Raw genomic sequence first — 57,671 nt, 5'->3', positions numbered from 1 at the left:
TCTCGAGAATTCGACCGAGTACGTCTGATCGCATCCCGAGATCGGCCTCGATCTGATCGGTCTTCTCGAGAAGGAGTTCGAGAATATCGCTTTCCCGCGTGTTATCGAAGAAGAGGTTACGTATCTCGACGGTCCGGTCCTGCCCATAGCGGTGGAGTCGACCCATTCGTTGATCGATCCGGATCGGATTCCACGGCAGGTCGTAGTTCACCATAATGTGGGCGAACTGGAGATTGAGACCCTCCTGTGCGGCGTCGGTCGCCAACATCAGATTTGCTTCCTCCTCGAACTTCTCCATCTCTCGACGCCGACGCTCTTGTTCGAGATCGCCGTACACCTGCGCAATATCGTGTTCTGGAAAGACGGTATCACGCAGATACTTGAGCGTGTCCGTGTACTCAGTGAAGATCAGGATCTTCTCGTCAGGGTCCTCGGCGAGAATGCGCTCGACGAATTCCCGGAGGAGTTCTGCCTTGGAATCGGTCTCGATCGCCTTTGCCTGCCGCCAGAGCTGCTTGACGCGTCCGAGTTCCGCATCTATCTGTGATCGATTGAGCGTGATCGTGACGTGTTCAAGGGCCTCCTCAACGCGAGCACGTTCGGCATCGGTGAGCGTCTCGGGCTCCGTGCTGTAGCGCGGGATGAGTTCCTGAACGTCGTCGGGTAGATCTTCGGCAACGGCATCATTTTGGATCGCACGCATTCGGTTTTCGAGCGATTTCCGGATGGCGTGAATGCTCGAGACGAGCCGTTTCTGGTAGATAACCATCGTGAAGCCGGCAGCCTGGTTCTCCTCGTTCTGTGCGAGGTTGTAGTACTCGCGGATGTATTCAGTCACGTCGTTGTAGAGCTCGCGCTCCTCGGGAGTCATCTCAACAGGAAGTGCCTCAATGTTCTTCTCGGGAAACATCCGAGTCCCGTCGGTCTCGTACATATCGTCCTTGAGCCGGCGGATCATCAGATCCTCCAAACCTTTGGGGGTGATCTGGGACTCGTGGCTGAACCGATACGGATCGAGGAGGCTAACAAGGTGATAGAACTGGTCAGATTTTCCTTTGTGTGGTGTCCCAGTGAGCAGGAGAAGCGCATTCGAGTTGTTCGCGACGGCCTCGCCAACCATGTAGCGTTGTGTGCGTTCAGTCGAGTCATCGCTCGAACGGCGGGCAGTCAGGTGGTGCGCCTCGTCGAACACGGCAATGTCCCATTCCTCTTCGAGATTGTGCAGGGCTTCGAGTACGTCATCCTGTTTGGCGAAGTCGATCGACGTGATGATACGGTCTTCCTGTTGCCAGACGTTCTGGTTCGGATGTGACTGACGATACGTCTGAACGGTGTTGCGATCATAGAGGATGAAGTTCCGGTCGAACTTCTCGCGGAGCTCCTCTTGCCACTGGACGGCCAGCGGTGCGGGGGCGACGATAAGTACCCGTTCGGCGCGTCCTCGGGCGATGAGTTCCTCAATGACGATCCCAGCCTCGATGGTCTTTCCGAGGCCGACCTCGTCGCCGACGAGATAGCGGTGGTCGTAGGAGTTCAGGATCTCGTAGGCGGCTTGGACCTGATAGGGTTCGATCTCGATGCGGTTGTTCGTCAGCGAGAGGAACCGGTCGTACCGATAGGCAAGGTCGAGACGAGTCGCACGCTCTCGGAGATCGTGGTGGAGCGGGTCGTCAACCTGCTTGGCTGCGAGCCGGTCAACGACGGAGTCGATCCGCTCGATATGGGGTAAGCCGCTTGGGAATTTTCGGAGCTGTCCCTCTGTGGTGTAGACATGAAGGAGTTGACCTCCATTAGGGCGGTTCTCTATTTTCGTGATTTCGCCCTGTCCGCCGGCGAACTTGACGTGGTCGCCGACCTCAAAGTCGGTCATTCGATAACCAGGATTCGATAGTTTCTTGTTCTTCTTTAGTTATATCATATAACTCATATACTAATTCGTCAAGTTCTACCTCAGCCTCCTTCACCTCTGTTTTCAGATCGGATGCTTCCTTCTTTACATCTATGTATCGTTGTAGGTCTGCCTGAGTTCTGTCCGTTTCGGGAAGGGTAAGCTGTTCAAGACGGTCAATCAGAGTTTTTGTCTGAGTCGCGTTTCTTCTAAAGTTAGCAAACCCACTTGCTTCTTCAATTGCATACGGCACAAATTCAGTAATTAGGGCTTCTTCCTCCGGAGATACGCTAATAAAGTCCATTGCTGCCAGTGGCTCACTCCCTGTGTAACCCCACCTATCAATATCATGGTTTTCGGGGTCGCCCGGTTTATACCGAACTGTAACTTGGAGTTGCAACTTTCCAGGCTTTTTTACAACGTTACCAGACTGAATGCGTAATCCTTCCCTCGTAGACTCATCCTCGACTAACGTTGACGTAGCAAGCCCTTCCGAAGGTGTATACAGTTCACTCAACTCCTGGCCATCGAAGCTAGAACTCGATGTGGCAATATAATCAAACAGGTTGAGATTAAGCTGTCTATAGGTAGTGCTCGCTTGGACCGCCGCCTCAACTTCGGTTACTATTTGTTCCTTTATATCTTCCTCCGGACTTTCGACAATTGATAATTTTTTCAGGAATTGAGTATTATATTCGTAGTAACCACCCCTCTTCGGAACCGATCTAGTTTTCAGATCGAATTCAAGCAGGCTCGAATTCAGTAGACCGAGGAGATATTTCATGTCGATCTCTTTTGGGTGGATACCAAATGCCTTCGTATTGAAGTAGTAACCCTCCGAATCAAAGCAGAACACGTTCTTGTCGGAGATTTCCTGAACTAGGATTTTATCATCACTAAACACACTCGTCTCACGAGGCCGCCAAAGTTCGTACCACTCTTTATTTACATCTTCATAGTAAGATCGGCCCTTCAGCTCGTCTCGTTTTTTGAGCAAATAATCGTACGTGTTTGGGAAGTCATTGTCCAACCTTTCTTCAGGGATTAGTTGGTCTTCTACAGTATAAGGGTAGAACACCCTAGTTTCAGGACTATCCATACTCCACCGAGAAACATCCTCACCGCGCGCCAGTGGACGCCAAAGCTCGGTTTCAAGATTGCGTTCACTTACCTCGTCTTCCGAAAGTAGGAACACGGAGTCCTTACTTGTCACTAATCCTTGTCGAATTCCAGCAGTAACGTCTTCAAGGGAGACAGACTGTTCCCTCAGCTTTCCAAGGGCTTGGACTTGGTTTTCGGTAAGGAATTGCCAAGGATCAGCAGTTAGAACGTCGGTGAGGATCTCGGAGTAATCCGGTTCTGAGTATTCAAGTAAGTCAGCAAGTTGCTTGTCTTTACTTAATTTCTTATAATATGCAGTATTAGAAGATTGCCTATCGAATATTACTGTACAGGTGAAATTAGTGGCATCACCAAAAATCTGTAGATGTTGGAAATCAAGAAGAGTCCTCAGTGAAGTATTGTTGACTAAGTATTGACGGAGATCCCGGCCGTAGTCCCTCTTCATAAACATTGAGGGAACAATGAATGAAACCATTCTTCTGGACAATCGGATAGCATCCTCCATAAAGGGTATATAGACGTCGAATTTCCCATTGCAGGTTGAATGGAGAGGCTCAATCAAGTCTTTTTGACTTTGTGGAAGTGTTTTGAAGTCAACATAGGGAGGATTACCGACAATGGCGTCGAATCCGGGTTCATTTTTTGGAGAACCATCCTGATTATAGAATACTTCTGGATATTCTAATTTCCAGTGAAAATACCGAGCTTTATCGCCCCATCTTTGTGAATCTTGAAACCATTGTGAAGCTGCCAAGTCGCTCCACTTCTGATCGTCTTCTAGAGCAGCAGCCATCCGCTTTTGAGCGTCTAAGGGAACATTACTCAGACCGACCCGTTTGGCCACCTGAACGTTCGCCATCGACTCCAGCCGCTGTCGAAGCTTGTTTCGCTCAAACTCGTCGTACTTGGACTCCATCTCCTTGACGTCCGCGAGTTCCTGGTTCTCAATAGCGATGAAATCCTCGTAGATCCGCATCAGCTGCTCAATAGTCCCTTTCCGAGCTACACCGAAGTCTGCGAGAGAAGCGTTCTGCTCGTCACCACCACCTTCTGACTCTAGTTCCTCGATCTCTTCAATGTCACTTCCAACGAGCGAGTTTCCGGTCTTCAGGTGATGATCAAGGAAGGCAAGCGGCTGTTCAGCGGCGAGCGTTCGCAGCCACAGAGATACCTTGGCCAACTCGACGGCGAGCGGGTTCAGGTCTACTCCGTAGATACAACGCTGGGCAACTTGGCGGCGAGCCCAGTTAATGTCGTGGTCTTCGTCGACAGTCTCGATTCCCTGCTGTGCAGCCTGCTTCTCCTGAGCGTCGATGATTTCGCGGGCCAGGTAGTCGACAGCGTTCGTAAGGAAATGCCCGCTCCCCATTGCTGGATCGAGAACCTTCAGATCGAATACACGGTTGGCGAACTGCTCGGCAAACCCTCGTTCGTCGCCACGCGCACTCTGTCCAACGAGGTCTTCGCGAATGTCGTCAACCAGTGGTTCGAGCGTATTATCGACGATATATTCGACGACGTATTCCGGTGTGTAGTAGGACCCAGTCGCTTTCCGCTCACCAGAGCCTGTTGTAAGATAGACCTCTCCTGCTTCCACGATGATCTCATCGTCTTCGTCGGGAATTACGTACTCTCCATCGTCGAGTGCCAACGGCTCGTCGGCTACGTTGAGCTGATACTCAAGGAGCCCTTCATAGATGCTTCCGAGGTGGCGCACGTCGAGTGACGAGTAGTCGACGAATATCTTTCCACCCTCGCTCTGACTACGAGTAAGCAGTTCGATTACGCGGGCGAGATACGCGTCACCGACCTCGTGATTGGCGAGAAACCGTGCTTCTTGGCTGTCGTTTGCATCTGGATTTGTACGGAAGAGCCCACCGTTGTAGGCTGGAATATAGAGGTCTTCCTCCGGAATACCGCGAGACTTACTCCCTTGGTCGATGAGTTTGAACAGCTCCTCTAAGCGGGACCAGAGGTTATCCTGCCAGTTTCGGTACTTAGGATCCGCGCTATCGAGCTCCTCGGCAATCTCCTGTTTGAGTGAGTTCAGGCTGTATGACTGCTCGTAGATCTCGTTGTCCGTATTGAGCAGGTCACGTCCTTCACTCTCGGCATACAGGACGAAAATCAGCCGATACAGGTAGATGAGTGAGCTATCGTGTATCCGATCGAGATCATCCTCGTTGAGATCATTCTCAGGATACTGGAGGAATCCTTCAGAGAGGACCTTAATCGCGTCGTAGATGTTGTCCTGGAGGTCCTCCCCTAACTCCTGTGCGAAGACGTTGCTCTCCCCGTAGACGTCGTCCAGGAAACTATCTCCGCTTGCGTCCTTGAGAAATGCTTCGTGGCGGAAAAACAAGTAGAAATATTTGAAGTCCTCGATATCGCCCTTTTCCAGGACAGTCGGAAGGTCGATCTCGTAGTACGAGTCCAGCCGATGGCTCGTGGGGCCATAGTACAGCCGCCATTTCTGTCCGTCAGTCAGAACCGCCCAGCGGGCGTCTGTCTCTTGAAGGTAGACATGAATCTGATAGCTGGGGTTCTCGAAGTCACGCTCATGTTCACCACTCCCACGCGTGTCGAGCGGGCGTCCCCAGCGTTTCGCGTCTGCAACGGCGACGGTATTCTCGTAGAAGTCGCCACCCTCTTCACGACGTTCGAACGCGCCACGAGCCGCTTGCTCTGATTCGAAGAAGCCGTAATCGGGCCGACGCTGGGTCCGGCTGGTACTCTCTTCGACCTCGAATGGAATACCCAGCTTCCGGAACATCGGCCGGATGAACTTCTCTTCGAGCTGGGATTCGTTACGCTTGGGTGCTGTATTCTTTTCGCGCTCCCAGAGCTCGTTGATTTCCTCGTATGCCTCGCTGAGCTCGTCCTCGCTAATCTCGTCCCATTCTTCGGTTTCAGGGAGGTGCTCGTCAAGATAGTAGTTAGAAAAGAGGTCTCGGTTCGTTCGGTAGCTAAGTGCTGTCTGCATGGTGGTTAAACTGGAGTGACGATGAGGAACTGATCGGAGTCTTTGCTGTTGATCAGCGCATGTGCGATCTCTTTGGTCTCAGCGACATCGATCTCGATTGTGTCGCCGATTTCAATTTCGAGTTCGCTGAGTTCGGATCCGGAGAGATTGACGCGACCGGAGTGCCCGGTATTCCGGCCGACTTGCTTGCGGGCCATTAGTACTGTTTGAGATGCTTTCAACCAGAGTATATAGTCTTTCGTTAGACTATACTGAATTGATGGTATTTTATCATGTCGCGTGTAGTAGACTCACTTCGAGATCGAGAAGGCGAGAAGGTAAGTTGAAATCCGCATTGGTTTGGTCACTATTCGCCTCTCATCTGTCGTGTTCATACTAATGTTGCCACATTAAATGACGATATATCGATTGGCTAGAAGGTTTCGGTCACCTGCCCTTCGAGAAGGTAGCATACCAGACTATCTAAGAATGGTCGTATACCTGGATAACTATAGAAGCCGAAATGGTTCAGAGACCGGGTATCAAAACACACTCATTAGCTATCCAAAAAAAATGTTAACTAGAATAGTATTACCGGAACCCTCGCGGCGCTCCAAGTAACGCCGTATTCTCGCCTCCCGTCGGTCGGCTCCGAGACGGGGGTTCTCGCACTGCTCGAGATAGTAGCCCGCCACAAAACACGAGTGGACCGTCTGCCGGGAGTGACGTATCCTCTGGCCAGCTCCTGCCAGCGCTTGTGCCTGCGCTCGCTGGCAAGAAATCATATGGAGAATCAGATTACAGCACGAGTCTCTAACAACTTGAACGATCAAATTGATGCGTTTTCGGATGAAATCGATACGACGAAAGCAGAGGCCGTGCGAACCCTTCTGAAACAGGGGTTTTATTTCAATGGAATTAAATGATAGGATCAGCGTTTGAAAGACAAATTAGCTGCTACGAATCAGCGAATCGACGATACCAAGGAGCTTGTCGAATATATGGAAGAGGAGCGGAAACTCCAAAAACAGCAGCAGAAAGCGAATGTGCCTGTTTGGAGGCGAGCGAAATACTGGATTTTTGGCTTTCTAGACTAATCTAGCCGTAGAGAGACCTATATCCCCATAGATATTCTATTCTTCAAATGACGATATCTCAGATTCTTCTAGTATCTTAACTAGTTTCAATCCATTTACTGTCTTTACATTTCTTTGTTTAGCAACCTCCCTCGCTTCATTTGTGAATTCGGAGGTTGTGACTACAACGACAGCATCAATCAATTCGTTGCGCATATAGAGTCCGGAGTATTTTTGTATTTCACTGCTTCCAACCTTATTTCCAGCAGAGTATCTTTTCGCCTGAATAAGCTGCCGCTGTTCAAACAGATCATCCCTAATAGCGATAATATCCACCCCCCGATCTGCGGTTCCTGCTGTCAGATTAACTTCCCATCCTTGATTTTTCCAGATATCCGCAACTAAATGCTCAAACTTGTATTCATCCATCTTTTGTAGTCTTTGTAGAGGAGATACATCTGAAATATTAGTCTGAGAACTCTGTAGTGGTTTCTGGTTTATAACCCTGTTTTCAATTTGGGTTTGCACGTTGTCGGAGGTAGATTTGTCTGAGACGATTGTAGGAGGACTTTGCGAAGATATCTGATTCGCAACCTGATTCTCGATTTGATTTTCTATGTAGCTCTTAGCCGAATCGTGGGGTCCTGACGCATTTGCCGGAAATTGATATTCACCTCGATGCGTCTGGTATATGAATCTATAGGTAGTCAATCCTTCTCGCACTTCGATGTCATCAACTATGTTGAATTTGAGATAGAAATGATAGTCTCCATTTTCTCGTCCTACAGTAAAATGAATACCCCGATCGGTGATCCACATCCCACTACGATAGGGATTCATCCAACCGGCTCGGACGATTTTCCCAGTAATATTCACACCCTTAACATCATTGAAAAAGAAATAGTGCGGCTGTTCATCTTCACTGAGGAGATCTATAAATGGCCGATCATTCAGGTAGCCAGCAAGAATTCCACTTCCTACTTTAGTCAATCTTCTTGACTTGATATTGCCTTCTGCATTTGCAGCCAGCTCCTTTGCACGTTTCTTGTTTGATTCTTCCTTCATATTAGATATCAATTAACACACAGTGCCTATTTCCATAGATGCCAAGTGCCTCTCGCACTGCTTTTGATAAACGAGACGTCCTCGCTTGACTATTTTGGCTGTTCCGATTTCGCCCATAGTTAAACAGATATACGGTCTCCACGATAAAGCCGCTCTATGGGATTCAATGGGATAACATGGGATCAGAACAGAAGATAACTCTGTAGAGCAATAGACAAACCTTCTGTATCTAATCACACCGTGGTGTGATATCTTCGCAAAGCCAAAACAGCCAAAATCGTTTCTACTACCGACACTACTACTGTACTATTCTCGGTTTGTTCGTAGTTGTTACTAGAACGGCCTTGCTTACGTGGTTCGCTCTCGCGGATTATTTCTGGAATCGCGCAGAAGCGAACGGAGAGGATCTCAAAACCATATAAATTTATCTGAAATGACCAAAGAGAGAATTTGTGCGACGACAGCTTTTGCCGTGGCTATGGAAGCGTAAATTACTCAAATCTATTCGATGGCTGATGAGAAAGGTCGCGCTTGCAATCCCAATAGGGTTAATTTGTGCGCTTATTTTAGTAATAATACTTGTATTCTTGGGAAGAATTGCAATACCAGAAGCAACGTCTGTTTCAGAAGTGATCTTAAGTGCTTTTCTTTTAATCGCCACAATCATCTATACTTACGCATCTATCCAAATGCAGCAGACTAACCAAGAATTAGTCACAGAAGCCCGTCGTGACCGAGAATATGAACACGTCAAATGGTTTATTGTCTTTGCGATTGATCCCTTAATAGAAGAAATAAGTTCACACCGACATCATGTTGATTCCTTAAGTGTCAACCTTCCAGCTGAGAAAAAGAGAGGTTTTTTACAAAGGTTAATTGACCGAGTTGAGAATGAAGAAAACAAGCTTCATCCCTTCAAATACCGAGAACTCCCACCATGGAATGGGCCAGACTCAGATGATATTTACACAGATTTTGAGGATTTTTGCTTTCGATGCAGCAAGAGAGAACACTTTGACAGACATCTTGGATATGAAATCTCCCGATATCGTAATAATTGGAAAGAATATAGAAAAGATAGGAAAGAGCTGGTCCCAAGATTATCGAGAAAGATTCCGTTTGAATTAGAAAGAAGTGTGGGAAATAAGCGGATGAGAACGGTTATACGCGATGATGTAGCAGATGACTTAGCACACTCACTAGTTACTGGAGAACCACTCAATATTGATGAAAGCGAGGCTTTTTTATCAAGATATGATGTGGAACTCCGTGAAGCAGCTTTTGACCATCCAACAATTCATGGAGCGAGAGAAATAACAAAGAATCAAAAATATATACTAAATTCATTAAAGGAGCTAAGATCATACTGTAAACAGAAATATGGAATCTTCGAATATGATATAGAGTCGATGAAAAAGAAATAGTAAATTTGACATTCTGCTACCAATAAGATACTTAGGGTTACTCTTAGTAAGAGCGTTGGTCAAGGACGTACGATGGTGGTGAGACAATCGAGCTGCTGAACCCGTATGACGGTGGAGCTGATTGAGTTGAGACGGGGGACGATTGTCCGCCTCCTGATGAACCGTCAGTAAAATATAAGTGTTAAGTCTGACAATTATCGAATACAGATATAAAATCTGTATTCCATATAATGGCCCCCGTGAGTGCAGTGAGATCCACTGTGTAGCCAGGAATACAGTGTTTGCTAGTCCCCCGGCCCCAGTCCCGGCGAGATGCTGACGCGATGACTGTCGGGATGATCATAGACAGGGCGTAGTAAGCGGGCTGCGTTCAGCTGTAGCCTGGCTTCTGTCTTAGGAATAGGCTTATACTTCCATGAACGCTCGTTGTTGGTACAGGACGTTTAGACCTAGGCGGGCTTCTGGTCCGTCTACACCAAGCAATAGCGAGTATATTTAGATCGTCTCGGCGTGCGAAATGTCTGATGACCACGCGAGGCCCATGACAGGCTGATTTCTCTCATTTGGCAGTTGATTGGATTCTAAGCAATTCCAATCCTTTACAGGATTTCAGGTGTGAGTGGTAGTCACACAGATACGGAACTCGCTAAACAGTCACCCACTACATCGGGTTGCTGGTCCGATAGAGGTGGCTCCAGTAGATCTGTCATAGATCTACGAGACGCTACAGCTCCTTTAACGGAGGAGTTTGTACTTCTGGGGGAGAGTCTGCGATTTTTCTGTAGGTCAATCTGTCATATTGTCGGCTATTACAATAGAAGTGAGCGGTAGGCGCAGAGCGGCGGCTTACGATAATAGCGCGGTACTTTTGGAGGACATAGTTTGTCACGAGATACATCAACCCGGTCTTCAGGGGATCGGGAAGATACATCTCTCTCGCCCAGTTCTTTTCTGTGGACGATCGACCTTTTCTCTCAGCTTTTTCTCGCTCTATTCTTCGTGGCACTGGGATTTGCGGCTTGGTGGTTCCTCTCAGAGTGGGTGGCGATCCCGATATTCTGCCAGGCGATGGTGCAGTTCCAGAATCTGATTGGACTTGTTCGGGAGCGAGTAGAGGGTGATAGTGTATGAATTGTCAGAGATTTAGAGGTGAGAAAATAGCCGAAAAGGATTGCCTACTGTTACGAGCAGCACAGGCAGTCTTAGACCTATCCGCGTGACGCGCGCTCGTGAATATTGATGAAACGAGGAGAAGATTCTTCAACTTGAGGAGAGGGCGATGTCGTCTAAATTACAGGCGCAGAAGCGGCGAGAAGCCGACTCGAAGCAGAGGCCACCACGAGAGGCGTCCAAGCACGCCAATCAGGCGGTTCATTCTGAACCATAGATTTATTCGGCTCTCTTCAGACCCGTTTGCTGTGCAATTCATCGATGAATCCGTGTGTCTCAGAGGGTGTTATCCGCACGAAGCTCCGACTCTCGATGGTCCTGAAGACGAGGTTCAAGTCCGCTGTCTCACGTGTGGATGGGATCAACGACTCACAATCGAGCGGCTCAAAGACTCTGACATCAAGTACTGGGTCTGTCGAGAGGATCGCTGTCTCAATATTCTCGCACTCTATCGCGATGCGGTCATCCATCAGCCGATAGAACTGCTTCAATTCCCGGGAAACTTCGTTCAACATCGAATTCACGAGCCCCGGGATATCGGCGGTATCACCGTCGACTCATCGAATCGGACCCGGATGACCGATGCCGTCTGGTTGGCGAACTGGGCAGCGAAGGCCACCGTCGATCACATCGGCCGCTTTCGAATCGGCATCCACAGCGCGATCCTTGCGTTGGATGGAGGAGATGTCGTTGGCTACCTCGCCTACTGTCCAACGAGCGATGAAACCGAGTTAGTGCTTCGCCATCTCTATCTCGCAGAATCCTATCGAAACCAGGGCATCGGCAGCGCACTTGTTAAGTTCTGGTGGGACGAGATCGGTGCGCCTTGGTACGGCGAAGAGGCGGCTAACCACTACTTCGTTGAGAGTCCGAATTCGGCGATGAAAGAGGTGCTGCGATCGGTCGGCCACGCGAAAGGGGATGACGGTCCGAACGCCCACATCCATCAGGTGATGTAGGACTAGCGAGCGTCACTGCCAGAAATCCTGACTAGTAATACCAATAGGTAGCACTCGATAGTCTCTCTCCTAATCTCATCTGTTTTTCTCGTTGCTCGAGTCAGCCGATATAGCGGGTAATGACACGCTTTGCGTTCCGCCGGTAGTTGCCTTTCAATTTTTCTTCAAGGAACTGAGTAAGTCCCTCCTGGAGTGAAGGAAGGCTAGATATGTTGGTCAAATTGAAGTATAGTAATACTTATTATAGTGGATATTTATTTTGATTGTGGAAGGAAGATCTTGACGAAGGGCCCTAGGGTCAAACCTTTGGCCTGGGGATAGGCACCCTCCGCAATGTGAACACGAGATATCTCGTGAAAAAGACCACAACGGGGCTCATGGTGCTTCCGTTGGGCGCGGTCGGGTGGCTGCTCGCGAAGCGGACTGTCAGCTGATCCCTGATGGTCGCAGCAGGCGGGAGGACCCTTCCCTGTACGCTCTAAAGTAGGGGAAGTGCTGCCTCGACATAGCCCCTTAGGCGAAATGACGGGGTTGTTCGCCTGGCCGAATTCCACTCATGCGATGAGAACTGCATATACCTTCTGTCGAAAACTCAGAGAGCCATATCGCCATTACACCGTCCCTGCCGTCGCGCCCGCCGGCGCTCTGGCAGAATACGGTACTGCGTTCAGATATCAGCGGATACCTAAAAGGAAGGGTTCTCTCACACAAGTCGGAGGTAGTCCTGGTCGGGCGAGTAGATCTCGCCCTTGTCGCGGAGCTTCTGAATCTCGTGCTTGGTCCGCTTCGGTGGCATGCCCTCCTGCTCAGCACGCTGGTAAACTTTCTCCGCGGGGGCACCGAGCCTGCCGTCGTCTATCTCCTGCAGGTCGTGGACGATCGTCTTGATCGCCGTCACGCGTTCGTGATCCACCTTCGCTTGTCCAGTCTCGTTTACCTCAACGTCGTATTCACCCTCCTCCTCCTCAGTGGCGACGCCGAGCTGCTCGAGACAGTCTTGGATTAGATCCAAGACGTCGGTGAGGTGGCGTTCCTCAACTGTCTCAGAGGTGGTGAGACGGGCGTTCGCCTCGACTAATCGCCGCACCGCGTTAGGATGGATCTGCAGCGAGACGCCTGCCTCCTCAATGGCCTCGTTCAGGTGGTGAGTGGAGGCGGCGATCTCCTCGGCCAGCGCGTCGGAGACTGTCGGCGTGATCATCCGCACAGCGTCGAGATACTCTGCGGCCTCATCGACAGTGAACGCCTCGTTGTCGTACGAGAGTGGCTCAGGCGAGGAACTCGCCGCGACGAGGTCGACCTTCGAAGAAATCTCACCGTACGGTGAGATCTGCTCAATCAGTGGCTCATACGAATCCCAATGGCCGTATTTCGGCGTATCAATCAGGAGATGACTCGCGTGGTTTTCGAGATGCTCGTGGATGCCGGATTTGGTCACAGTGTGAGTGCCCGAATCGAGCAGGCCACCGAGTGCCCGCACCGATTGGTGGCTGAGATCGCCCGCTTGATAGATGAAATACCAGTCGTACTGATCATCAAGGAGGACACCATTTTCAAGCGAGCGTCCGGAGGCATTGGCGAACAACCCGCTGAAGCTCACGTCGGTCCCGTTGATCGTCGTACTGGTGGGCGTCAGTTCGGAAAGAAGCTCGAGGAGCCCAGTCTGATCTACAATTGGATCGACGACCAGCTGGAGATTGATCTCACCGCGGACAGTTTTGCCGTTCTCGGTCCGAGTACAGCCGCCGGCCAGCTGGAGTGCGAGCAGCCGTTGAAGACGTTCGGAGATGCCGTAGTCGTTCAACAGTGCCAGCAAGCGTTTATAGTCATCTCCGGAATCAGCAGGAGTTTCGGACACGTCAGAGGCCATGTTGTATCGCCACTACGCCGTCAGAAAGTGCTAACGTTCCGACCGAGAATGTCTTGCGGTCGCTAGGTGGCCAAGGTAATCGAGCGAGTCCCGTCCCCTACGCCAATCTCCTTTTGAGATATATTCTTTCATCCCCAGAACCAGTACACCAGAACCCTCGCAGCACTCCAAGAAACGCCGTATTCTCGCTCCCGGTGGTCGCTCCGAGACGGGGGTTCTCGCGCTGCTCGGGACACTCATATGTACCGCAACTATGGGATGGCCGCCGACCAGATATGAGTGTCTGAGACTTACTTCAAAACCTGCTGTACTTCTCGTGGGTGTGGGCTGCAAGAAAGCAGTGATGGTGGTGGCGCACATCGCGCTCGCGTATCTGACTACTCCAATCAATCACTGATATCGACTGCTCTCAAAGAGAGGCCGGCGCGACGTGACCGAATCCTAACACGAGGTCAGAATATCTCGCCATCCGAAGGGACTCAGTGCTGAACGCTGAAACCGTCATCTCCCCCGCCGAACAACTCGAATATTGTATTGAGCCCGGCGGCGAAGTGTGGGCGTAATAGATGGCTTGGAGTAGCGTGTAGATTGCCTATGGGCTCTCGCGGTTAGAGACAATATATGAGAGCGTGGTGTGAGAAGTGTGACTGGTCTGCCAGTACTACGACTGGACATTCCTCAACTGAGGTTTCCGAAGCGGCCATGGATCATTTCAAACAATCTGGTCATACCCCGATTCAGACGAGTCGTGGAGGAGACCAGGATCGTCGGAATATCTTTTTCAAGCACCGTTCTACCTATCGAATCCCGTAATCACTCTCTGGATTCTTGTATCTCAATCCGGGAGAGTGATCTATTTTGGGTCACTCACTGCCTGATTTTCCTTCGATTTGCTGCTATAGTCCCGAGGTAGTGTCTATTCAGCTACTGGTGGATTAAATCGACAGATCGAGAGTCAGCTTTTGCACATGGAATTGAACCATTGACGTGCAAAAGCGGGGAAGGGTCTTTCTCGACATGTGACCCATAGGCCTTGTTGAAACCCTCAAGCGCTGATAGGTTTCAGTAGCCGTGCTGAATACACAGCGTATATCGGTCACTGATCTTTGAGCAACCCGTGTGGAGACGAATCGGTAGAGACTAGCGGGACTTCAGTTGTGAAGTGCTAAATCTTCGTGTTACTGTGTCTATCGGTCGTAGCCAACAGTTCAGCAGCGAAACGGCACTATTTTTTCGCGTACGAACCGAGTACACGCACGTGGCAGAATTACTAATTCTGGTGGGATTGCTGGTGGCGGTGTTCGTCGGGTACAATATCGGCGGGTCATCAACCGGTGTTGCCTTCGGTCCGGCAGTTGGCAGCCGGGCCGTCAGAAAAGTCACTGCCGGGGCACTGTTTACCGTGTTTGCGTTCCTCGGAGCGTGGACGATTGGGCGGAAGGTCATCACGACGATGAGTAGCGAAATCGTCGATGCAGCAGCCTTTACACCCGAAACGAGCGTTGGTGTCCTCTTTTTTACCGGGCTCGCACTCCTGATCTCGAACCTCTACGGTGTCCCGGCGTCAACCTCGATGACAGCCGTCGCAGCAATCGTCGGACTCGGATTGGCAACGGGGACGCTCAACACTGCGCTGATGTTTATCATCCTGTCGGCATGGATCGTCGCCCCACTGATCGCCGTCTTCACAGGTGCGTTTATCGGCAGATATCTGTACCCGCACCTTGACGCCAAATTCGAATTTGGTCGCCTGAGGAACCCGTTGATCGCAATCGATACCCAGGGGAGGCTCCCACGGCTATCGGTCAACGATAACGTCTCGCCTCGGGATCTGATCGGGTCGGCGCTTGTGGTGGCAATTGCCTGCTACATGGGGTTCAGTGCCGGGGCCTCGAACGCGGCGAACGCAGTCGCTCCGCTTGTCGGTAACGGTTCCCTTGACCCCAGCCCGGCGATTCTCCTCGCAATCGGGGCCATCAGCGTGGGCGGCTTCACGATTGCCCGGCGAACGCTGGCGACCGTTGGCAACGATATTACTGAGATGCCGATTCTGGCAGCGCTCATTGTTTCGACCGTGGGTGCGACGATTATCACCGTCCTATCGTGGCTCGGAATTCCAGCCAGTCTCGCCGTGAGTACGACCAGTTGTATTATTGGACTCGGGTGGGGCCGTGCAAGCCGAGCGCGGACGCTCGCAGACATAGTCACACAGTCCCCTGCCGATGAATCCGCTCCAAAGTTTACGACTGGTGCACTCAAACTTCACCCAGTTGAAGGCAACAAGGGGGTCAATTCGGGCCCGACTGTGGGCGAACTCGCTGAAGGCGAGACTCCTCACCCGGACAGGCAGCACGCATCCGGGGATAGTGTGTCTAGCATCGGCGAAAAAGACCCAGAGGAACTATCCGCCGAAGGCCTGTTCCACCACGCAGCGGCAGCTCGCGTCATGACACTCTGGGTGATCACGCCGATGATGTCGCTCGTGGGGTCCTATGCCTTGTTTTCACTCCTCGGCTAAGAGAACACCTCGTCTGTCCATCGGCCTCAGTCGTGGTCAGAGGCACCGCCCATCTACAAGAATCGTGCGCGAGTGGTAAGGGTTGGCGTCTTTGATATCAAGACCGCTGTGCTGACTTGATCCTCTGTATTCAGCAGTCCGTTCCTTTCGAATCACGTACATTCGCTGTCCTCGTATGAAATAGCGAGGCTTCGCTCCAGATTGTTGTAGTGAGCTGAGGTGTGGGTTCGTTCAAACCCGGACGCATCGATACCGGTGATACCGTTGACCGGCAAATCTGTGAGCGAGACGTTCAGGAGAACCCGCCAGACAGTCATATCCAAGCGGTCGAACGCCTTACAGAGCGTCGAGGGTGCGGGGATCGAATCGAGATTGAGGGCGTCACGAATGCGAGGCATCTCGATAAGTTCATCAACGAGATCTCGGTATGTGGTCGTCTTCTTCACTTTCAGACAGAGCAGGACAACGTGCTGGCGGAGCGTGAACCGCTTCCGTGAATAGCGTGTCGAGAACCGAGCTACTGCACGACGAGCCAACACCATCGCGCGTTCGGCGAACTGGAGAAGTTGAGACTTCGGGAGACCATCCACCATACCTCACGCTACTCACTCGTTATGTTTCTCAACAAGGATTTCAACAAGGCCGACCCATATTTTGGGAAGCCCGGTAAGAACAAGTCGAGAAAACAACGTTCCGGCAATTTCTACTACTGCGAGAGTCGACTCACTCTTCTGTTTTCTCACCGCCGGTGATTAACGTCGATTCAACGAGTGCGCCCGTCGCCCGTCGAAGTTGTTCAGAGAGTGCTTGATGTGATAATCCGAGTTGTTCAGCGAGTTCTGTCTGTGTTACCTCCCGTGGGACCGTGAAATAGCCGGCTTCAAATGCTGCGATGATGGTCTCGTGTTGCGTTTCAGTCAGTCCGTGCTGGATATGGCCGTCATCTTTCGCTTCGTATATCGCTCTAACCGTCAGCGAAAAGCCCGCTTCTTCCAGATAATCATGGGCCTCAGAGAGGGCTGCTCGATCCGGAAACAAAACACGAAGGCTCCACCCATCCACCGAACCAGTTGCATGCGTAATTGTCCCTTCATGGTCGGTTAGGAGTGGAACAATTCGCTCAACCGATCCAGTCCAGGTCATTTGGTACGAGCGTTCCTCACCCATCTCCGAGAGTAGAGTGAGCTCTTCGACTGTTGGATCGTCGTCGAAGGCGGCTTCGAGTGCCGCAAAGTCATCAGCGTGCGCCCATACGTACGGAGTGATCCGGTCTGGATCATCCGCCACAACCCGTTCGATTTCGATGACCGCTTCCGGGCATTCTGACAGCGTTGCTTCAAGCGCGAATTCGTTGGTCGGAACCTCGAATTCGAAGATCGTCGCCATGCACATGCAAGGTTATTGCCCAGGGATAAGGCTGTGCTCTTCTGGTAGTTTCGCCGCTGAAGATCGCCCACTAAACTGGCGAGTACGTCTGTCAGTGTGTAACGTGACCCAAAAGGGGATGCTCGCGCTCTCTATCTCAGTGCTCTCCGTTCTAGTCTCGGTTCTTCGCAGGCTCGATTGCCAATAGTTCTAGATCGGGCCGGTCTGTGTACTCACAGACCCATGTGGGCCCGATTGGCACGTCATTCCTGTAGGCGGATTGAAAGAGACGCGATAGCTCCCGTTGCAGTTCCCACTCGCTGCTAATATCATACGGTCGGGTCAGATATTGTGGTTCGGTAGCAATAAGTATAGTTCCCATACTTGGCTTACCACCCTCATTGCCGAACGAATTCGCCGAGATGCGGCCCTTGTGCAACAGTTTCGTTCCACCAACGGCGGTTGTTGCACAAGGTAATCACCAGCGAGAGGAGACGCTCATCACCGACCCGAACCTCGAGCTGGGCACTACTCTGGAGGGAGATGATCACTTGGCAGTTGACGCCAGCAATTCGCTCGATCTCGATATTCACGACCTCGATGGTGTCGAGTGTCTAGCTCAGCGCGAACTCGTCGGCTGGAAGGTGGATCTCCGCGATTGTCGCCATGAACAGTGCAAGTGCTTAGAGACGGATAGAGAGAGATTCGATCTCAGCGCTCTTCGGTGGGATCGTCCCCTGAGTCAATGTCGGTCTGCCCTCGATTGCCCCCTGAGCGACTCCTAACGTTATGTGTCGTCGATCAGCTCGATCTTCTCGAGGTGGCCTTTTTGGTAGAGAGTTAGCATAAGCCGTTGGAGATCCTTACTACTCGCGTTCCCGTTCCCATTCCGATCCATATTCGAGATAACAGCGTCGGTTGTCTCGGTAAACGCCCCGTCATACTCGATCGTCCAATCTGTGGCAATCGTTCCCGTCGCCCCCTCAACATCGTCGAACGCTACATACGTCATCGTCGGTTCACCTCGATTACCCCGTGACTGTTCGCCATGATCTCGTCCGCTGAATCGAGCAGGTCATCCTCGATACGCAAATCGGGATAGTCGCCATCGTCGACGACCACCTGTTGTGGAAAGGTACCCGCTCTCCTGGTGTTTGAATCCCATTGATACACAGTAGAGTTATGGTCGTTTCGCGGGTGAGGCTGACTGTTGCTTGCGTAATCCATTTATATACCCATCCGTCGGACTCCATTATATACTCATTCGTCCGGAGTGATCACGGTACTCGCAAGGAGGCGTCTGGTACCGCGTTGGAGTCGGGAGGCCACCGCCTGTCTCGTGATCCCAAGCTCGTCAGCGAGTGCTTGTTGGGGGAGTTGCCGCGGCGAATCATAGTATCCACGGGTATACGCGAGCGTCAACGCCTCTCGTTGGGCGTCGGTCAGATCATACTCGTGCCCTGATCGTACCGGGGACAGCGCGTGCAGTTGGGACAGTTCGACGGGAATCTCGTGCTCGTTGCAGTACGTGTGGAACTGGGAGATCGCCTGTTGCTCCTCGCCGCGGATGTCGAACGTCCAGTTTGCCTGTGTTCCAATGGCCGAGATAAGTTCCACGTCCGTTTCAAGAATGGCGGTTAAGATACTCTCGTACTCGAAATCCCAGTCGATACGGATGAACGCGTTACCGTCGACGGTATCGAGCACACAAATATCGCGAATTCCGGGATGGGCAACGGTACTCATGTCAATAGTATCAACATCCGCGTCTTCGATCCAGAAATACGGGATAATCGCTCCATCTGTGGGGACAACGCGATCGAGTTCGATTTGCGTCCCGGGGAAATCCTCGAACACAGCAGCTAAGGGGAATTCGCCCTCGGTGGTCGTGAATGAGGCTTCAATCGCCATACCAACAGTAGTGGAGAGTGAACCAAAGAATCAGGGGGCGGGTCCGGACGCATTCTCGACCGTGTCTTCGGAATCCAAGCACCGCTGCGATTGTCACCGTCGCAGTTGAGAATCTACCGCTAGTCACGCGGTATCATCCCTCTATGCTCGTCAATCTCCAACAGCTCGTACTCCGTGATCTCAACCCCGAGCTCGTCGGCAATCGTTTCGACGGACTGGTGATGGATGTGAGCGGCATCCTCTGCGCGACCGGCCAGTTGGACGTCCGCGATCTCGATCCCGAGTCCGTCGGCACTCAGTGTGGCGGACTGTTGATGGAGATAAGCGGCGTCCTCCACACGACTGGCCAGGTGGACATCCGTGGTCTCAGTTTCGATCCCGATCCGCGCCGTTACGTGGTAACGCGAGAGGTGGTCGGCTTTACGTTCGCCGGCAAAATCGGCTTCGAGGCTCATAGCGTCTGCACCTCGGTAGTCTCGCCTGGCCGCCGCCCACCGATTCGCGTCGAACACTTGACGGAAACGGACTCATTGTGTTCTCTCCACGCGACAGAAATTTCATTCAATGGCATGATACAGCATAATTCTCGTCGTAGAACAATCCATCTGCTTTTTGGGTATACAACCCGTTTATGTACTCGACGACGTTCCGTTCAGGGCCGAGAGGGTCTGTCCGAGAATGCTCTTGGTTCCACGTCGAAGTCGAGAGGCGACCGCTTGCTGGGAGATGCCGAGCTCCTCGCCGAGCTCCTCCATGGTCACCTGTCGTGGCGACTCGAAGTACCCCCGTTCGTAGGCCAGGTCTATTATCTCCTGCTGGGCGTCTGTGAGGGTCTTCTCCGACACCGTTTCGACGGGCGTGAGTGCGTGGAGTGCCGTCAACGTGACTGGGATATCCCGCTCTCGACACAGCCGCATGAATGCAGCTATATCCTCCTGGGTATCCCCGCGGATGTCGAACGTCCACTGCTCGGTGGTTCCGACCGCCCCGACGAGCGGAACGCCAGTCTCGGTCAGGGTTGTGAGGATCCCGACGTAGTCGGGCTCCCACTCCACGCGGAGGAGGTGCTCGTCCTCGATGCTGTCGATCAGGCGGAGATCCTTCACGCCGGGGTGGTCGGAGAACGCTGTGGTGATGTCGTCGGTGGGGACACCCCGGACCCAGAAATAGGGAATAATGACGTCCGCGCCGGGGATGATCCGTTCGATCTCGACCTCCACGTCTGGAAGCGCTTCGAAGACAGTTCCGAGTGGAAACGTCTCGGATGGGACGGTAACGGTCGCCTCGGTGGCCATATTCATTGGGTGGTTCGCCCCGTGTTTAATCTATCCTATACTCGGCTCGCTTGCCGTACGAAACGATGGGTGCATAAGAGGTCGAGGGATGCAGTGAGACTCGATCGCCACTGGAATCAGGTTTAGTATCTCCCTCGTCTGTCTGTAGCGGTTAGTGCTGTCTTTAGTTCCCAGCGAAGAGAGATGAAACACCTGATACGTAGCAGTGCGAATCTAACGCGCTTATTTCCATCAACCAGGGTTATCAAATGGAGCTTCTCAAAATACGCTTTTCGAGGCGGAGCAACCGAGTCAGACAGTTGCTTAAAAAGGTGTTGTATAACCAAAAGAAATACTGACCATGGCTTGCGACGGCAGTAGACGTATAATGGCCACTGGAGAATATAAACGAAAGCTTGGAAGATGTGCTGATTGTAATGCTGCGTATGCAGTTAAAAAATGGTCTGAGGGGACAATCCAACCGATTGGGTGTACTACGTGTCGATGTGGATCAACGGAGTTTCGAGTCATCGACTATTCGCCCGATCCCGCTTTCCAAACAGAGAAAACCGCCTAACAAGTGAAGTACATAAAATGTCCAAGCGATCGGAGTGTTGCAGATGACGCGAACCACTCGAAGCTCTGTGCTGGACGCAGTGTCTGTATTCAGCACACCACTCTTGACAGCTATCAGTGACGCCGATTGGTGCTCCGGTATCTATTTAACCTGTATGTAGCGCTGGGTACCCCGACCAGGTTATCTGTGGCGAATTTCAACAGAGCCGCGAATCTCTCTGAGACCGAACCATGGTTATGGAACTGACTATCAGGCGGGTGTGTTGTGTTCGGAGAGTGTTTCAGAAACTGGGATACCCGAAATACCGCCATCACCCATCGAAATAACGTTACTCACATGGGTGTTGTTTCCCTCCGTCCGAGAACACAGTTCTTCGTTGATCTCTACCTGAGGTGCGTTGTTTTCGGTCCCGCAGTCAGCACATCGGAACCCTCGCAGTGCTCCAAGAAACGCCGTATTCTCGCTCCCGCTGGTCGCTCCGAGACGGGGATTCCTCGCTCGCTCGGGATAGTCGTATTTACTGCAAATATGGGATGACTGCCGACCAGATATGACTGCCTGAGACTTACTTCAAAACCTGCTGTACTCGATAGTTACTCTTGCTTGTATCCGGGCAGACTCTCTTGGAGACAATCGAACGGCCCGTCGCAACGTGATGGTCGATAGCTGCCTGCCCTGATTCGTTCTTCATTGGTTCATCTGTAGCTGCTGTCCAGGTGCACGTCAAACAGTAGTAGCGCATCTAATCATCCTTACACTACTCTCCGAACGACAAAAAATTCTGAGCGCGCTAAAGCAAGTAGGTGTCTTTCCACCAACCGCCGCTACCCTATCATCACACGGCGAAGCCGCGCCTTGGCAGAATAAGAAAACCGTCCGAATTCTCGGTACATGGAATGGTCTCTCACCTAGTAGCGACAGTATATATCGCGCTCATAGCGAGAAGAGGGAAGACCTGTTTAGGCGCGCGGGGCGATGAATTCTGCCGGATCACGCCGAAGGTCGACCGCCATGTGACACGCCGAGAGCGACAGCTCCCGAGGGACATCCCGGTACTCTGGGAGCCCATCCTCACTTTCACCGATACTAACACCGTACTCTTCGAGCGCTGCATCCAGCTCTTCAGCGTCGATGAGCTCCTCGTCATCACCATAGACGACAGCTCGAGCAGCAGCGACACGTTCCTCGTGGCTTGGAGACGCACGCTCATTATCGGCGTCAGTTAGGTATCGGTCGGATGCCATTCTTTGAACCTCGTGATATATCGTTCGGCGTGCTCCGCTAAGTGTTCGTTGTACTAATTCTGTTCTTTCCGAATGGATTAGCCCATCGGTCGATCGAAGAAGAGTCCGAGGACGGATGGGTAGCTATAGCAGAAGCCTCCTCTTTCAGGGTAGAAGGATATCACCCTGCGATCGTAGAGTGAACACCGACGTCGGCGATAGTTTCCTCAAGAGCATTGAGAACGGATTCGAGGTCTTGATTCAGCCCGGCGGTTTTGTACTGTCCACCAGTCGAGCCTTCGTTGCGCTTTTCGATGGTGACGAGGCCGAGCATTTCGAGTTCGTCGAGATGGTCGTGCATCCACCGGCTTGTGAGGACATCGGTGCCGGTCTGTTCGACAAAGCGCTCATAGCGTTCGTAGAGATCACGTGATCGTGTCGGCGTCTCCTCGGCAGCCTCGAATGTCGCGAGCGCATAGAGCAGGATCCGTTCGTGAGAGTTGAGGCCAAGGATCCCACGTGTGATCTCCTCGCGTTGGATCAATTCACGTCCATGACGAACGTGCTCGGCTCGGACTAAATCGGCATTCGCGTCATGGGCGACGTCACCCGCTTTCAACAGGAGGTCGAGTGCCTTCCGTGCATCACCCGATTCTTGGGCGCCATAGGCCGCACAGAGCGGGATAACGTCCGTCTCGACGGTGTCGTTGCGAAACGCAAGAGATTGGCGCTGAGCAAGCACCTCACTAAGCCCGTCAGCATCGTACGCCGGAAAATTGATGCTTCGCTCGCAGAGACTCGAGCGGACCTTCGGGCTGAGGCGATCGCGAAAACTGAGATCGTTGCTGATGCCGACGACGGAGACGCGGGCGTTCGTGAGGTTATGATTCTCTCGTGCTCGTGAGAGCTGATAGAGAAGACTGTCATCTTGGAGATGGTCGATCTCGTCGAGGACAATAACGAATAGCCCGCCGAGTGCATCGAGCGCGTCCCACATCTTCTCATAGACACTGCTTCGCGAGTGGCCGGTTTCGCTGATTGAATCGTTAGACAGGAAGGTATTGACGAGCTCGACGGCGACCCGATAGCTCGTATTGAGGCCGTCACAGTTGATGATCTTCGTGTGGATCGTGATGTCGTGTTCGACCGAGGCGTTCTCGAGACGAGCGAGCAGGAAGTTGGTCGCAGCAGTCTTGCCAACGCCGGTTTTCCCGTAGAGGAAGATGTTGTCGGGCTGAGAGCCGTTGATCGCTGGCTTGAGAGCACCGTGGTACTCCTCGAGCTCGTTATCACGACCGACCATCTCGTCTGGCGTGTAATCGTCGAGGAGTGCGTTGCGATTGCGGAATGGGTGATTGCCAGGGGTGAAATCGAACTGTCCCATTTGCGTACTCAAGTAGTGTGGATCAAACTCACTTAGCTTTACCGACCACCCGTTCAAGTGTTTCAAGTGCATGATTTGTCTTAAACCAATCGTCCTAACACCCCCACCCCGCTGTTCAAGTGAATTTGCAGACAAAGATGGGGGTGGGGTGTCATAGACAAGACTCTAGGTAGAGAAATACTTATCACACCACCCATACAACCAAACCCGTACTAGAAATAGATTGCAGAGCAGAAGGCGGTGCAAAGGGGGGTCGTGGGCGACCCCCCTACTCATATGAGTCAATTCACTCGAACGATGGGGAGGGGGTGTTTATAAATAAAAACACTCACTTGAACGAGTGGTTCGACCTGACACTATCTCACGACCGGCATCGACACAGGATCGCCAGTGCAGCGGACTTACACAGCGCGTCGCAGCCGGCCTGTTCCGGGCGGACGTCCTAACCACCGTCGTCAGCTCCGGCCACCACGTCACTGAGCCTTGTCATCCGGTACTGGGATCGAACAACGATTTTTCTCTCGTGGACGCTAATTCACTCGAACGATAGGGTCCGGGAAACCACAAATCCGTTTGAGCGGCGTTTCGGAGCCGTGGCAGATCGTCGACCCAGATCAGGTAGTACACCCACGAGCACTCCGGTAGTGCACGCGTCGATCACGACGCCTACGAGCGTAATTAGCAGGAACAGAAGAATATGGTCTCGGCAGGTCGTGATCGCGTTGCGAACGGCGGGTTCGTCCTGTCTCGGGGATCTATCAACGATCTACCTCGGGAGCGTCGATGGTACAGTCGGTGGGGTATCAAACCTTGTGCAACATTGAGGCGGGTACTTCGTAAAAATGTTGCACAAGGCCAAGAGCCCTTTTCTATTCCCTCTTTCGTCTGATTCACTTTCTTGACCGTTCTACTCCGGGCTCGAACTTGGTGTCAGTCTGCTACTTGAACCTTGCATCTAGTATCTGTATCTGATATCCGTATCTAGTATCTAGATACAATATCCAAATCTAAAAATCGTCGGATTCCGTCAGATACTGTGTTCTCCCAGCTTTCCCACGTTCGAGTATCGAGCCGTCTATCTCCGAGATAGCATATCGGAGTAACAATCGGAGGACATCGGCCCGCGTGTCGATCGTGGCCTCGCGTCCGAGTGCATCAGCAGTCGCTTCCCCAAGTGGAACGAGTTCATCAGACTTCTCGAGTCCGACGAACAGTGCTGCGAGATTATCGTCTCGAAGGGTGATATTTGACGGCAAGTCGTTGTTGTCAAGTCGTCGGTAGGCGTCGGCCACTGCGTCCTCAAGCGTTGGCGTCCCTGCACTCTCAGGTTCGGTCTTATGTCGGGACTGGCCTTTCGATTCTTGGAGAAGCTTCTCGGCCTTGTCCTTGTCGTTGCTCATGTTATCTGGCCTCCAATCGCTCGAGTAGACTGGTCGTGAGCTGTCGATACGCCTCGCGTGCGCGCCGTCCCGTATCATAGAGTTCGTCGTCGGACAGGGCAAAAAGTGTTCGTCCGTTCGCCTGTTCGTTTCCAATATTCGCCGACTCTGAGACGGGCGGGCCGGAAATATCAGAATATTCCTCGGCGAGTACGTTTGTAAACTCGTCTGCGAGGTTCGTGGTTGAATCGACCATCGTCGCGAAGACGAGCTGCAACATTGGCTGTGCATCATGGTCGCCGTCGTCTCGAATCGCCGCCAGCTCGCGCTGGAGATTTTCGAGTTGCTTCCGCTCGAACTCGCCTGGCTTCAGCGGTGCGATTACGTTTTCGGCGGCAAACAGACCGTTGATCGTGATGTTGTCCTCCTTGCCGGGCAAGTCGAGCAATACTAGATCGTACCGTGATGCTACTTCATCAGTGATGAACTTCTCGAGGCGGTTGTAGCGGTTCTCCCGTGGAACGTTTGCGAGGTTGTTATCCTCGGCCCCGAGACCGTTGTCAGCAGGGATGAGATCTGGTCCTTCCTCCGTTTCAAAAACCATGCGCTCGAACACGTTGTCGATGTTCTCACGGATGAACGACCAATTTTCGCTGAATACCGCAGAAATCGGCGCGTCAGGGTCGAGTACATCGTTGGCTAGTCCGAACTGAGTTGCGAGGTCATTCTGGGTCCCCGCGAGATCGATTAGGAGTGTGTCGAGGCCATGATCGTTGTATGCCGATACTGCAATGTGCGCTGTTGATGTCGTTTTCCCGACGCCGCCTTTTGGGACGTAAGTCGTCGCTCGTTGTATGGCGTTTACCATATCTGTATCCAGTATACAGATACAAGATACATATACTTACTCCATGATGTGTATTCGGATACTGGATACGTTTTTAAACTACGCGTTGGCTGGCGGAAGTGATGACGAGTAGATTACGTATCGCACCACTAGTCCATTTCTACTGTATCCTTGGAGCAGCGTTTCCACACATTCCAGTGCCGTCACGTCTGACCGCCGGCGCCCTGACAAAACACAGTAGTTTGTAGATCTACGCAAAAGAGGGACGGGCCCTTAGTACTGTTGGGCTTCGTTCCCAACGATAAGGTTTAACCCTGTTGGGATACAACCCCAACATAGGAGACCGATGCCTGCGACAGTCGTCTATCGGGAGGAAGACGAGAAACCGAACGGGAGCCGGTACGAGATGGTTGCGTGGCAGGTCCCGGTGAGCGAGGACTTCCCGCAGGGGCTGAAGTACAGCTTCCAGTACATGGACGCTGACGGCGAGACGCTCCTCCGGTACGACAACTCGCCCTACCACCTGGACGTCGGCCGGCACCATCGGCATGCGCCCGAGGGTGCCATCACGAAGCTGGAATTCACAGGCCTCTCCGACCTAATCAACGACTTCCAAACCGAGGTGAACGAAATTTATGAGCGATGAACCGACTAACACCGAACCGACGCACGACGAATTCACGCCCGACCCGGACGACGTGGAGTACCCCTCGATCCTCCGCATCACGTCGCTTCCAGCGAAACAGGCGCAGGCGGCAGCCATCGAGCGCGCCGAACAGTGGGAGCAGGGTGAAGAAGTACCGCATGTCGTCAACTTCGAAGACCGTGCGCGGCTCCGCCAGCTACTCACCGACCGACGGATGGAACTGCTCGAAGAGGTGATGGAGCACCCGCCCGAGAGTATTCGTGCACTGGCCGATCGCCTCGACCGTGACGTCCACGACGTCCACAACGATCTGCACCTGCTAGCCGAGTACGGTATTATCCACTTCGAAGAGGATGGCCGTGCGAAGAAGCCATACGTTCCCTACGACACGGTCCGGATTGAGGTTGAGTTCGGCCTGCCACGTGGCGAAGGGTCAGAGTCGGCCGTGTCGGCGTAATCGACGTTCCCGAATACGACATGGCGAGGAGCGTGGAAGAGAACCCTGAACTCTACGCCGCGTTGACTGACGAAATTGATGACAAGTAACTTACGTACTGTAACAGCAGTCTGTTTCTACCATCTTTTCAAAAATATCTTGTATTAACCCAAAATTGGGCTGATTCTCCCTCACTAATTCTGGTGCTAATATTGGTCGGCAACAAACCTAAGTGTGCGCCGAAAGAATACATGACACAGACGAGAAAAACTGTGCCTCCTTGAATCGGCTCCCGCTATCATAGCTAAATTGCTGTGTGGCCAGGTGCAGTGTTCGCTACTCCCATATTACCGCCACGCGATGCTGACGCGATGACCGTTGGCGCGAACTTAGAAAGGGCGCAATAAGCGGGCTGCGTCAGAAGCCAGCCTTGCTTTTGTCTATTTGTGAGAGGTTTTATGGTGCGCTGGTGGTTAGGAACGATTACAGATAATCAAAGTTCGCTAAAAAGTGGCTCTGCGTGGGGCTGCTTGTCCAGCAGTGGTAGGTTTAGCCAATCTTCCACTCCTAGTAGATATGGGACACGATCTACGAGACGCAAAGGCTCCTCTCGGTCGAGAGGTGTCTGTATTGTTGGGGAGAGTCTGTGTTTTGCGTGAGTTGTGGCTTAGCGCTGTAGATTCGTTTGTATTACTCTAGAATTGAATGTTGAGTAGTGCTTCCGGTTAGCGGTATAGCGGTATTTGGAGGTTATACCTTGTCGAGAGATACATCAATCCGGTCTTTTGGTGATCGGGTAGATGCATCACTCATCTTATGGTGGGCGGCGCTGCTCGTTGCGGGTGTTGTCGCTGTAGGTGGTGCTATAGATGTGCTTTTTCTTGATTTAGGATTTGTGGGTCCTGGCACGACGCTAATGGCGTGGGCCTATATTTTTGATCGAGTTCGAAAGTCAATCGGGAATTCACCGTTACAGGATATGTCAGAGGGTGTAAGAATGAGTAGAACGGTAAGCTTTAGACCGTCTGAGCAGCTTGATGAGTTCCTTGGACAGGAAGTAGAGCGCCATCTAATGACGAAATCAGATGTTGCGCAAATGTTTGTTGCTGAGCAATACCGTCAGCTGCAGGAGGATCAGGAAGAAGAGGAAGTGTCCGCGGTTGACAAAATTAATACTGAGGAAGAAGATTCGTCGGATAGTGAGTCGGATAAGGAATCGCCCTCTTTTGAGCGACATTCTGATAGTACCTCTGAGAGTGTACGTTGATATGGGAGGTATCTATTCCTCCAGTCATCATTGGGAGCAGAGGGATAGATGCGGCTATCGAAATCCCCGAACAAACTCTGTCGGATCGCAACGAAGATCAATCGGCGTGTGATACGCCGACAGCGATAGCTTACGTGAGACATCTGAGTATTTCGACTTACCTGAGGCCGATATTTGTCTATGCGGTGAAGGACGTGAGCCTATGGTTGCTTAGTTCTGAGCCGGTGGCAGGCGTTCATCAGAAATATGTCTCTTTTCTATTAATGGTCAACTCCTGCTTTCTTTCGTTGTCAATTTCATGTTTCATAGACAGCGGCGACCCCGTCGCCACCACTTATGATTATTGCACTAATCAAAAGTGAATCAGCGAAGCACTTCATCGACCGAATTCGAGCACTACAGCGCTCCTCTGCTTGTTTATCTATTCTATATACTACATAGTGATATACAGAACTCTTAATCCGTGGAACCAGAGATTCTGCGTTTGGATTTCTACAAACCACCAATTTTCCACCACTTGTCGTAGCTCGGAGTTCAGAAGATGCACTTGGCGGTGGACGCACACAACCGGAACGTGTCTTGTCGTTCCTCGCCGCCCACGCTGATCAGGCGTTTTGGTTGGTTTCGTCGTCTTTCGTGCATTAGATACCCACATAGCCGTCCTCGGCGAACCACGAAACATCTCTTGACGATGGTGATGTTACACCGCATCCGTAGCTGATCATCAGCACTGATGCTGTCCCGTTCCATCCTGAGCAATATATCTGCCTTACGCTCACGACGCGAACATGGCACGACGAATCAATTCCTCTCTCAGAGGAGGACTGGGTAGAAGGCGGCTCACCAGAGGGGTCGTTGATCATGCTGTGGTCATCTCTGCGATTCAACAGCGATTTTTGGACACAACTGGTGATCTCATCGCTCGTCTTGACAGCATTTCAGACAACGATGTTCCGAGGAATGGCTACCAAGGGCAACTTACGGAGGATGTTACTGCTGAGGCGACACGAAAGGTTATCGCCTATTTTGAAGAAACGCTCGCTTCCTAATGGCGAATTGAAGGGCTCCATTGAAAGCCGTTTCTTGAGACACATATCCGGTGAAACTGCCAGTCATTACATCTACGAATATATCGGACGATTCGATAGAGTTGCTATTTTGACTATGTTGAAAATCCCATTCTTTAGCGTGGCGATATTTTAACGTGGGAGTCGAGCCCACTACACGTATGACTGCTCGGCAGTCGCGCTGTTATATCATTCACCAACTTATCTATTCTTTCTTAAGGCTAGCAATATCCGTATCACAGTCCGTCTCTTTGATCGTAGACGGCTTTTGAGATCTCGAATCGATTGCTTCGGTGCTGTCTACCTCAAGAAGGCGACCTACTTTTCGCTCAAATTCGTCCTCAGACAGCGTTCCCTCTGCATATCGGGCTTTGAGGGTCTCCAGGGGATCTTCTTGTGAGGAATTATCGGCGTCATCACCATTCCGCTCCGCCGTCGTCTCGTAATCAGGCTCAAGGAGCAACACGAGAGGGGTTCCGACGATGAACCCGATGGCACCGACGGCCAAGATCCAGTCTATTCCAAGCATTGTGCCCATAACCACCACACCCATCGACAGGAGAGCGATTACTTCGGCGAGGCTCTCGGAAATGCGCTCAAGAAGGGATGTCTTTTCCATGGCTCATAACGTAGCTACTGCGTCAATACGTCTCCGTTTTCCGCTGCTTTCATCCTTGTTACCAGTTGTGATGATTCTGGAGTACTAATTCGCGTACCAATTACCGCTACTCTCTATTATCCTCCGTCTCAGCGTTTGCTTCGACTTCTTCGATTGGTTGGAGACTCTCTTCCAAGCGTGCGTCTCGAATCTCCCTTAGTTCCTCTTCTGAAGGTTCCTTTAGCACGATGGAAGCATCGTTTTGCATCTCGGGTGGAAGATTCTGTTGTGAATCCGGGTCAGCAACCATTTTGAGGATCTCCATATCCCGTGTGACTCATCCCACCATCTGTTTAAACGCCGTATCTCTCTCATCACACACGCCTCGCCAGCATACGTGAGTCGATATCCATCATTGGCCTTTTCAACGAAATCACCGCGAAGTTGTTTCAGGTGGTAGCGAAACCGTCCGGAATCCTCAACTCCGACACGCCTGCGGAGATCGGCGAATCCGATGGTCTTCTCGTAATCAGTTTCACGATAGTAGCCTCCTAATGCTTAAAGAATATCGACTCTGAGAGGATCGCTGAGTGCTCCGAATGCGTCTGCAGGGTCCGTATTCGGTTCTTCATTGATGGAGATCGATTTCTCCTCAGAAGTCATACTTCAGTACGTTTAGCCGGAAGTCCAAATCATTTGTTATTATTGATGCCCCCATCAATGCGAAGATCGAAAGCATTCGTGTAGAGATACGAGTTCGGTATTTACATAACCAATTATCGACGAATTCTCCGATCTCGATATGCATTGAGATCCCTGGTCTCAACTACTGGCCGAATTTGGAAGTTGAGACTACAGCGGGTTTATCGGGGCTGTGATACGTGGTTTCGGACGGATTAATCTATGGAGACTTCTCCAGCTTTGCTCTCAAGCGCCCAGTCCTATCATACTAACAATTAGTATAGTAATTTCCTGAAACCAATAATAGGTTGTCACTCAGAAAATAGGCGTTTAGAAACGTTTCTGGTGCTAGTCAGAATCGAATAGAATCGCTCAGTGACTGAGCGCCCACGGGTACCCGTTCATGTCGCTCTCCGTGTGTGGTTCACCCCCCTGTCCGTGATTATGGTCGTGTCCGGCGTGTTCACCTCCGCTTTCGCTCCCTGATTCGAGGACGTCATCGATTCGGAGTACGAGCGCGCTCGTTTCCAACGCGTTCCCGAGACATGCATCGAGTACTGTTATCGGTTCGAACACACCCGATTTGCGCATGTCGCGAAGTTCTCCAGATTCGTCAACGCCGACGGACGTAGCGCCATCGTGATGCTGATTCCGAAGCGTGACGAGGGTGTTGACTAAGTCTCGTCCCGCGTTCTCGGCAAGTGTCCGGGGGATACACTCGAGAGCGTTCGCGAATGCTTTGACCGCGTATTGCTCGCGGTCGCCGATGCTGTCTGCATACCTCAGTACGTCTCGCGAAAGTGCCATCGCGGTTGCGCCGCCCCCAGGAAGTACGCTCCCTACACGGAGTGCAAGCCGGACGGCGTCTACACAGTCAGCTACGACGCGGTTGATCTCATCGGAGACGTGTGGTGTCCCACCACGTAGGACCAGTGACGCGTGTTTTTCTTCTGGACAGTCCATGACGAGCAGGGACTCGGCCCCGCCAATTGTCTCCTGACAAACGCTTCCCGCCTTACCGAGAGAACCGCTATCAAGGTCAACGGCAGATGTGACGGTCTCTGCACCGATTGCTCGCGATATCGCATCGAGCTCGTCCTGGCGAGTGCGCTCGACTGTGAGCACTCCTGAGTGCGAGAGTGTTGTCTGAACCGCATCGTCAATCGATTTCTGACAGAAGAGTACGTCGACGTCGAGTTCATGGATTGATTGAATTACTGCCGATCGGTTGTTCCGCTCGTATTCGCGGACCTCATCGAGATCTTCAACGTCCTCGATAGTCACTTTTCCCGACACATCCGTGTCTCCCGGGGAGATTTCTGCATCGACGAGAGCGATCCGTGGGTTCGAGAACGCCTGTAGCTCGGGAGTTTCGAATACGTCGATGGAAGTCGACGAGGTGTCCATATCTACAGCGATGCCGTCGACGACTTCGGAGTCATCGAGACTCCCACCAGGATGGGCGTGAAGAGTCAGCTGGGAGCTATTGAAATCGGCTGATTGCAGTCCAGAAACAGCGAGATCAGCGAACAACGCCGTTGCGGTCTCATCCCATCGACCGGTAACTGTCATCGCTGCGATGGAACGGAGGCGATCACTGTTATGTTCCGATACCGGCGTCGAATATTCTTGTAGACGTTCTCGGGTATGTGCTGTCGCCTTTGCGTACCCTTCCACAATTGAGGTCGGATGGAGTCCGTTTTCGAGTAGCGACTCCGCAGCATTGAGTAGTTCCCCAACGAGCAAGACAGTCGTTGTCGTCCCATCACTGACTGTCTGAGCCTGTACCTCCGTGGCCTCCGTCACCATTCGCGCAGTCGGGGCTTCGACATCCACTCGGTCAAGAATGCTCGAACCGGTGTTAGTGACGATGACGGTCCCATTTTGCTCGACGACCATCTTATCCATGCCATTCGGACCGAGTGTCGTACGGAGTGCTGCTGCAACAGCTTGTGGTGGTCCAAGGATGGTCGAGCGACTTGTCTTGCTGCCCTGTGCTTCGCCGATTGATGTAGACAGTTCCTGCATCTATGAATCGAACTCAGTCGATTGAATAATTAGTGTCGCTGGTTGGCGGCTGTCTCAAGCGTTACTCGAGCGGGTTGTCTGTCACGACGAGGTCACCACGATCAGCACTATTGTCGAGATTGCCCGGGGAGACATCGAATTCGAAGACACCCTTCGGAAGTGCGAGCGTCGAACATGCGTTTGGCACGTCGACGACGCCACTCTGGCGCCCCTCGACGGGAACAGTTCCGAGAATATGTAGTGCCTGCTGACCCGTGTAACCGAATTGTTTCAGGTACTCAATTCCCTCTAGACACGCCCGGCGGTAGGCGGTGTGAGAGTCGAGGTACCGCTGTTCGCCGTCTTCAGTCACAGAGTAGCCACTGAACGTGATGTAGTCCTCGAAGTTAGGGCCACGGTGGCCGGGCTCGAAGATGGGATGATCGACGCTATATTTGTCCATTCCATCCTTGACGATGTCGAACTCAACGTCGACGTATCCGGGCATTTCGATGGCACCACAGAACGTGATTTCACCGTCACCCTGCGAGGCGTGGAAGTCTCCAACAGCGAACATTCCGCCTTCGACATACACTGGAAAGTAAATCGTCGAGCCAATCGAGAGGTCTTTGATGTCGTGGTTGCCACCGTTCTCGCGCGGTGGGACAGTCCGAGCTCCCTCTTGTGCGGCCGCTTCGGCTTCTTCCGGATCCATCTCCCCCATCTGAGCACCCTCTTCTGTCGGTGGGTTTGCAACGCCTGGCTCTGCTTCACCGGTTGGGTGGTTCGGGATGGAATCGGGGTCCTCTTCGTGCTTGTCGATGAGCTCCTGTTCGCGCTCATTCCACTCCTCCAAGAGTTCCTTGCTTGGGAGACAGCCTGCGAGTCCAGGATGAATTTTCCCTTCATACCGGACATCTGGTACGTGCCGGGATGAGACGGTATAGCCGTCGATATCCCAGATTGATTTTGCCGCATCCGGAAAGTGGTCGGTGAGGAACCCACCACCATTTTGCTGGGAGAACGTCCCAGTGAATCCGAACTCCGCTCGATCGTTGAGCGGGCCCATGTTGTGGAAGTCGACCTTCAGTAGGTCGCCAGGCTCGGCACCATTCACATGGACAGGACCTGCAAGGTAGTGGACTTGCGTGAGGTCCACATCGCGGATTTCGTTCGGGTCATCGTTGTCTTCGATCTGTCCACCGGTCCAGTCGAGCGCTTCCAGCCGCAGCGTCTCGCCTACGTCTGCCTCAACTGCTGCCGGAATGTCGGGGTGCCAGCGGTTGAACGGGTTTGCGCCCGGCTGTTCGTCCGGTGGACTGTCGACATCAACTTCGAATTTCACTTCTGGCATGTGAATACATATCTTGGGTTAGGAGATGAACAAATAAGTTCTTCCCTATTATCTATGTTCACTTATAATATCTACCTAAATGCATATAAACCACAATTTATTCACGTGTCTTATTTTCACTTGACAATTATAAAACTTATATTGTAGTTGATCTTTAAGGTGGAATTTTGGACAAGCTTGCAGACTGATTTGGTGTCTATCATTACTGTGATCGCGAACGTATTAGGAATTCAGTGCCTCGAGCATCTTGATCCGACCGTGGACCCAGCCTTCCCCTGTCGGCAGATCACGGCTTTACCGGGGTCGAAGTTCCGGAGATCGCCTTTCTCGAACTGATACTCTTCTTTCTCCTCGCTCTCGCTCGGTGTCCGGTCGGATCCTCGAGCGCGCCGAGTTATATCGCGAGTTCCCCGAATCGGCGATCGGGGACTGAGGACCTTCTCGCTGTCTGATTTGTCACTGGTATAACCAAAAACTCTAGTAGGCTCCAGGTATTGGATTAAGATAGTCGATCGTCGCGAGAAGCGCGGCGAAAGCTCCCACCGGCTCAACGCCGAAAAACGGCGGCCCTATTTGCGTTCTAGAGGTTCCGACGGCCGCGCTACGCTCCCTTATCCGCGGTCGTCTTCTATCCCGACGAGCCACCACTTCGCCCGCCTGAACACACTGGCGCTGGCCTTCCGCTCGGTGAGGGACTGCTGGCGCTCGACAGTGCTCACAAGGTCGGTGTGTTCCTCGCGCTGCTCTAGGACAAGGCGCTTCTCACGCCGTAGACGCTCGTTCTCCGTTTCGAGGTCAGTAATCCGTTCCTGAAGGCGCTGAATCTCCACGTCATCATCCGTATTCAGTCCATCATCCAACGTATCACGAATGACATCCGACCGTGTGACACTCTGATCATCGGCCAGCGAATCGAGCTGTTCGACCATGTCCCCGTCTAATTTCACGCTCACCCGCTGCATACGCTCGGCATACACCGTGTTTAGATAGTAGTACGTCAGACGTCTGGCTTACGCCCTTCTACGCCTTGTGCAACAACCGCTTTCCTAAGTACGCTGATGTTGCACAAGGCTATCTATTTGGGTAACTCAGAGATACAATCGATTGAAACCGAGTTGACAGTGCTTGATCTCGAGGTACTGTAGAGTGCTCAGAGACAGTCGGTTGGTGCGAGCGTGCCAGATTCCTGCAATTCTGAATCAAAGGAGACAAGTTCCGCGTCATGACTTTGCGCACAGGCAAGAATTAAACAATCCAAGGGATACAATAGCGTCTCTCGCTGCAATCGGTTGGCATCCATCATATCTGAAGCATCAGGGATCACAACCCGCACGTCGGCAGTGATTTCGTCTTGAATTGCTTCGGCGCGTGGCAACTCAAGACGCTGCTTCTTCGTTAACACGGAGCGCAGCTCCATGAGGTTCATTGTCGACGTGAGAAACTCGTGATCGCTATCTAGTAACTCGACAGCGATAGCTCCTGTTTCAGGTTCGTCGGTAGCCGCTGCAATGAAGATGTTTGTATCGAGAAAGAGCCTCATGGCTGTTCGCGAAGCTCGCGAACTTCCGATACTGAATCGACATCTAGTTCTGACGCCATTCCCTTCAGTCGCTGGCCGAGTGGTAATCGCTCATCAGAATCGGTGTCGGAGCGAGCAAACTCGTTCGCATCGTCAGCGTACACGCCCATATCCCACTAGATGACGGCCAGTTGTAAAACAGTTCGCCAATTACGTCGTTAGAAGTGGTGAACACGTCCTGGGATCGTTGAACGGAGCGAGTGGTCGTCGTCCGAATCGCGAAATTCGATAGTGTCGCCTCATAATACAGCCAGACGCTTTGCCCACCAGTAGGCAGATGGACGGTGATGTCATTCGCCTTGTTCAACGCTCCCCCTTTCACGAAAGGCCAATGTTGCACAAGGGAAGCCACCGACGTCGTGGTACTGGTCGTAGAACGAGTCCTGGACCAGAAGACGGAAAATTATAGGATAAAAATGAATACAATGTAGACATAACGTGGTTCTATGAATCAAAACCGGCTACAGGGATGGTGGACTGAAAATATAACCCGCACCCAACATGCTCTCATACTGGCGGGAGCATTTTTCGCTACATGGATCCTCATATGGACTGTTCTCGGCGAAGACTCATTAGTAAGAGCCACAGGTATAGGAGGGATCTCGGCTCTTGTTTTTGGTGGTATTCACTATATCTTGGATACTCGGTAATCAGAACCAATGCTCTCTGATGTTTACTGCGCCTCACCTCGTAACGATCTGGCTAACAACGAGGCAGTGAAGAGGTAAGGTAAACGAAAAGCGCCGACTACTCCTCGAGCATCTTGATCCGACCGTGGACCCAGCCCTCACCCTGTCGGCAGATCACAGCCTCGCCTGGATCAAAATTCCGGAGGTCACCCTTCGCGAATTGATACTCCTCTTTCTCCTCGCTCTCACTCGGCGTACGGTCGTCGCCTGAGTTCCGCGTGTACTGCTCGAAGGACGTCCCGACAGCCTCACGGAGATAATTCACACTCTCCTCATCGGCCGTCCGAAGCCCAATCACCGTGACCATACCAGACAGCAGTGCATGGGCGCGTTCCTTTCCGTAGGTGTCCTCAAGTTGGGCGATCGACTGGAGCGAGAGGATCGCTTGACAGTTGACGCCGCGCCCGACATTGATCAGCTCGCCGAGGCGCTTGATCGTCGCGTCCAGATGCTCGATCTCGTCCAGGAGGTAGTACGCCGATCGGCCAGGATCGTCCATCCCGTGCATGATGGCCTGATCGATCAGGTACCGGAACACGGGCGCGATCGTGCCGGACTGCCGGGTCGGGTAATCGAGCACTAAGACCCGCCCGTCCGGATCCTGCATGTACTCTCGGACCGAGAAGTCGCCCGATTCGGCGAAGTCGCCCACAAAGAGATCCGTGATTTGCTGTTGAGCGGTAGCGAACACGGAGCCGGCCTGGCGTTCCGTCTCGGGGTTGATCGCACTCGCTGCGGCCGTGAGGTCCTCGTGGCCGTCCCGAGTAAGCTTCTCGTACATTTTCTCCGGCGTGGTGCGTTCCCAGTAGCGCACGAGGTCGGCGTTATCCGGGTCCGTCACCTCCCGCCTAATGTATTTCAGCGTCGCTGCGAACAGTTGGCGAGCAGCACCCGTCCAAAAGTCGTCCCCTTCGTCCGGGAACATTCCACGGGCGAGTTCGTCGGCGTCCTCTTCGGCCTCGATCTCTGCGAAAATATTCCACGCGATTGCGTCCCCGTTCTCGTCGGCTGAACCCCCGGACGAGAGCCGAATTGTGGGTGTTTCGCGGTCGTCGAGGAAGTCTTGATAGTCGGTTTTGTGATCGTAGACGACGACCGGCTCGTTCGGGTCGTTCTGGAGCTGATCGACAAAGTGTTTCAGCGTCTCGGATTTACCGGCCCCGCTCGCCCCGAGCGTAAGCAAGGACCGGCGGGGAATTTGAATGCCTCGAACGAAGCGGTTACTGATGTCTTCGGCGTCACCGGATTTGAGATCGATCGGCAGGACAAAGTGGTCCTCGTCGGGCTCCGGGATGGCCGGGAAGAATTTCCGTTTTACACCGTAGGCCAACCCGGCCGTTCCTACAGTGGCCACTGGCAGGAGGGCTTCGAGCACCATTATCGACCCCTCCCATTCCCGCGAGTGCGAGTGCGAGCGCGTTCCTGTTCTGGTTCCTGCTCATTCTCGCGAGTCCGGTCGCGCCCGTACTCGAGATACGTCTCGTGTGCGTGCTTTCGCTCGCGCTTGATGTCGTCGGGGTACATTTCTAAGTCCTGTTTGTCGTTCGCCGTCATGGCGATATGGACGTCTTTACCGTGCTCTTTGTCGTCGTGAACGGCGTAGACGTAATCAGCAGTCGGTCGGTCCTCGATCATCTCACTCATGTACTCGCGGGTGCCACGGTCGAGCTCTCGGTCGGAGAGATCGTCGTGGTCTCGAGGACTAATGATGATGTGCCGGTTCCGTTTCCCGGCGGCCTTGTCGTTGAACTGCTCGATCTCTTCTTTCGACATGGGGCGGCCGGTCCTGTCGCGGACCGTTTGCTGATCGTGCTGGAGGTAGTTCGTGAGCGCCTCCGTTCCTTCGTCGTCGGCGTAACTCGTCTTGTAGATCGTGTCACGGTCGTCTCCGTGCATGGTTAGAGTAGTTCGTCAATATCGTCGACCTTCCCCGAGTCGTCGCCGTCATCCGTGTCGTTACTACTATCGTCGGTCATGAGGCCGTCGACGGGGTCGTGTTCGGCGAGTGGTTCGCGGAGCCTATTTCGGGACCACTTGAACTGTTCGTCCACCCACGCTTTGGGCGGCTTGTGTTGGCGCATGAGCAGTCGGAAGTTCACCAGGGGGTAGTTCCCGGCTCTGGCGTGGAGGTCGCGAAGTGCATCGGTCGTTTCCTCAACGTCTTCAACTGAGTCGTCGATCCGGTCGATGGCTCGCTGGGTAATCTCTTCGAGGCGCTGTTCGACGTTGAGGTCCTCGGCGAGTTGGTCTTCAGCATCGAGCTGGCGCTGGCGTCTGATAAGCTGGAGACAGTAGGCACTCAATGATTTGTCCTGTTCTTCGGCTTCGCGTTTGAGCGCGTTTTGTTCGGATTCCGAGACGTAGAACGTGACCCGTTTTGTCCGTCCACTGTCATTGTTGTCGGTCATAGCTTGTCCTCGGTGGGGTATGCTGGCGGGGCGGAGCTGCGCTGTTTGGTGGGTGATTTGAGAGTAAGGCAGGTTAAAGACCTGATGTGGCCAAGGCCACATACCGCTGCCGTCTGCTGATTTCGTCTACTGTGGTACACAGTAGCCCTACTGTGGTCAGTATTCTAGTATTTTACCCATTGAGTGCGATAAAAACGTGGGCATACCCGGCCGGTCTGAGAACGTGGGCATACCGGACGTATCTTCTTATCCGATATTTTTGATTCGTCTCACCTTGTGCAACACACTCTTTTTTCTCACAAGGACGATTGTTGCACAAGGAAGGAACCCAGAGACTGATTTGACTGACTTGGTTTCACGTCAAACTTCGGCAACCTTACTGATACATAGAACGTGCGAATGTAACGCCCGGGAGTTTGTCCGCAACTGGATACATTCACAGGTTGTACTGAATAGAGTGCGTATCTCATAGCAACGCACACCACTGCCGAATTGGTCGGTCTGGAGAGTGCAACGAACAATCAAATGACCACGAAACTCGGTACCATCCTTCATTACAATTTTATTATAATTGAGATGGAATAGCACGCTATAATGTCTAATGACCCGTACGGTCGTGCTATACGCGATCACTACCTCGGGAAACAGGATAAGCCCCTCATTGATCGAGATGGGAGCGAGACTCAAGAACACTCCATAGAACAGTGGTATTTCGGAGAACATAGCGAAGGCGCTTGGCGGGATGCGTGGATGAAGGGTCCATTGCTCGATATGGGTGCTGGTGCAGGGAGGGATACCCTCTATTATCAAGAACAATTTGAGTCAATCGCTATTGAGGTGAGTGAACACCTTGTGGAAGTGATGCGCGACCGAGGAGTACGCGATGTTCGATTGGCCAATATGTTCACACTCCGCAGTCACTTCGACCGTGACCGATTCCGGTCGGCGCATGCTGTCGGGACACAGGTTGGGCTGGCCGGGTCAATGGCAGGCGTTCGCCAATTTCTTGACGATCTCGCGTTCGTGACCACTCCCAATGCAACAGCAATTCTTGATAACTATGCTCCAGAGAACGAGTCCACAGAAGAAGTGTTCGCCTTCCGTAACGACCCCATGCCCGGACTTGCGTACCGCGTCTACCATATGGAATATCAGGGCGAAGTAGGAGAAACCCTGTTGTTCCGCTTATTCAGCATAAATCAGCTTCGACAGGCGACAATCGGGACACCGTGGGAAGTAGCCGAGGTGAACTATAGCGATGTGCAATGGAGGGCAATACTGGAAAAGTCATAGCGTTCGTTCAATTGATCCTCTGTATCTCTCGATCCTCCACGTATAATCAACAGGTGTAAACTAACCTCTGATACGTGCCACGCTCACTACTGGAACCCTCACTCGTGAGCAAGTAACGCCGTATTCTCGCCTCCCGTTGGTCGGCTCCGAGACGGGGGTTCCTCACTCGCTCGGGACAGTAGTGCCACCGTAAGCACGAGATGGCCGCCTGATGGTGGGATTACTCTGGACTAGTTTGATTCGATTTCTCCTGTTCCAAAATCTCCCCAACCAAAAATAATGCCAACGCCGACGAGAACAGCGCTAACTCCGCTAATAAGAATAATAGCTGGTAACAGTGAGAATCCAGTCTCCACAAGTTGACGTAGAGATTGACCAATGAAAATGATTCCAAAAATCAGCGGTGCGATAGCAATTCCTTTCTTCTGTTCCATATTAACTATTTTCACTCTTTATTGATTAACCTTTGTACAGTAAATATTCAACTATTAGAGCCCGAGAGATAATATATTTACATCCTATCACTTTGGATACTCTGGGTACTTCATCTATTCTGACCGGGAAATGAAACTAGAACTAGCCGCTACATCAAGGATTAAATGAATCGCAAATTAATAGATATGTATGCCTGCTGATGGTTTCCCAACTTCATGGCGTGATCCGGATTATATCGCAGCAATTGTTGGGGTGATTGCCACAGGTGCCCTGTTCTTTTATAGTGCGTTAGTAGAATCAGCCCCCTCCACAGAAACGATTGGGTTTGTTCTCTTTTGGGTTCTCATTCCTATAGCAATTTCATATGAAATTGCCCGTCGATGGCTTTAATCCTCACTTCATGGCTTAGTCGTGCATTGAGTCAGCGAGTATTTCTAAAACGTGTTAAATAACAACAAAATAAAAATGTCTGATTCAATCTCTCAGCGTCGATGGTGGTTCATTGTTATCGCAGCGTGTATAGCAGGGTCGATACAGGTCTATCGGGTACTTATTGGGGAAGGGGGAACCCTTGGAGTGATTTCGTCTGTTGCGTGGTTACTCGTAATTCTTATTTCTGGCTGGGAACTCTATCAATCCCGTTATTAATTAGAAACGAAGGATATGCTCGCTCTATGTAACAGCTGTTTCATCTATTCTGACCGGGAACTGAAGACGGCACCAACCCCTACATACAGAGTACGAACATTACAGCGCATTCTGTGGAACAAAATCTATATATTCGCATCCTTCTACATTTCTTTCATGAATCAAACCTCCACTGAAGAACATCCGTTACTCGGTGTTGATGGACGGGCGCGAGCCCTACGGTTGTTCTTGATTGCCCTCGTAGGGACTCCATGGATATTCTTTATAGAGCCTGCCCGTCAAATCGTCTCACTGGAGGCGACGATAGCAGCAATTGGTTTGGGCGTGTTTCTCGGAATCATAGCGACTATCGGACTAGCCGACGTTGATTTACGGAACATTAACAATGTGACGGCGACGGTCATCACGCTCGTCTGGATCTGTGTGGCAACTATTGCTGTCTGGCTTATTGTCCCCCGGCAGTATCTTGGGACGATGCTTCAGTTTGTACTCGCATTTACATGGACAATGCCTGTGATGCAACTGCTCTATCACCGCTACCGAGTACCTGCCCCCGGCTAAGTACACATTTACTTCTCGATACATTCGCATCGCTACGTAACAGGTGCCTTATCTCTTCTAGCTGGGAACTGGTGATACAACCAACTGCCAGATACAGGTGCCCACGTATTGATTATGGTTCTATCTGGAGGGATTGCATCCCCATCTGCTCATTAAGATGGAACCCGTTTTTCTCGTAAAACGCGCGTGCAGGGCTTTCCTGCATTGTAAGTAGATAAACCCGTTCGACACTCTCATTTCGTAACTTTTCGACGAGATGCTCCATCAGTGTCGTGCCGATACCGCGTCGTTGTTGGGACGGACAGACACACATCTCCTTTAAATAGAAGCGCTTCCCTCTGTACCATTGCTCGAGATTCCCCATTACCAACCCAACAAGTTCCCCTCTGAAAGAGGCGCTGTACCCTCGATATCCCGGTGTCTCGATGATTTGCGATAGTCGTCTACGAGCTGTTTCGACCGTCCATTCATCGTTCCAGGGCGGTTCGTTGAATACGGTATGATACAATCGGACACCTTCATCCAAATTGTCACGCGAGAAGGAGTCGATGGAGATGGTCACTCTATCCTGTTCAAATCTGGGCCAGATAATTAATCTTCGGAGAAGTGCGCGGTAAGCTCCTCTCCGTAACAGGGTGTCTCGCCCGAGGGCCACGCCGAAGAGTTCCTCGACGACCCCAAGTGATCACTCCTCGAGCAGGTTCGGGAAGTCGGTGATGAGACCGTCGACGCCCGCGTCGGCCAGTTGGCTGGCCGGATACCATGACTGGATGGTGTATACGTGGACGTCCATGTCGCGATCGTGGGCCCAGTCAATCAGATCGACATCGGAGTCATACGGCCCCGGGGCACTGTAGTCGTCGCCGTAAAACGGCGTGCCCTTGACGAGGTTCCACGGCGGGTGCAGCGCCTCGCAGTCGTACGCTTCGGTGATCTCGAGACCCGGCTCGATTGAATCCCAGAACAGGAAGGCGACCGGTACGCTCGGGTCGATCTCGCGAGTGACCGCGAGCGCCGCCTCAGCAAACGAGGAGACGAGGACCTCGTTGTCGACCGCCCCGGCCAGGTCGAGCGCCCGCTCGGCCATCGGTCGCCAGAGGTCCTTCTGGATCTCGAGGTCCGACGCACAGAGCTTCTCCCCCGTCCGGATCTCGGTCGATCCGGGGTTCTTGAACTCGATGTTGATGCCCACTTCGTCGGGAATCGCATCGAGTACCGCCGCAAGCGAGGGCACCGTCTCGCCGCTTTCGAGGACCTCCGCCTCACGGACGACCTCCCAAGGTTGTTCCCAGACATACCCCTCGACGTCGGTAAGCCCCTTCGTACCGCCATCGCGCCCACTCAGCCTGTCGTCGTGAAAGACTACCACCTCCCCGTCGGCGGTGGGGACGATGTCGATTTCAATCATGGCGGCCGTCTCCGAGGCTGCCTCGACCGCTCGGAGCGTGTTCTCGGGGTATCGACCCGCGTAGCCTCGATGAGCAATCATTGCTGGCGGCTCATTCGAACCCTCGTCGTTGGCTGCGTCGGAATTGCTCGCACTGACCGCAGTGCTTCCAAGCGCCGAAACCCCGATCGCTGCTCCTGTACTTTTGATGAACGTTCGCCGATCCACGCCCGTTGATGTTGTGTCCTTCATCGCATGTGGACCGATCCGCCTTCGAACCGTCTAAGTAACTAATAGGGCAATATTAGAATAATTATGGTATAGTTGGATATATAGAGGTCGGAATGAGCGTTGCGAACGCTGGAGACGCACCCGAAGGCGGACGTCGATCGGTGTCGATCCCTCCTCAGTAATTCAGTTCCTCGAGGGTATCGAGGACGCGCCCCGAGCAATCAACTTCCGAGATATCGCCGTTTTCGAGCGCATGCAGCCATTCTTCGTCCATTCGCCAGCTTCCGCGGTGGTGGCAGTTACGGTTGCCTCGATGGTCATCGTCGGGCTTTGGCATAGGCGGGAACACTTTACACTTTGCGACAAAGCCCAACCCGGCCGCACTCCCAACCGCAGCCACTGGTAGGAGGATTTCGACCACCAGTCACCGAACTCCCCCACTTCCGCGATCGCGTCTACGGTCGTGCTGTTGTTCCGTCCCCTCAATGATCCATGGGTTATTCAATGCGGTCCAATTTCTTATTATTTACTTGGGAGCGACGGGTGATAGTCCAATACTGCTCATCTAAGAGTGTATCCTGTGATGGGTTTATTTGATGAGATCCAGAAATTATACTTCACAGCGAGTTCGGTACCGGGCTTACGCACTAAACTCCCATCTCTAGATCGTTCAGACGATACCTAATAGCTAGAAATCAATTAACACTGAGAGTGCTATGCTGGGGTAGAATCGAACCATCGACTAGTCGTTCGTTTGACGAGTAAATTAGAAGCAAGTGAACTCATGAAGTACCACACCATCCACATCTGCATCGGCCCAACTAACCGCGCACTCCAGACAATCTGGTCGATTACCGGAATCACTGGCGCAGCTGTGACAATGGCGCCAGCGGGATTCATCACAAACCACGAGAGCCAAAGAAACACCGGAACTGTGACAAACATCGTCCACACTAGTGGCCGGAATGTATTCTTCATGAGTCCAAGCTGGTCGCGCATCAGGTCCTGCTGACGATCAGTGAGGCGCTCAACAGCAGCGTCATCTCCACGCTGTCTTGCTACACTAAGCCGGTCTTGGACCTGCTGTAACCGCTCTTTTTGTGCGTCCATTTGCTCTTGATCGAGAAGCTGACGACGGATTCCCGTTGAGACCAGTGCAACCACTGTTGCGAGAACAATGACTAACAGCGGAAATGGTAGCAGACCGGCAAGTGGACCGAGAACGAAATCCATCGGCCCGACGATCACTGATTTGATAGCCGGAACCTGATAGCCGGCGACGAGCGTCAGGGCGCCAACGCCAGCAAGTTTATCGACCGGGCGCCACGCCGATTCGTCGGTTCTTGTGCTAGTCTGATCGCTGCCGGCCGGGGCCTCGATATTCGCTTTCTCGAGAGCATCTCGAACGGCTGGTGGATCGTCAATGACAAAGACGCTATCGACAGGGATGAGCGCGCCGGTTTTGAGTAGACGTCCCCACGTTTCCGCTTCGATGACGTCATTCACTGCAGCGTACGTCACGGTTCCATCGCCGTTTTCCGCGTACGTAAGGACTTTTGCTAGCGCCCGGCGACTAGCTTCATCCTCGATGAGTGAGTTGAGAGCGCTATCGTCCATCAATCTGATGTAGTCAGTATAATATAAAAATCTATGTTTGACTCTTTAAGGATGCTGAATGATCATATACAGTCCGGTATTATCTAGTGGGACAAACTCAATCGTAGCACTTGTGTCCGTCCCCAAATCCGTTTTACACAGAGCAATCTGGCCAAACCAATCCAAAATACACCGGTAGTTATATCTAAGTGATTTGTTGAGTAGATCGTATGTCCACAGTTCAGCAATCAAGCGAACGACCAGACTCACGTTCACCAGATAGTTGGACTGGTCGTCTTCGCGCTATTATAGTTGGAGTTCTTTTGGTGGTTGGTGGGACGGTTTTGGGCGGTATCCTCGCAGTTCCAGCGCTTCTCCTCGGGGGAACAAGCATCGTCGCGTTAACCGCGCTATTCATCCTCTCAGAAGCAGGCTACGCTATCACCGGCTGGATCTACGCCCGCCGATGGCTCAGTGAAACGATATCAATCAAAATACCAACCAAGTACCAGGCTGTCTGGATTGTAGCGAGTGCACTCGGTATGCTTGCCATCCCTCTCATAATCGAGATTGTAAGCTCCACAACAGGGATTCAATACGGACGCGTTGATCAACAGCTGCTCACGGGGAGCCCGGAGATGGTTCTCGTCTTGGTAGTTCTCTCGGTGGTTCTCATCGGGCCCGCTGAAGAGTATCTCTTTCGGGGCGTCATTCAGGGCAGACTCTCACAAAGCATGGGAGCATCCGCTGCAATCGTTATTGCTTCCCTCCTGTTTGTTCTTCCACATGCAATCGGATACACTGGCGGAGTCGGAGCTATCGTCTTGTTGAGTATTGCGCCGTTTTCACTCGGTTTAGTAATGGGTGCCCTTTATGAATGGTTCAACAATCTGTCTCTGCCGATACTGGCTCATGGGCTCTACAATGCAACACTGTTTCTCACAACCTACTTTACGGCCTTTTGATTTGGTCGATCTATTCAAATTCGTTGAAATGTGGGAATAGGGAAGTGATCGTGATACAGCCCGCTGGGTGGAAGGCTTCCCAGAAACGTCGCGGTACATTCGGTCACTCTCCAACTGGTTCGATATTGGGCTCAAACAAGGCCTCGATCGGACACTCAAAGTAGGCCGCAAGTTTGAACGCCAACTCTAATGACGGATTGTACCGATCTCGTTCGATCGCATTTATCGTCTGTCGCGAAACGCCAACGGCTGTCGCGAGTTCCCCTTGACTCAACCCTTCGCGTTCACGGTAGGCAGTAATATTGGTTTTCATGACCACTCCACGCTCATCTGTATTGTCGGGTCACACGCCAATGAACGGCTCCAAAGATGAAGATCAACAGAAGGTATCCCCAGATCGCACCCCGGATAGCGGCGGGGGCAGTATAGACACCAGTCGTGCTAAGCACGACATCTGCTGGAAGACCGATTATCGCCACGACTGCGACGAACGCAAACATTGTTTGACTCGCTTCCCGCTCCATCCGCTGTTCAAGTTCATCTCTGACCGAAACTGGTGAGTACCAGTATCCAATGCCCATCCCGAGACACCCAAGCCAGTAAAGCCCCAAGCCGGCAAAAAGCACCAGCGGTTCGTCGGTAAGTATCCAGGCTGCAGTCGCAATAAAGAAGCTTGCGACGCCAGCTCCGACCGATTTATTGATCCAGTCCCTGTACTGCTCGCGCTTTTCGACTCGTTGTTTTGCGGTGAGTTCTTCGCTCATTGTGATCGCGGGGTGTATAACACCCTTTACAGTAAAGTATACTTTACATTTATATAAACGTGATGCTCTACCATATGCTCTGACCGGATGCGATACTAGTTTCGATAAATCCGGGTAAATGCCCCCGATCACTAACTCACCCAGATCTATCGGTCCTCCAAATACGAACTGATTTCTGATACGCGCCACAGCTAACTCCTGAAACCCTCACTCACGAGCAAGAAACGCCGTATTCTCACCTCCCTTCAGTCAGCTCCGAGACGGGGATTCCTCGCTCGCTCGGGACAGTCGTTATACCGACGCACGAGAAGACCACTTGCTGTTTGGGAAGTAGAGGTGGAGGATGAGCAAGGTATACAACAAAGCAGTATTTCTCACAGAACCAGTAATCCTGCCGTCCAGAGGCCTGCGTGAGCGATAGATGGAACGAGGAGATTACCTGTGCATTCATATGCAAGGCCAAAGATGGCGCCACTCACGAGTGTCTCGACGAAACTGCTCGCAGGCGTCATGCCGGCCGACAGTGCTGCGACGGGGACGTGCATTAACGCAAAACACACGGCAGCGAGTAAGATTCCCGAGAACGGAGAAAAGGTCTCTCGAAGTCGTCCCTGGATGATACCGCGGAACAGCAGTTCTTCTGCGGGTGCAGCGACGCCAAACCAGCCAATGAGGACAACCACCCAGAGGAGGGGTCGGGTCGTGAATCCGTCGACGGCGCTTGATCTGATTGAGGCAGGTGGCCCAATCCCGACGACCGTAAGAAGTGGCTCGAGAATATAGCCACTTCCGGCGGTTAACAGAGGGATGGCGATAATCCAGGCGATACCGCGGGACGACGGGATCCCGAATTGGATCTCGTGACGGCGAGTGGTGCGGACCGCGAGATAAGCGAGTGCGACGCCGACCGGAGTAATTGAACGGCATCTGTTGAGGGAATGCCAGCAGCGTTGATGGCGATCGAAATTCCAAAAACGGCGAGTATTCTCGTGAATACACTCGTAACAGTAAGGGTAAGCCCTTCACCGATTGCGATGAGTTGTTCCCGGAGCGTTGATGTCTTGTCACTGAAACGTGCATCAAGGATGATGGTTACCAATGACATGCGTTACTCGTCAAACCAGAGTTGTAAAAAATAAACGACACAAGAGTAGGAGTAGGGGTAACCCAATGGAATAGCGACGTTCGTGAAGAAGATCTCCTCCGATGAACACTGTCTCTGTCATCGTCTAGTCTTACTTTGTCGGTATCCCAACGGTCGGACTGATACACCTCGGCTCGTATGTGTGAAATATTATCTTTTCACTACTATGGCTACCCGGTAGTGCCAGCTCCTGTTTATTATTGGCGGACTTTTGCTCCTACTACCCTCGATGCAGCCGTCTACTCTTACAGACAGGATAAGACACATTTTTGCCGTGTATGTAGCGCTAATACTCCAGACTGGTCATTTGTAGGAGGTTTCAACGGTGCCGATAGAATGGTTTTGAGGCTTCACTCGACACGGAACGATACTACAATTGATAGCAGTCCAGCAAGTTCGACGGTTAAGACAGCCCCAATCCGGAGAGCGTCAGTGAACTTCGATGGCGGAATGTTAAGAACAACGAAGGAACCGATAGTTAACAATCTGATTCCAACAGCGAGCAATAACATTGCACGGTTGTTGTACCGATGATAGCCACGGTAGGCCTGAGTCGTAATAAACGCCTCAAGAGCGGCTGTCGCACCGTTTGCAAGAGTTATTGCGACCTGCTGAGATACCGTCCCAGCATCGGCGAGAAGCAGCGGTGCGAATAACAGAATCGCCCCTCCAGCTACTCCGATATAGATTGCGCTGTGCTAAATTCCTCCCCTGTATGTAACGGTTGGTGCCACCTTCAGTTTCCAACTAACAGGGATGAAGCAGCTGTTAGGTAGTCCGTGTGGACGAGTAACCTAATTCGGTGGCTCTTAAGGCCATCACCGAGTGCACCGCCTTCACGCTGAACAACTCCCGGGACATCGAGAGGACTCGGATGCTGTCGGCGGATATCACGACGAGCGAGGACTGAGACGGAACGTCGGCCCTGATCATACGAAAACGTCTCGGAGGACTAGTAGACCAACTGCTAGGATACAGCAGAAAGAGCCCAGTCGCAGGGCTGCGGCGATTTTGATTTTGTCACGTGGGACGAATTCCGCTGCGCCGATCAGTAAGAAGATAAGCGGGCCGAGTAATAGTTCGGATAACTCGACTATCGTCCAATCCTGTATAAAAAATCCGGCGAGTGCAACAACGGTAAGGATAGATCCTATAAAAATCCAGAATAGCGGCAATTTACCCCTTTGAGACTCATGAAACAAATTCTCTTTGAGCTCCATATTCTAATACTATAGTGCTATTGTAGTTAGGTGGATGTAAATCCACCTTACCGATTCATAGTGTCGTAGCGCAGTCGACGCACGCCGGTCCGTAGTCGTCACAGCAACTATTGAAAGCACGACTACAGAGCGTCAACAAGCATACAGCACACGGCCCTGGATACCCAGGACAGGCACCGCCACAGCCTACACATGCGCTATATTCGACCATTCCTCGACAATCGAGTTCTAAATCGACTACAGGGAAAGGTTAATATCTCAACCAATTTTCTTGCCGATATGAATGACACCCGCGGGAAGCGCCGTCCACTTCTTCTTGTCTTACTTGGCGTAGGTCTCTGGACGTCAGTTGAGGTTATCACGCGCCGGATCCTTGTATCCCGGATAAGAAAATTCGACGAGGACCTCACCGGAGACATGCTCGTCTCACTTGCAACAATACCTCTACTGGGATGGGTTATCGCCCGAATTGGGAACCAAATGGGATTTGAGCAGGAGTACCGAGGTTACCAATGGACGCCTCGAGCTATCGGCGGTGGGATTATTGCCGGTGTTGCCGGGCTAGCCTCCCTAAGTATAACGACACAAATCGACCGTCTTCTATTTGGAAGTATAGAAAATACCGAAATAGTCACGCAGGATACCTCAACCACCGCTGCTTCCTTACTGGTTGTTGTAAACGGGATTATCGTACCTATCGTTGAGGAATTTGTTTGGCGCGGAATTATTCAGACGGCCTTCGTCGAACGGTTCGGTACGACAACTGGGATCGTTCTCACCAGTCTATCATTCAGTCTTAAACATGCTATCGTCGATCGCTCTCTTAACCGGATTACGATGCTATTTGGGCTGGGTTCGATTTTCGGTCTCGTTCGTCACCGATTAGGAACCTGCGCAAGTACTGCGGCACACATAACAGGAAACCTGCCGGCTAGTCTCATTGCTATCGTAGTCAAGCAACTGGAGTGAGTTGCTCAATAGTACTGTCCACGCAGAAAGCACATATACAGTCATACTTATGAGACGTGCCACAGCTCACGACCGGAACCCTTGCTCGCGAGCAAGTAACGCCGTATTCTTGCCTCCCGTTGGTCGGCTCCGAGACGGGGGTTCCTCGCTCGCTCAGGACAGTAGTGCCACCGCAAGCATGAGATGTCTGCCTTGCCAGACAGGTGAAAGCCACTGTAGTATAAAACAGCATGACGACGATAGAATAGAAAGCTAACCCAGTGAATTTTAGCCTTCCTCTGCTTCGGTCTGCTGGTATTGTGTATCTGGGTAAGTATATCCAAGAAGAAAGACTAGCACATTGATGAAGCCACCAGCGATAATGAGAAGAGCAAGGCTGAAACCTTCTGGATAGTCGAGTGCTACCATTCCACAGATGAGCAGTAGGCTGATAATGATTAGTGTTAGGAAGATGTATGCCCTTTGTCTAGTAGCCATACCCAATGCAAATGCGAGAGTTCCTATAGGGAAGACTGCTCCTACTATCCAGATTCCATCGGTTGTTAGGTTGAGCACTATCCAGAGACTCATTAGGATGCTTGCCCATCCCATGAGCTGACCGAGTTCGATTGATCGGCTGGTGGTCAGCAATGACCGTAGATTGCTAAGGGTCGACATGGTGGTTGGTTTGTTTGATTATCATATGTATTTTTGCTTGTCTACGATGGTACGCACTGGAAACCAGCAATGAGAGCGACAGCAGACCGTATACTCATTGGATTAACACTCAGTCAGTTGCCCAGGTCATGACCGGGACGGGCACTCACATGCTCTTTTGTCAGTCTACCGCAAGCCGAGTCAGCTAGAACAACGTTCGAAAAATCCTGTGGCGCACCGACTATACTGTTTCAGATGACACTTATTGGAAGATTGCCCGTTGCCCTCACGTAGACGATAAGGAATTGAGCCGCATTGAATAACCCATGGATCAGTGAGGGGACAATGAGGTTTTCGCTATACTCGTAGCTCACTCCAAGAATAACACTCAAAAGAAAATAGGTAACGAGCGACGGGATTAGTCCTTCGCCACTGAGTGATCCGACATGAGCGACTGAAAAGATCACACTTGCGATAGTGATACCAATAATAGCTCCAAAACGGAATCGGAGTAACTGCTGAATAACACCACGAAAGAGGAGCTCCTCACCAGGGCCGACAAGTAGAATCGACAATGGAACGAGTATGAGGAGGATTTCAGGACTCTGCATGCCACGTTTAACAAGACCGTGATCAGCTGACTGAATACCAAACGTCGTCTGGACGAGATAAACTCCGACTAGCACAACGAACAACGAGACTACTCCACCGACGATCGCAAGTAAGTCCCGGAAGTCGGGCATCGATAGCATGAGAAAATCGACCCCCTTGTTGTGGGTTAGTAGGTAGAATACTGCGACCGAACCAAAGCCAAGACCTTGGAGTGCAAGAGCACTGATGACGATCCGTAGGCTCGGTTGTTCGAGCACGTTAACCCCGAAGATACTGAGAATACCGGTGCCAACAGAGGTTAGTACTGCGCCGAGAAGGAACCCCCCAATTGCGATGAGGAGGACGGTCACAAGCGTGCTAGCAGAGTTCTGGAGAGTCAGATCCGTTGTACGGGACCTCATTATTGGGTTTGAGAACTACTGTACCTTTTTCTCTGTTGTTTGAGAGCGACATACAATCACATAAGTTCGAAGAAATACAACCGTTCAAGAACGGATCAAATACAGAACTGGAAACAGGAGGTCACTATATATAGAGCGTGTATCCATCGATAGGATGAAAACGCCGATTAGTGACGTGAGAGTTGGATACCGCGAGCGATGGCATAGATGAGAGTACTGGTGAACCCCGTGAGCACGAATAAGAGAGCGAGATGATAGCCCACCTCGAAGAAGAAATTTCCAGGGCGGGCAAGTCCAATGTTCGCGATACCGTAGCGTGCGACCGCAGCGAGTATGCCCCAGAATAGGAAGATTAGGGCGATTCGGCCTCCTTCTTGGAGTATATTTTGGACGCTAATCGGTGCGGGGTCTGATTCAGTAGCCATATATTTTCATTTAATCATTCTACTATAACTATTTTCAAAATATAGCCTCTGTTCCGAGATTTGTCGGCCACGTATTCAATAGATTCCCACTGCTACGTACCAGGTGCTTCATCCATCCTGTCTGGAAATGAATACGGCACTAACCGCTACATACAGAGCGTATATTGATTAGAAACAACACCACGGTTATAGTAACTGAAATGTGAACTATGAGCAATACGAAACGGTTCTACCTATGGACTTACCTGGACGCCGATTTCATCTTGGATGGTTGCTTGGTTCTATACTTCTCATTTTGGTGGCTCTAATTGAGGGTAACACACTCATTGCAGCCGGATGGGGAGTCGTTGCAGTACTCTACTTCGGTGCGTGGTGGAGTAGAACTCACTCTCAGCCAGGGGACGACTCACTGAGATAGGTTACAAACATAAACCCCGCTACGATTGACAAGAGGCCTCATCTTGCCCTATAAGCAATTCTTCCCCTGATTGCAGGCTGGAATCGGCTCAGATCACTGCGTTAGACTCGCAGTCCTACGTACCAGGTGCTTCATCCATTCCAGTTGGGAAATGAAGATGGACCCAACCACTACATACAGACCCTGCATGTATCGGGTCTCGTACTCTGATTATTTGCCTGATAGGGGCTGTAACACACAAAATTCTTTAATATAATTTCTGAAATATAGAGAAATAGCCACAGTATGTCATGGTCACTCAGCACGAAACCGAGTCGATGGGAAATTGCGCTAGCGGTATCAATTGGCGCGGAAGCACTCTTCAATCTCGCGGCTGACGACAAAATTTCATGGTTGTGGTTCATTGGTGGCTCCGCGGCATTCGGGCTAGCAACTGGTCCCGGCGCAGCCTCAGATAGTGGACAACGAATCGGAACATGGTTCAAAAGCATTGGAGTAGCAGGCCGTTTAACCACGATCATCGCGTTCGCAGCAGTGATAGGGACAATAACGGTGATATTCGCATTTGTCCGTACACCGCTCTACAGCTTCGCAACCGGTGGGCTCCTTACTCTCGCTGCTTTGATTTTTCTCAAACTCCTCGTGTCGTTCTTCGATACCACAGCTCAGAGTCAGTAGCCTAGTGGACTTGGTTAATTAATTCCTGGTTTCTCTACCACCCTACTCACAATTTCAATTTCAATTTCCGTGACCAGTACGATATCTTTGACCTAGTCTGCTGTTAGCGTGGATGATTCCGTTCTTGTTTCACTCATTTCATGCCTCATTTGAATTCCAATCAGCATACTTGCCCACCCAACCCCGAGAATGAGAAACGAGAGGGCGATCGCAAGATCTTCTGGATATGGGAGCTCTGTATGAGCCCCGAGAAATGCCCCTCCCACGACAAGAAACACGTGGAGCACGCTCCACCAGGGGTTTGAATTTTGTATCTCATCCTTGCGACGAACGAGAAGATAACCGATGGTTGAGAACGACGCCCAAATAAATACTGAGAGAAGTGGATCCCAAAATCCGCCGGTATAGAGAATGGCCACCGGACAAAACCCAAGGATCGAACCAGCCAAGAGAGCTTTAGTGTGTCTCATATTTTCGCTTGAATTCCCGCTCACAAAATTCTTTATGCGATTTGATATCTCTTCATTATAGAATTGCAGTGCCGAATACTGTAATTCCGACACAATATATTCGGACTGCTACGTAACAGGTGCTTCATCCATTCTATCCAGGAATTGAAAACAGCACCTCGCTACATACAGAGGATAGATCTCTCGGACGAGAAACTAACTATATGATAGCCACAGCAGCCCCAACGACGAAGCTGACCAATGCAATCCCAAGAAGCATCGTCGTCAAACGGCCGGATGTCTCTTCAGATTCAGTGTCGAATCCTCCCCACTGCAAGAGAATCCCAGCTCCTACGAGTATCGCGCTGAACCCGCCGGTGAAACTAATGCCCGCCCACAACGAGAGGCCTGTGTCGAGGATCTGGCCAAACGATTGACTCGCAAGAAAAATCCCTGTCACCAGTGGTGCGATACCGATTGTCTTCTTTGAGGGCATATGTACATCTTTGGTCCCCTTCTTTATTAATCTTAAACGACTGATGAATACGTAGTCCTACGTAACAGGCGTTTTATCCAGTCGAGCCGAGAAATGAAGACGGACCTAACCGCCCTATACAGGCAATCTGTCTAATATTTATCGGAGAAATATTACGACGCGTTCGGGCTGGCCTGCCATCGTGAGACAACACTATCTGCCACCCAACCACCGACACGACCGGATCCTCGTCCGAACAATGGGGCGACGCATATGACTACCCCACTGGCGAAGACGAAGAAGACGACTCTGGACAGCGACCATGCCGCCGGCGTGCCTACTGATACGATGAACGTGAGCAATTCAAGGACGCCAGCAAGAAAACCAGCACGGAGTCCGGCAGCATCCGGATCTGTTGAGCAGATCGTGGCAATGGCCCCAGCGATGAATGCCCCGACTATCATGATACCACCACCGGGGGTCGCCTCTGAGTTCGGCAGCCAGTTTAGAACGACAGTGACAGGTAGCGAGGCTAAAGCACCAATGAGCGCGAATCGCCATGCTGTAGGGAGAATGCGAATAGGGGGAGGCAAGACCATATTCGATTCAATGTGTCTCCTAAGAAGACATATAGATTTCGCAGAGCTAGACGATGATGGTTCTAATAACTACGCACGAACCATTTACCAGCCGTTTCGTGTGAGGTCGTCGGAAAGATACTGGAGTGCCGATCGGTAGTAGATACAGTCTGCGGACGAAGAGAATGACGATGATACTGAGGAGTAGTGTGTAGTAGCCGTTACCAGTAGTGACGAGGGCGCTCGGAGGTTGTAGTGTTTTGATTAGGAGATTCTTGTTGGTTCTCCGGTTTCCGAACTCTTGAAGGAGGTACAATAGAGCTTTGTACGAAATATTTTTTGCTTGTAAAAAGTAGTTTCTAGTATGACTTGGTTCAATCCTCGCTCAAAGTGGGAAGTAGCAGCAGGGATATTTGCCGTAGTCTGGGCTATTCACACCTTGTATATTCATTGGTTCTTAGATCCGAATCTCCAAGATATACAGATCGTCCTGTGGATTAGTTTAGTGACTGCAGTTTGCCTAGGTATTCTTATCATCTCTTTTGGTGTTATTACTGGAAGAGTATATCAGAATACTCAACGATATCTGCGAATCGGTCAAGTGCTTGGGGGAAGCGCGCTTATTATGATCGTTATTGTCTTTTCAATGGGGTTCATCACGTCTGGATGATTCATTCAGGAAAAGGTCTACAGAGCGAATCAGTGTTCTTCTTTGCAGGTAGCTCCGACCAGAATTCCGTGTTCAGTATGCAGTCCTACGTAATAGGTACTTCATCTATCCTGACTAGGAAATGAAGATGGCACCAATCACTGCGTACATGTGATAAATCCGGAACAGTAACCATCGCCGTAGATAATGAATACAAGCATGAACGTTGAACCTACCACGTTATCTTGTTTCGGGGCATGGGGGCAGATTGGTATACTTGCTCTCGCAGCCGTTTTCTGGTTTTTCGGACTGGTGAACGGCATTCTTGCGGCGTGTGTTGGATACTTTATTGTCACGATGGTGGGAATTGTCGGGATAGCCAGAACGGAGTCAGCTATTACTGGACCCATCGTGTATCCCTTCATGGTCCCAGGCTTCGTCCCACTCTATTACTTTGCTACTCAGTATACTCAGTAAGATATCCTATTGACCATGCTTAATCGGGTGTATCAGTGGCTATATTCAGTCTGTTGTTGGGCTTTCGAAATGAATAGTAGAAATGCGATCACTCCGATAAACAAAATAACAAATGGAAGCGTTGTAGTGCCTTGTTGCCCGTAGTACTGTGCGAGCGCCACTGCGCTCACAGATAAACCGAACAGGCCAATAGCATAGCCGAATCTGTCTACTCGATTATCAAACTGAATATCACTACTAAAGAGAGAAATATCAAATGAGAAGTAGAAGTAGCTCGCTCCACTGTAAATCGCCGCTATCCCCGCCGCAACGAACCAGTCAGGGACGAGAAACCAGTATACGCCGAGACCCACTAGTAGACCACAGATGACGGCTACCAGGAGATTTCTGTTTCTATTCATATTTGTAGATTCCTAAGTAAATGTAAAACGTTGATGGTTCGTTAGATTTGCACTGCTACGTACCAGGCGCTTCATCCATTCTGACCGGGAAATGAAGACAGCACAACCACTACATACAGATGAAGTAGAGATCACTGATATTCGATTTCGTGGACAGTCACCTTCTCGAACTTACGGGTGTTAATAGTGCTTGAGTTTTCAGACACTGTTCCGGAGTCAGGTGTGAATTCGTCTGGATAAATCAGTTTCTGTTTTTTATTTGATTTCAGCATTATAATTCACTTCAGCAACTGCGTGGGTCACGTCCTCTCCGTCAAAGACAAATGTGATACCAACACGTGGGAGACTGGCTTGATCTGTACTATCAGTAATGGCTATCACCTGATGCCCATCCTCCCGCTCAAATGCCTGTGTATGGTTCTTTGGAATTTTCTCTCCCAACCTTTTCGAGAGAAACTCAACGAGATGCGTATAGTATGTGGTCTGTCTGGCTCTCTGAACAAGTGTTCTACCGTCTCGTTGTCCAGTTCCGTGATTTGAGGGTTGTCGTCCATCATATTCGCAATAGACGACCATCCACTAATACTGGGGGGACTGGAGTTCTCCCGCTTGTACAATAGCTGTTTATTACTCAGTTCGCACACCTACTGAGCGGTTGTTTCACTCCAAACCAGATGGTGAGAACCCGCCTCGATGTGGTGACTACCTTCGGTAAGTACAGGTGAAGCACAGATCACCCCGTACCACAGACATGCACACTGAATCCAAATGATAATATGGCCGAACCCCAATATGTTATTTGAGATGGATAGAGAGAACGTTAAGAGAGCATCCCTGTATTTTGTTGTTGGGATTTCAATAACGCTTCTCATTACTCAGGTCATATCAGATGTCCCGCTTCGACAGTCTATTATAAGTGGGGTAGGAATTGGGTTCGGTTTGGCTATCTCGGCTTTCTTTGTCTGGCGTTAATGATAAGTAAGCACGTGTAGTTGCCGTTCAGTACCGGTTATTAGTTGACTCTACAACAGTCTTCACTGTCAGAATAGCGATAGGCTAGTCAGAAACAAGAGCGTAATCAGAACTGCGAGAGCTGTCACTACATAGGTAAATAGGCCATACTCTTCAGGTATCTTCTCTTCTTCTTCCGAATACAGTCTATACACTCCCAAAAACAAGATACAGAGACCGGCACCGGCGTTCCCGATGGTAGCCACTGTCAGGTCAGGGCTGTATATCCCCACCTGCATTACCACTAACAGCACACCACTATAAATGAAACAGAGGGTGACGAATCGAGACGAATGCATAGGAAATTATTATTTTAATGGTGTCATATATTCTTTGGTCAATAAGCAGTCCTACGTACCAGGTGCTTCATCCATTCTAGCCGGGAAATGAAGACGGCACTCAGCGCTACATACAGGGAATACACGTACCGGTATCGGTCTTGATCTCTCCGTATCTTGGTAGAGCGGCGTGCAAGATACAGAGTATCTATTACAGCTGTATC

53 protein-coding genes and 1 pseudogene (1 of these 54 running past the window's edge) are annotated in these 57,671 nt (G+C 51.5%); 13 read left to right on the top strand and 41 right to left on the bottom strand.

Going from position 1 to position 57,671, the window contains the following annotated elements; all coding sequences use genetic code 11:
• The 4 genes from EAO80_RS03895 to EAO80_RS03880 form a co-directional block, all read right to left on the bottom strand.
• Window positions 1–1,870, bottom strand: the 5' portion of a protein-coding gene (locus EAO80_RS03895; RefSeq protein WP_122088628.1) for a DEAD/DEAH box helicase. The gene continues 1,067 nt to the left of window position 1, outside the view; 1,870 of the gene's 2,937 nt are visible here — the first part of the coding sequence; the start codon lies at window positions 1,868–1,870; the stop codon falls past the left edge of the window.
• Window positions 1,857–5,993 (bottom strand): class I SAM-dependent DNA methyltransferase, encoded by a 4,137-nt coding sequence (locus tag EAO80_RS03890; protein ID WP_122088627.1) that lies wholly within the window; start codon window positions 5,991–5,993, stop codon window positions 1,857–1,859. The genes EAO80_RS03895 and EAO80_RS03890 overlap by 14 nt, the downstream gene beginning before the upstream one ends.
• 5 nt (window positions 5,994–5,998) lie before the next feature.
• Entirely contained in the window at window positions 5,999–6,190 is a 192-nt protein-coding gene (locus EAO80_RS03885; protein ID WP_122088626.1) for a hypothetical protein, read from the bottom strand.
• A gap of 915 nt (window positions 6,191–7,105) precedes the next feature.
• Window positions 7,106–8,113, bottom strand: a complete 1,008-nt coding sequence (locus EAO80_RS03880) for a restriction endonuclease (RefSeq protein WP_122088625.1) — start codon at window positions 8,111–8,113, stop codon at window positions 7,106–7,108.
• A 515-nt stretch (window positions 8,114–8,628) separates the two neighbouring features.
• Between EAO80_RS03880 and EAO80_RS19450 the strand changes: the two genes are divergently transcribed.
• Window positions 8,629–9,537, top strand: coding sequence for a hypothetical protein (locus EAO80_RS19450; RefSeq protein ID WP_162993863.1), 909 nt, complete (start codon window positions 8,629–8,631; stop codon window positions 9,535–9,537).
• A gap of 1,418 nt (window positions 9,538–10,955) precedes the next feature.
• Entirely contained in the window at window positions 10,956–11,666 is a 711-nt protein-coding gene (locus EAO80_RS19445; RefSeq protein WP_162993862.1) for a GNAT family N-acetyltransferase, read from the top strand.
• Between the two features lie 703 nt (window positions 11,667–12,369).
• Here EAO80_RS19445 and EAO80_RS03860 read toward each other — a convergent pair.
• Window positions 12,370–13,536, bottom strand: a complete 1,167-nt coding sequence (locus tag EAO80_RS03860; RefSeq protein WP_122088621.1) for a minichromosome maintenance protein MCM — start codon at window positions 13,534–13,536, stop codon at window positions 12,370–12,372.
• Between the two features lie 1,258 nt (window positions 13,537–14,794).
• Here EAO80_RS03860 and EAO80_RS03850 point away from each other — a divergent pair.
• Window positions 14,795–16,054, top strand: coding sequence for an inorganic phosphate transporter (locus EAO80_RS03850; RefSeq protein ID WP_122088619.1), 1,260 nt, complete (start codon window positions 14,795–14,797; stop codon window positions 16,052–16,054).
• A gap of 206 nt (window positions 16,055–16,260) precedes the next feature.
• On the opposite strand, the pseudogene EAO80_RS03845 reads toward EAO80_RS03850, so the two are convergent.
• The 11 genes and pseudogenes from EAO80_RS03845 to EAO80_RS03790 all read right to left on the bottom strand — a co-directional run.
• Window positions 16,261–16,644 (bottom strand): annotated as a pseudogene (locus EAO80_RS03845) (IS5/IS1182 family transposase); the annotation flags it as partial.
• Window positions 16,645–16,777: 133 nt separating this feature from the next.
• Window positions 16,778–17,440: a helix-turn-helix domain-containing protein gene (locus EAO80_RS03840; protein WP_162993861.1), complete on the bottom strand. Its 663-nt coding sequence runs from the start codon at window positions 17,438–17,440 to the stop codon at window positions 16,778–16,780.
• 377 nt (window positions 17,441–17,817) lie between these two features.
• Window positions 17,818–18,012 carry a hypothetical protein gene (locus tag EAO80_RS19440; protein WP_162993860.1) on the bottom strand — a complete coding sequence of 65 codons (195 nt, stop codon included), beginning with the start codon at window positions 18,010–18,012 and terminating at the stop codon, window positions 17,818–17,820.
• 194 nt (window positions 18,013–18,206) lie between these two features.
• Window positions 18,207–18,431 carry a hypothetical protein gene (locus EAO80_RS03830; protein WP_122088616.1) on the bottom strand — a complete coding sequence of 75 codons (225 nt, stop codon included), beginning with the start codon at window positions 18,429–18,431 and terminating at the stop codon, window positions 18,207–18,209.
• Between the two features lie 248 nt (window positions 18,432–18,679).
• Window positions 18,680–19,330 (bottom strand): helix-turn-helix domain-containing protein, encoded by a 651-nt coding sequence (locus EAO80_RS03825; protein WP_122088615.1) that lies wholly within the window; start codon window positions 19,328–19,330, stop codon window positions 18,680–18,682.
• A gap of 119 nt (window positions 19,331–19,449) precedes the next feature.
• Window positions 19,450–19,785 (bottom strand): hypothetical protein, encoded by a 336-nt coding sequence (locus EAO80_RS03820; protein WP_122088614.1) that lies wholly within the window; start codon window positions 19,783–19,785, stop codon window positions 19,450–19,452.
• A gap of 174 nt (window positions 19,786–19,959) precedes the next feature.
• Window positions 19,960–20,625: a helix-turn-helix domain-containing protein gene (locus EAO80_RS03815; RefSeq protein ID WP_122088644.1), complete on the bottom strand. Its 666-nt coding sequence runs from the start codon at window positions 20,623–20,625 to the stop codon at window positions 19,960–19,962.
• Window positions 20,626–22,140: 1,515 nt separating this feature from the next.
• Complete coding sequence (locus EAO80_RS19435; protein WP_162993859.1) at window positions 22,141–22,425, bottom strand: hypothetical protein; 285 nt, start codon at window positions 22,423–22,425, stop codon at window positions 22,141–22,143.
• A 160-nt stretch (window positions 22,426–22,585) separates the two neighbouring features.
• Window positions 22,586–23,788 (bottom strand): Cdc6/Cdc18 family protein, encoded by a 1,203-nt coding sequence (locus tag EAO80_RS03800; protein ID WP_122088611.1) that lies wholly within the window; start codon window positions 23,786–23,788, stop codon window positions 22,586–22,588.
• Window positions 23,789–24,795: 1,007 nt separating this feature from the next.
• The gene (locus EAO80_RS03795) at window positions 24,796–25,188 is read right to left on the bottom strand and encodes a hypothetical protein (RefSeq protein WP_122088610.1); all 393 of its coding nucleotides are present in this window, start codon (window positions 25,186–25,188) and stop codon (window positions 24,796–24,798) included.
• Between the two features lies 1 nt (window position 25,189).
• On the bottom strand, window positions 25,190–26,035 hold the full coding sequence (locus EAO80_RS03790; RefSeq protein WP_122088609.1) for a ParA family protein: 846 nt from the start codon (window positions 26,033–26,035) through the stop codon (window positions 25,190–25,192).
• A gap of 325 nt (window positions 26,036–26,360) precedes the next feature.
• Here EAO80_RS03790 and EAO80_RS03785 point away from each other — a divergent pair, with 325 nt between their 5' ends.
• The 4 genes from EAO80_RS03785 to EAO80_RS19425 all read left to right on the top strand — a co-directional run bounded on the left by EAO80_RS03785 (window position 26,361) and on the right by EAO80_RS19425 (window position 29,412).
• Entirely contained in the window at window positions 26,361–26,660 is a 300-nt protein-coding gene (locus EAO80_RS03785) for a toxin-antitoxin system TumE family protein (RefSeq protein ID WP_122088608.1), read from the top strand.
• The gene (locus tag EAO80_RS03780; RefSeq protein WP_122088607.1) at window positions 26,650–27,117 is read left to right on the top strand and encodes an HVO_A0114 family putative DNA-binding protein; all 468 of its coding nucleotides are present in this window, start codon (window positions 26,650–26,652) and stop codon (window positions 27,115–27,117) included. The genes EAO80_RS03785 and EAO80_RS03780 overlap by 11 nt, the downstream gene beginning before the upstream one ends.
• Window positions 27,118–27,853: 736 nt before the next feature.
• Window positions 27,854–28,363 (top strand): hypothetical protein, encoded by a 510-nt coding sequence (locus EAO80_RS19430; protein ID WP_162993858.1) that lies wholly within the window; start codon window positions 27,854–27,856, stop codon window positions 28,361–28,363.
• A gap of 788 nt (window positions 28,364–29,151) precedes the next feature.
• Window positions 29,152–29,412: a hypothetical protein gene (locus EAO80_RS19425; RefSeq protein ID WP_162993857.1), complete on the top strand. Its 261-nt coding sequence runs from the start codon at window positions 29,152–29,154 to the stop codon at window positions 29,410–29,412.
• 223 nt (window positions 29,413–29,635) lie between these two features.
• Here EAO80_RS19425 and EAO80_RS03770 read toward each other — a convergent pair whose 3' ends face one another.
• The 10 genes from EAO80_RS03770 to EAO80_RS03725 form a co-directional block, all read right to left on the bottom strand.
• Complete coding sequence (locus tag EAO80_RS03770) at window positions 29,636–30,049, bottom strand: SHOCT domain-containing protein (RefSeq protein ID WP_122088605.1); 414 nt, start codon at window positions 30,047–30,049, stop codon at window positions 29,636–29,638.
• Between the two features lie 106 nt (window positions 30,050–30,155).
• The gene (locus EAO80_RS03765; RefSeq protein ID WP_122088604.1) at window positions 30,156–30,353 is read right to left on the bottom strand and encodes a hypothetical protein; all 198 of its coding nucleotides are present in this window, start codon (window positions 30,351–30,353) and stop codon (window positions 30,156–30,158) included.
• Complete coding sequence (locus tag EAO80_RS21000; RefSeq protein ID WP_449404315.1) at window positions 30,269–30,544, bottom strand: DUF7347 domain-containing protein; 276 nt, start codon at window positions 30,542–30,544, stop codon at window positions 30,269–30,271. The genes EAO80_RS03765 and EAO80_RS21000 overlap by 85 nt, the downstream gene beginning before the upstream one ends.
• Window positions 30,545–31,081: 537 nt before the next feature.
• Entirely contained in the window at window positions 31,082–32,737 is a 1,656-nt protein-coding gene (thsB, locus tag EAO80_RS03760) for a thermosome subunit beta (RefSeq protein WP_122088603.1), read from the bottom strand.
• 61 nt (window positions 32,738–32,798) lie between these two features.
• On the bottom strand, window positions 32,799–34,070 hold the full coding sequence (gene fmdA / locus EAO80_RS03755; protein WP_122088602.1) for a formamidase: 1,272 nt from the start codon (window positions 34,068–34,070) through the stop codon (window positions 32,799–32,801).
• Window positions 34,071–34,681: 611 nt separating this feature from the next.
• Window positions 34,682–35,032, bottom strand: coding sequence for a ribbon-helix-helix protein, CopG family (locus EAO80_RS03745; RefSeq protein ID WP_122088601.1), 351 nt, complete (start codon window positions 35,030–35,032; stop codon window positions 34,682–34,684).
• 188 nt (window positions 35,033–35,220) lie between these two features.
• Entirely contained in the window at window positions 35,221–35,610 is a 390-nt protein-coding gene (locus tag EAO80_RS03740; RefSeq protein WP_122088600.1) for a type II toxin-antitoxin system VapC family toxin, read from the bottom strand.
• A gap of 786 nt (window positions 35,611–36,396) precedes the next feature.
• Window positions 36,397–37,716 carry a type IV secretory system conjugative DNA transfer family protein gene (locus tag EAO80_RS03735; protein WP_245998427.1) on the bottom strand — a complete coding sequence of 440 codons (1,320 nt, stop codon included), beginning with the start codon at window positions 37,714–37,716 and terminating at the stop codon, window positions 36,397–36,399.
• Entirely contained in the window at window positions 37,716–38,234 is a 519-nt protein-coding gene (locus tag EAO80_RS03730) for a relaxase/mobilization nuclease domain-containing protein (RefSeq protein ID WP_122088599.1), read from the bottom strand. Before EAO80_RS03730 ends, EAO80_RS03735 begins: the two co-directional genes overlap by 1 nt.
• Window positions 38,235–38,236: 2 nt before the next feature.
• Complete coding sequence (locus EAO80_RS03725) at window positions 38,237–38,746, bottom strand: hypothetical protein (protein WP_122088598.1); 510 nt, start codon at window positions 38,744–38,746, stop codon at window positions 38,237–38,239.
• A 594-nt stretch (window positions 38,747–39,340) separates the two neighbouring features.
• On the opposite strand from EAO80_RS03725, the gene EAO80_RS03720 reads away from it, so the two are divergent.
• Window positions 39,341–40,039, top strand: a complete 699-nt coding sequence (locus EAO80_RS03720) for a class I SAM-dependent methyltransferase (RefSeq protein ID WP_211330627.1) — start codon at window positions 39,341–39,343, stop codon at window positions 40,037–40,039.
• A gap of 230 nt (window positions 40,040–40,269) precedes the next feature.
• Here the strand turns inward: EAO80_RS03720 and EAO80_RS19420 are convergent, their stop codons facing one another.
• Window positions 40,270–40,473, bottom strand: a complete 204-nt coding sequence (locus EAO80_RS19420) for a hypothetical protein (protein ID WP_162993856.1) — start codon at window positions 40,471–40,473, stop codon at window positions 40,270–40,272.
• A gap of 190 nt (window positions 40,474–40,663) precedes the next feature.
• On the opposite strand from EAO80_RS19420, the gene EAO80_RS03715 reads away from it, so the two are divergent.
• Both EAO80_RS03715 and EAO80_RS03710 read left to right on the top strand, forming a co-directional pair.
• Window positions 40,664–40,864 (top strand): hypothetical protein, encoded by a 201-nt coding sequence (locus EAO80_RS03715; RefSeq protein ID WP_122088596.1) that lies wholly within the window; start codon window positions 40,664–40,666, stop codon window positions 40,862–40,864.
• Between the two features lie 414 nt (window positions 40,865–41,278).
• The gene (locus tag EAO80_RS03710; RefSeq protein ID WP_162993855.1) at window positions 41,279–41,683 is read left to right on the top strand and encodes a hypothetical protein; all 405 of its coding nucleotides are present in this window, start codon (window positions 41,279–41,281) and stop codon (window positions 41,681–41,683) included.
• A 112-nt stretch (window positions 41,684–41,795) separates the two neighbouring features.
• On the opposite strand, the gene EAO80_RS03705 is transcribed toward EAO80_RS03710, so the two are convergent.
• From EAO80_RS03705 to EAO80_RS03695, 3 genes are all read right to left on the bottom strand, one after another.
• Window positions 41,796–42,245, bottom strand: a complete 450-nt coding sequence (locus EAO80_RS03705; RefSeq protein WP_122088642.1) for a GNAT family N-acetyltransferase — start codon at window positions 42,243–42,245, stop codon at window positions 41,796–41,798.
• Window positions 42,246–42,368: 123 nt separating this feature from the next.
• Entirely contained in the window at window positions 42,369–43,322 is a 954-nt protein-coding gene (locus tag EAO80_RS03700; protein WP_122088594.1) for a glycerophosphodiester phosphodiesterase, read from the bottom strand.
• 693 nt (window positions 43,323–44,015) lie between these two features.
• Complete coding sequence (locus EAO80_RS03695; protein WP_122088593.1) at window positions 44,016–44,918, bottom strand: DUF106 domain-containing protein; 903 nt, start codon at window positions 44,916–44,918, stop codon at window positions 44,016–44,018.
• 305 nt (window positions 44,919–45,223) lie between these two features.
• On the opposite strand from EAO80_RS03695, the gene EAO80_RS03690 reads away from it, so the two are divergent.
• Complete coding sequence (locus EAO80_RS03690) at window positions 45,224–45,862, top strand: CPBP family intramembrane glutamic endopeptidase (protein ID WP_245998426.1); 639 nt, start codon at window positions 45,224–45,226, stop codon at window positions 45,860–45,862.
• Window positions 45,863–45,965: 103 nt separating this feature from the next.
• Here EAO80_RS03690 and EAO80_RS03685 read toward each other — a convergent pair whose 3' ends face one another.
• The 4 genes from EAO80_RS03685 to EAO80_RS20995 all read right to left on the bottom strand — a co-directional run bounded on the left by EAO80_RS03685 (window position 45,966) and on the right by EAO80_RS20995 (window position 48,372).
• Entirely contained in the window at window positions 45,966–46,175 is a 210-nt protein-coding gene (locus EAO80_RS03685; protein WP_122088591.1) for a helix-turn-helix transcriptional regulator, read from the bottom strand.
• 13 nt (window positions 46,176–46,188) lie between these two features.
• Complete coding sequence (locus tag EAO80_RS03680) at window positions 46,189–46,626, bottom strand: hypothetical protein (RefSeq protein ID WP_122088590.1); 438 nt, start codon at window positions 46,624–46,626, stop codon at window positions 46,189–46,191.
• Between the two features lie 374 nt (window positions 46,627–47,000).
• Window positions 47,001–47,309 carry a CPBP family intramembrane glutamic endopeptidase gene (locus tag EAO80_RS20725; protein ID WP_162993854.1) on the bottom strand — a complete coding sequence of 103 codons (309 nt, stop codon included), beginning with the start codon at window positions 47,307–47,309 and terminating at the stop codon, window positions 47,001–47,003.
• An 811-nt stretch (window positions 47,310–48,120) separates the two neighbouring features.
• A complete protein-coding gene (locus tag EAO80_RS20995; protein WP_449404314.1) occupies window positions 48,121–48,372 on the bottom strand; it encodes a DUF7521 family protein in 252 nt (83 codons plus the stop codon).
• Window positions 48,373–49,269: 897 nt separating this feature from the next.
• On the opposite strand from EAO80_RS20995, the gene EAO80_RS03665 reads away from it, so the two are divergent.
• Window positions 49,270–49,959 (top strand): CPBP family intramembrane glutamic endopeptidase, encoded by a 690-nt coding sequence (locus tag EAO80_RS03665; protein WP_162993853.1) that lies wholly within the window; start codon window positions 49,270–49,272, stop codon window positions 49,957–49,959.
• A 267-nt stretch (window positions 49,960–50,226) separates the two neighbouring features.
• On the opposite strand, the gene EAO80_RS03660 is transcribed toward EAO80_RS03665, so the two are convergent.
• The 5 genes from EAO80_RS03660 to EAO80_RS03640 form a co-directional block, all read right to left on the bottom strand.
• Complete coding sequence (locus EAO80_RS03660) at window positions 50,227–50,589, bottom strand: hypothetical protein (RefSeq protein ID WP_211330626.1); 363 nt, start codon at window positions 50,587–50,589, stop codon at window positions 50,227–50,229.
• A 257-nt stretch (window positions 50,590–50,846) separates the two neighbouring features.
• Window positions 50,847–51,557: a CPBP family intramembrane glutamic endopeptidase gene (locus EAO80_RS03655; RefSeq protein ID WP_245998425.1), complete on the bottom strand. Its 711-nt coding sequence runs from the start codon at window positions 51,555–51,557 to the stop codon at window positions 50,847–50,849.
• A gap of 1,664 nt (window positions 51,558–53,221) precedes the next feature.
• A complete protein-coding gene (locus EAO80_RS19410) occupies window positions 53,222–53,599 on the bottom strand; it encodes a hypothetical protein (protein WP_162993852.1) in 378 nt (125 codons plus the stop codon).
• Window positions 53,600–53,798: 199 nt separating this feature from the next.
• The gene (locus EAO80_RS03645; RefSeq protein ID WP_162993851.1) at window positions 53,799–54,074 is read right to left on the bottom strand and encodes a hypothetical protein; all 276 of its coding nucleotides are present in this window, start codon (window positions 54,072–54,074) and stop codon (window positions 53,799–53,801) included.
• 152 nt (window positions 54,075–54,226) lie between these two features.
• A complete protein-coding gene (locus EAO80_RS03640; RefSeq protein WP_122088582.1) occupies window positions 54,227–54,652 on the bottom strand; it encodes a DUF5518 domain-containing protein in 426 nt (141 codons plus the stop codon).
• A 343-nt stretch (window positions 54,653–54,995) separates the two neighbouring features.
• Here EAO80_RS03640 and EAO80_RS19405 point away from each other — a divergent pair, with 343 nt between their 5' ends.
• On the top strand, window positions 54,996–55,301 hold the full coding sequence (locus EAO80_RS19405) for a hypothetical protein (protein WP_162993850.1): 306 nt from the start codon (window positions 54,996–54,998) through the stop codon (window positions 55,299–55,301).
• Between the two features lie 137 nt (window positions 55,302–55,438).
• Here EAO80_RS19405 and EAO80_RS19970 read toward each other — a convergent pair whose 3' ends face one another.
• The gene (locus tag EAO80_RS19970) at window positions 55,439–55,705 is read right to left on the bottom strand and encodes a hypothetical protein (protein WP_211330625.1); all 267 of its coding nucleotides are present in this window, start codon (window positions 55,703–55,705) and stop codon (window positions 55,439–55,441) included.
• 84 nt (window positions 55,706–55,789) lie between these two features.
• Window positions 55,790–56,158, bottom strand: coding sequence for a hypothetical protein (locus tag EAO80_RS03630; protein WP_122088580.1), 369 nt, complete (start codon window positions 56,156–56,158; stop codon window positions 55,790–55,792).
• Window positions 56,159–57,671 lie beyond the last annotated feature (1,513 nt).

Source organism: Halalkalicoccus subterraneus (assembly GCF_003697815.1).
GTDB lineage: Archaea > Halobacteriota > Halobacteria > Halobacteriales > Halalkalicoccaceae > Halalkalicoccus > Halalkalicoccus subterraneus.
The sequence above is the reverse complement of the archived record's forward strand: the minus strand, read 5'-3'. Positions and strand labels throughout refer to the sequence as shown.

Excerpts from the sequence above, each read along its gene's own strand:
- EAO80_RS03785 (WP_122088608.1), top strand. The coding sequence starts at position 26,361 with ATGCCTGCGACAGTCGTCTATCGGGAGGAAGACGAGAAACCGAACGGG.
- EAO80_RS03715 (WP_122088596.1), top strand. The coding sequence starts at position 40,664 with ATGCCTGCTGATGGTTTCCCAACTTCATGGCGTGATCCGGATTATATC.
- EAO80_RS03720 (WP_211330627.1), top strand. The coding sequence starts at position 39,341 with ATGTCTAATGACCCGTACGGTCGTGCTATACGCGATCACTACCTCGGG.
- EAO80_RS03815 (WP_122088644.1), bottom strand. The coding sequence starts at position 20,625 with ATGGCCACCGAGGCGACCGTTACCGTCCCATCCGAGACGTTTCCACTC.
- EAO80_RS19420 (WP_162993856.1), bottom strand. The coding sequence starts at position 40,473 with ATGGAACAGAAGAAAGGAATTGCTATCGCACCGCTGATTTTTGGAATC.
- EAO80_RS03730 (WP_122088599.1), bottom strand. The coding sequence starts at position 38,234 with ATGCACGGAGACGACCGTGACACGATCTACAAGACGAGTTACGCCGAC.
- EAO80_RS03725 (WP_122088598.1), bottom strand. The coding sequence starts at position 38,746 with ATGACCGACAACAATGACAGTGGACGGACAAAACGGGTCACGTTCTAC.
- EAO80_RS03830 (WP_122088616.1), bottom strand. The coding sequence starts at position 18,431 with ATGACGTATGTAGCGTTCGACGATGTTGAGGGGGCGACGGGAACGATT.
- EAO80_RS03780 (WP_122088607.1), top strand. The coding sequence starts at position 26,650 with ATGAGCGATGAACCGACTAACACCGAACCGACGCACGACGAATTCACG.
- EAO80_RS19435 (WP_162993859.1), bottom strand. The coding sequence starts at position 22,425 with ATGGCATCCGACCGATACCTAACTGACGCCGATAATGAGCGTGCGTCT.
- EAO80_RS03800 (WP_122088611.1), bottom strand. The coding sequence starts at position 23,788 with ATGGGACAGTTCGATTTCACCCCTGGCAATCACCCATTCCGCAATCGC.
- EAO80_RS03790 (WP_122088609.1), bottom strand. The coding sequence starts at position 26,035 with ATGGTAAACGCCATACAACGAGCGACGACTTACGTCCCAAAAGGCGGC.
- EAO80_RS03710 (WP_162993855.1), top strand. The coding sequence starts at position 41,279 with ATGAATCAAACCTCCACTGAAGAACATCCGTTACTCGGTGTTGATGGA.
- EAO80_RS03880 (WP_122088625.1), bottom strand. The coding sequence starts at position 8,113 with ATGAAGGAAGAATCAAACAAGAAACGTGCAAAGGAGCTGGCTGCAAAT.
- EAO80_RS03665 (WP_162993853.1), top strand. The coding sequence starts at position 49,270 with ATGAATGACACCCGCGGGAAGCGCCGTCCACTTCTTCTTGTCTTACTT.
- EAO80_RS03820 (WP_122088614.1), bottom strand. The coding sequence starts at position 19,785 with ATGAGCCTCGAAGCCGATTTTGCCGGCGAACGTAAAGCCGACCACCTC.
- EAO80_RS03795 (WP_122088610.1), bottom strand. The coding sequence starts at position 25,188 with ATGAGCAACGACAAGGACAAGGCCGAGAAGCTTCTCCAAGAATCGAAA.
- EAO80_RS19410 (WP_162993852.1), bottom strand. The coding sequence starts at position 53,599 with ATGAGACACACTAAAGCTCTCTTGGCTGGTTCGATCCTTGGGTTTTGT.
- EAO80_RS03685 (WP_122088591.1), bottom strand. The coding sequence starts at position 46,175 with ATGAAAACCAATATTACTGCCTACCGTGAACGCGAAGGGTTGAGTCAA.
- EAO80_RS03825 (WP_122088615.1), bottom strand. The coding sequence starts at position 19,330 with ATGGCGATTGAAGCCTCATTCACGACCACCGAGGGCGAATTCCCCTTA.
- EAO80_RS03860 (WP_122088621.1), bottom strand. The coding sequence starts at position 13,536 with ATGGCCTCTGACGTGTCCGAAACTCCTGCTGATTCCGGAGATGACTAT.
- EAO80_RS19405 (WP_162993850.1), top strand. The coding sequence starts at position 54,996 with ATGACTTGGTTCAATCCTCGCTCAAAGTGGGAAGTAGCAGCAGGGATA.
- EAO80_RS03700 (WP_122088594.1), bottom strand. The coding sequence starts at position 43,322 with ATGAAGGACACAACATCAACGGGCGTGGATCGGCGAACGTTCATCAAA.
- EAO80_RS03745 (WP_122088601.1), bottom strand. The coding sequence starts at position 35,032 with ATGCAGCGGGTGAGCGTGAAATTAGACGGGGACATGGTCGAACAGCTC.
- EAO80_RS19425 (WP_162993857.1), top strand. The coding sequence starts at position 29,152 with ATGGCACGACGAATCAATTCCTCTCTCAGAGGAGGACTGGGTAGAAGG.
- EAO80_RS03640 (WP_122088582.1), bottom strand. The coding sequence starts at position 54,652 with ATGGTCTTGCCTCCCCCTATTCGCATTCTCCCTACAGCATGGCGATTC.
- EAO80_RS03740 (WP_122088600.1), bottom strand. The coding sequence starts at position 35,610 with ATGAGGCTCTTTCTCGATACAAACATCTTCATTGCAGCGGCTACCGAC.
- EAO80_RS03890 (WP_122088627.1), bottom strand. The coding sequence starts at position 5,993 with ATGCAGACAGCACTTAGCTACCGAACGAACCGAGACCTCTTTTCTAAC.
- thsB (WP_122088603.1), bottom strand. The coding sequence starts at position 32,737 with ATGCAGGAACTGTCTACATCAATCGGCGAAGCACAGGGCAGCAAGACA.
- EAO80_RS03840 (WP_162993861.1), bottom strand. The coding sequence starts at position 17,440 with ATGGCGACGATCTTCGAATTCGAGGTTCCGACCAACGAATTCGCGCTT.
- EAO80_RS19450 (WP_162993863.1), top strand. The coding sequence starts at position 8,629 with ATGAGAAAGGTCGCGCTTGCAATCCCAATAGGGTTAATTTGTGCGCTT.
- EAO80_RS19970 (WP_211330625.1), bottom strand. The coding sequence starts at position 55,705 with ATGAAGGGATACACGATGGGTCCAGTAATAGCTGACTCCGTTCTGGCT.
- EAO80_RS03695 (WP_122088593.1), bottom strand. The coding sequence starts at position 44,918 with ATGGACGATAGCGCTCTCAACTCACTCATCGAGGATGAAGCTAGTCGC.
- fmdA (WP_122088602.1), bottom strand. The coding sequence starts at position 34,070 with ATGCCAGAAGTGAAATTCGAAGTTGATGTCGACAGTCCACCGGACGAA.
- EAO80_RS03645 (WP_162993851.1), bottom strand. The coding sequence starts at position 54,074 with ATGCCCTCAAAGAAGACAATCGGTATCGCACCACTGGTGACAGGGATT.
- EAO80_RS03885 (WP_122088626.1), bottom strand. The coding sequence starts at position 6,190 with ATGGCCCGCAAGCAAGTCGGCCGGAATACCGGGCACTCCGGTCGCGTC.
- EAO80_RS03630 (WP_122088580.1), bottom strand. The coding sequence starts at position 56,158 with ATGAATAGAAACAGAAATCTCCTGGTAGCCGTCATCTGTGGTCTACTA.
- EAO80_RS03735 (WP_245998427.1), bottom strand. The coding sequence starts at position 37,716 with ATGGTGCTCGAAGCCCTCCTGCCAGTGGCCACTGTAGGAACGGCCGGG.
- EAO80_RS03770 (WP_122088605.1), bottom strand. The coding sequence starts at position 30,049 with ATGGAAAAGACATCCCTTCTTGAGCGCATTTCCGAGAGCCTCGCCGAA.
- EAO80_RS03680 (WP_122088590.1), bottom strand. The coding sequence starts at position 46,626 with ATGAGCGAAGAACTCACCGCAAAACAACGAGTCGAAAAGCGCGAGCAG.
- EAO80_RS03765 (WP_122088604.1), bottom strand. The coding sequence starts at position 30,353 with ATGGAGATCCTCAAAATGGTTGCTGACCCGGATTCACAACAGAATCTT.